We start from the raw sequence: 57,671 nt of genomic DNA on the forward strand, positions 1-57,671 counted from the left end.
ATTCTGATCGGCGTCGGCGATATTCCGGAAAACTGGCGCGGTGTCATTGTCAACCTGTCCGCCGACTTTCCGCCGACCTCGCCTCCGACCGAGCGGATACTCGAGATCCTTGACAACAGTGAAGCCAGCAAACAAGCCGGTCGCCAGCGCTATCGGCGGTATCAACAGCTCGGATTGACGATTCAGACCCATAAGATGTGAGATTTTCGAGGCGGCGCGCGCCATTGCGCGGATCGGCGAATGTTGCGTGATTTGCCGATCCGAAGCAGTAACCGTTGTCTCCTTGGATTTTACGGTGAGATTCCGCCGGTCGGCTCGCCGGCTCCTGCTTGAGCTTTCGGCGACTTTTTGGCCGCTTTGCGCTGTTCGGCGCGGGCCAAGCAACTCAATCGCTCGCGGTCGTCGGCGACGCTCCAGCCGCAAATTTCCGACAAACTTCGGAAGCATCCCAAGCAAACATCCTCGTCGTCCAGACAACAATTGCGCACGCAGGGCGAAGCCACCCGATCCAGCCCACTCATCGCGCTTCCTCCTCGGCGAAAAACCGCCGCGCATCGACCACATCCAATTCAATTTGCGCTTTCAAGGCTGCCAACGACGCAAAGCGGGTTTCGTTACGCAATTTGCGTTTGAAATGAACTTCCACGTAATGGCCGTAAATATCTTGATTGAAATCGAATAAATGCGTTTCCAAGACCACTTTGGCGCCGCCGTCGACGGTAGGACGCGTGCCGACGTTGGCAACCCCAGGATATTCGTTACCGTCCAGACCGCTCATCGTCACGGCGTACACACCGACTATCGGCGTATTTTTTCGAAACATCCGTACGTTGGCGGTCGGAAAACCCAGTTCGCGACCGCGTTTGTCGCCGTGCGCTACCCGTCCGCACACCGAAAAATCGCGGCCCAACATGGTTCGAGCCAACGCCAGTTGGCCTTCGCTGAGCGCGTCGCGAATTAAAGTACTGCTGACCCGCAAACTATCGACTTCGAAGGAATGGCTGTCTTCGACCGCGAAACCGTACTGTTCGCCGAAATGCTGCAGCATCGCGAAATTGCCGCGCCTGGCCTTGCCGAAATGAAAATCGTCGCCAACCACCAAATGCGTGACGCGCAGGCGTTCGACCAGAATGTCGCGGATGAATTGTTCGGCATCGCAATCGGCCAGGGTCCGATTGAAAGGCAGCACCAACAGTTCGTCTATCGGCAATTTGGCGAATTGAATGGCTTTTTCCCGTAAGCGGGTCAACCGGGACGGAGCGTGATCGCCTAGAAAATATTCCAGCGGCTGGGGTTCGAACACCATTGCCACGGTCGGCAGATGCAGACGGCGACCATGCTCGGCCAAGGTTTCGATGACGCGGCGGTGGCCAAGGTGCAGTCCGTCGAAATTGCCTATCGTCAATGCGCAACCGTCGCGCAACGGCTCCAGATGGTGCAGGCCTCTGATCAATCGCATGGCTGTGTCGGGTTAAAAGTGCCGATTCTATCAGCAAGCGCCGACCCCGGCCTATCGTCATTTATAATGAGCGCCCGACCGACTTTTCGCCTTCGTTGTTTATGCCCGCATGATAGATACCTTGTATATCGAAGCCGCCGTCGCCGGACATTCCCGCACGGCGGCGATACGCGCCCGCTTTCCTCGAGCGCGCGTAGTGGAGTGCGCGCGCTACGGCGAAGTCTTCAATCCCAGGGCGCAGAATTTTCGCTTGCAAAAGCAAAGGCCGGCGTTGATCCTGGCCGAGAAATACCGGAAATTCGCGTTGCCGGCGCCGGCGGGTTACGGCATCGGCGGGACACGTAATTACTACTTCTCGCATATGCTCAATTGCCTGTACGACTGCCGCTACTGCTTTTTACAAGGCATGTACCAGTCGGCCAATTACGTGTTGTTCGTCAATTTCGAGGATTTTCAGCGTGAAATCGACCAAATTTGCGCCGAAACGCCCAATGAGGCCGTTTATTTTTTCTCCGGCTACGATTGCGACAGCTTGGCCCTGGAACCGATCACCGGTTTCGCCGAGCAGTTCCTGCCGTTTTTCGAGACGCTACCCAACGCCTGGCTGGAGTTACGTACCAAGAGCACCCAAATTCGCAGCCTCCTGACGCGCCGGCCGTGGCCGCGTTGCGTCGTGGCATTTAGCTTGGCGCCGGACGCGGTGGCCGAACAAGTCGAAGCCAAGGCACCCAGCCTTGCCAAGCGCTTGGAGGCGGCGGCCAAATTGCAACAACAGGGCTGGCCGATCGGGCTGCGTTTCGATCCGCTGATTTACCAACACGACTACCGCGAGCAATACCGGACTTTGTTCCAGCAAGTCTTCGCGACGTTGGATGCCGAAAACTTGCATTCCGTCAGCCTCGGCGCCTTCCGCCTGCCCGAGGCGTATTTCAAGAAGATGCACAAGCTCTATCCGGACGAACGCCTGTTTGCCAGTCCGTTGCAAACCTCGGCCGGCCTGGTCTCGTATCGCGCCGACCTGGAACAATCGATGATCGCCGACTGTAGCGAAATGTTACGGCAATACCTAGACGAAGCCCAGTTGTTCCGGTGCATGCCGTGAGCCGCGCAATCCTGGTCACCGGCGCGAGTTCGGGCATCGGCCGCGCCATCACCCGGCGTCTGTTGCAACTAGGCCATCGCGTGATCGGCACGTCCCGCGATAGCCGTCGTTTCGAGTGGGTCCATCCTCGTTTTTATCCGATGCCGCTGGATTTGGCGGATTTGTCCGCTATCGCGCCGTTCGCGAAGCGTTTGCAGCAGGACTTTCCGGATCTCGACGCGGTGGTGTTCGCGGCCGGTTACGGCCGGTTCGGCGCGCTCGAGCAACATTCACAGGCGCAGATCGAGCAACTCATGACCGTCAACTTCACCGCTCAAGCTTGTTTGACGCGGGCGTTGCTGCCCCAACTCAAGCAACAAGCTCGCGCCAACCTGCTCTACATCGGCTCGGAAGCCGCGCTGAAAGGTAGCCGTAACGGTAGCATCTATTGCGCCAGCAAGTTTGCGTTACGCGGTTTTAGTCAGGCGTTACGCGAGGAATGCGGCAAGAGCGGCGTTCGGGTATCCTTGATCAACCCCGGCATGGTCGATACCGCGTTTTTCGAAACCTTGCACTTCGCACCGGGCAAGCAAGCGGGGCAAGCCTTAAGTGCCGACGATGTCGCCGACGCCGCGCTCTACATATTGCAAGCCGGCCCGCATCTGGTGATCGACGAAATCAACCTCGGCCCGGCCTGCAAGGTCGTCGACTTTAAGAAGCCACCCCATCAGCCCTGAGTCATGCTTTCCAAACTAATCGTTTACGCCGCGTATTTTCTGAAGTCGGCCGAAGGCTACCGGCGCAGCAAACAATTCTTCTACCAGCTATTGGAAGAACCGCATAGCCCGCGTAAACGACGCTTCGACAGCATCATGATCGGCTTGATTGTGTTGAGCGTGATCTTTTTGCTGTATCGGATCGAACATCAGGCCAGCACCATGGGCGGCTATTTCGAGCAGGCCATCCTGGCGGTATTCATTACCGAGTACTTGCTACGCGGTTGGATTTATTCGGATTCCTACAAAATCATCATCGAAGAATACGAAAAAGCCCTTTACTTGAATTTGCCGTTCAATTTGCCGGCGGCCGGCAAGCGCATCCTGGCGAAGGAACTGGAATACATGAGTTCGGCGTTCGCGGTGATCGATATTTTGGCGATTTTGCCCAGCTATCGACCGCTGGACATCTTGCGCATCTTCATCGTATTCCGCTTGTTCAAGCTGTTCCGCTATTCGGACAGCGCAAAATTGTTTGCCAACGTGCTGGCCAGCCGCCGCTACGAACTGACCACCTTGCTGATTTTCAGCGGTTTCTTGCTGTTCATCGCCAGCGTGGCGATTTATATGTTCGAATACCAGGTGGCGGGCGGCAGCATCAAAACCATGTTCGACGCCTTCTATTGGTCCGTCGTGACCTTGGCGACGGTCGGTTACGGCGACATCACCCCGCAAACCACCGGCGGACGCTGGGTCGCGGTGTTTCTGATCCTAACCAGCATCGGCGTGTTGTCGTTTTTTACATCGATTCTGATCGCCGCCTTCGCCGAAAAAATGCTGTCGCTGCGCGAAAGTCGCGCCTATGCCGAACTGGACCGCTACCAAAATTTCATCATCATTTGCGGCTTCGGCCGGGTCGGGCAAGAAATCGCCCGCCATCTGCATCGGGAGCAGCAGCCCTTCATCGTTATCGACCGCAAGGAGGCTAACGTCGTCCAGGCCAAAAACCTGGGATATCTGGCGGTGCAAAACGATGCCAGCAAAAACGAAGTGTTACTGAACGCCGGCATCAATCGCGGCGCCACCGCGATTTTGTGCATCACCGGCGACGACGTTGTCAACGTTTACATCACGCTGACCGGCCGGCACTTGAATAAAAATGTGCGGATTATTTCCCGCGCCAACCGCCACGAAAACGTCAACAAACTCTATCAGGCAGGCGCGGACAACGTGATTCGGCCCTTCGAGGTCGCCGGGTTGCTGGCCGCCGAATTCGTCGGCCAGCCGGTGGCCTTCGAGGCGATTTCCGGGATTCTGCAAAACCAGACCGAAATTACGATGGAAACCGTTTTGGTCACCGAAAACTCGCCGCTAGACAACCGTCGCATCGGCCAGTTGGACCTGAAGCAAAACAAGCTGACGCTGCTGGGCGTGATCAGCGACAATCCCATCCATTTCAAGCACAAGAACAAGTACCAGGTGAAACAACAGCATTTTTACTTCAATCCCGAAGAAAAATTCATCCTGCGCCATGGCGATTTGTTGGTGTTGCTGGGGCGGAAATACGGGATCGATCATTTTCGCGATCAGGTCGAGCAGCGCCGCTTATGGAATAGGACGTCGCCATGAAAAAGGTCGCCGTATTCGGCTACAACCGCCTGTCGTTCGAGGCCATCAGCCGCCTGGATCGCGAGCACCACGACATCCTGGTTATCGACCATCGGCCGCTGCATACCGCGATGGCCGCTGAAAACGGCTTCGACTCGGCCACGATCGATTTTCGTAGCGATGAGGAATTGAAATCGATAGGCATCGGTCGGGATATCGACATCCTGTTTTGTTTTTTCGACGACGACTCCGAAAACGTGTTTCTGACCTTGTCGGCGCGAGCGATGGACAAGAAACTGGTCATCATCGCCATCGTCGACAGCCCGGAATCGGCGGAAAAACTGCTGGCGGCCGGCGCCAACAAAATCATCGATCCCTACGAAATTTGCGGCCGCAAGATTCACGACATGCTGAAACGGCCCGACATTACCGATATTTTCGACCACACCGTATTCGGCCGCCACGATTTGCGGATGGCGGAAATCGCGATTCCTCAAACCAGCTATTTACAAGGCCGCACGGTCGAGCAACTGGAGCTGGGGACACAATACAATTTGATACTGATCGGCATCGTCGATCAACAGGCCGGCGATCAGTTGCAGTTTGTCAGCGAACAAACCGAACGCCGCTTGAACGCCGGCGACATTCTGGTCATTCTGGGGCCGACTCGGGAAATTCGGGCTTTTAAAAAAGATGTCGAAGACGAGTTTTGCGATATTTAGCGGAATGCTTGGACCCGATAAGCCATCGCAGCGCGAAGTTGTTAACATGTCGCGGATGGTTAGCGCGGTTCGAAAGCCTCCGCTTCGAACCGATTTTTCATACTCCAAATTTAGCCCTCATTCGTTATGATCAGCTCGCTTTTTGATTATTTCAGTCCGCGCGCGCGGTTCTTTATCGGTTTTATGGCCTGCGCCGGTTTGCTGGCCGTCGGTGCCTATTTGCAATTTGTCGAAGAGCTGGAGCCCTGTCCGCTGTGTATTTCGCAGCGCTTGGCCATACTGGCCACCGGCTTGATTTTCCTGGCGGCGGGCCTGCACAACCGCGCCCGTAAGATCTATGCGGTTTTGGCCGCCGCCGCCGCATTGATCGGCGCCAGCGTTTCCGCCCGTCACGTGTGGTTGCAGCATTTGCCGCCGGAGGAGGTACCGGAATGCAGCCCCGGCCTAGAATACGTATTTCAGAATTTCCCGTTGGCCGACACCATCAAATTGATGTTGAGCGGCACCGGCGAATGCGCCAAGATCGACTGGACCTTACTGGGATTGAGCATACCGGCCTGGACCTTGTTTGCTTTCCTGTTGCTGGCGACCTGGGCCGGGCTGCTATGGGGCGATTCGACACCGCATATTAGCGAATAAGCATTGTCGAATATCGGACAGGGTTTCCTTCTCCAAGCTGTGTTATTTCCCTCAGTTTTGTAACAAGTTATGCACAAAAACGGAGCAAACGCCCGAAGCCTCACCGCCTAGACGGAAAACGATGGAGCCTGCCGAAGATTGATTTCAAGCCATTGATAACTAAAGATAAATTACATTGGCTCAAATTTACGCAATTTAACAAATCTGTAATTAAATCCGACACTAAGCGGTCCGTATTCGCCTCCATCCACAGAGTTATCCACAGGTTTTGTGGGTAACTTAAATTCCTTAGCCGACATAATCACTTAGCGATGCAACATCGAAAACAACTCATCAAAAATGGCTAAATGCGATGCCGCCGACAGTTTGATTTTAAAAATTGCGGTGCCGGTTCCGTTGGACAGATTGTTCGATTACCGACCTTCCGAACTCGGCAATTCGGCGGAATTTCAGCGTGGCGCCAGGGTTTTGGTGCCGTTCGGCAAGCGTCAATGCGTCGGCGTCGTCATGGGTAGCGCCAACGGCTCGACGCTAGCCAGTCGCTCGATTAAGCCGGTCATCGAGCTACTGGACAACACCCCGTTGTTGTCGGCTCTCGATTTGCAGTTGCTGGAATGGGCTGCCCGCTACTACCACCATCCGATCGGTGAAGTAGTGGCAACGGCATTTCCGACCGCGTTACGCCAAGGTTTGCCGGCCACATTGCAGTGCGAGCGTTATTTCGCGCCGACCGCGGCCGGCCGGGCGCCTGATGTCGATTTGGGACGCGCCACTCGGCAAAAAGATTTGCTGCGGCGAATGCTCAGCCGCGAACCGGCTTGGTCGGCGGCCGAATTGGCCGGACACAAGCCGGCCCTGCGGGCGTTGATCGACAAAGGTTTGGTCGAGCCGCGAATGCCGGACCCGTCGGATGGTCCGGTGGTGCTCGGTGCCGCGCTGGCCGCCAATCCGGATCAGCAAGCCGCGATAGACGCGGTCGGCGCCGACCTGGGCCGGTTCGCGGTGCATTTGTTGGAGGGGGTGACCGGCAGCGGCAAAACCGAAGTCTACATGCAGATCATCGCCCGAACCCTGGCTTTGGGGCTGCAAGTCTTGGTATTGCTGCCTGAAATCAATCTGACACCGCAATTGGAACAGCGGTTTCGGCAGCGCTTCGGGGTGGGGATCGAAACCTTTCACTCGAATCTGACCGACCGGCAACGCCAACAAGCCTGGCTGAGCATGCGCGCCGGCGTTGCGCGCATACTGCTCGGCACTCGATCCGCGCTGTTTACGCCGCTTCGGGAACCCGGCCTGATCGTGTTGGACGAGGAACACGACGGCTCCTTCAAACAACAGGACGGGTTTCGATTTTCGGCGCGCGATGTCGCGATCGCCAGAGCCAAGCTGCTGAATATTCCGGTGGTGATGGGCTCGGCGACGCCGTCGCTGGAGAGTCTGGCCAACGTAGCCCAGGGCCGCTACCGTCTGTCGCACTTACCGCACCGAGCCGGCAACGCCAAGCCGCCGGCATTCCAGGTATTGGACATTCGCGGCAAAAAACTGCAAGCCGGTCTGTCGGAGCCATTGGTAACAGCGATCGGCGCGGAACTCGCCGAAGGCCGGCAAGTGCTGCTGTTTCTAAACCGGCGCGGTTATGCGCCTGTGCAAATCTGCCACGATTGCGGTTGGGTATCGCGCTGTCACCGTTGCGACGCCAATCTGGTCATCCACGCCGGCATACACAAATTGCGCTGCCATCATTGCGGCTACGAGCAAGCCTTGCCTCGGCAGTGTCCGGCCTGCGGCGTCGGCGAGTTGCAGGCGCTCGGCCTGGGCACCGAACGCATCGAAGAAACGCTGAAGGAGTTGTTCGCCGGCCACCGCATCGTCCGCCTGGACCGCGACACCACGCAGTGCAAGGGCGCGCTCGAAGGCTATTTGCAGCAAATTCATCGCGGCGACGCCGATATCGTGCTCGGCACGCAAATGCTGGCCAAGGGCCACCACTTTCCGAATGTGACCTTGGTCGCGATCCTGGATATCGACAGCGGCCTGTTCAGCATCGACTTTCGCGGCGGAGAGAAATTGGCGCAGTTGATCGTGCAAGTCGCCGGCCGGGCCGGCCGGGCCGAATTGCCCGGCCGGGTGATCCTACAAACCCGTCATCCGCGACACGCGCTGCTGCATAACCTGCTGAGCCACGGCTATCGAGCTTTCGCCGAAACCGCGCTTAGCGAACGCCGCGCCGCCGGACTGCCCCCCTTCGGCTATCAAGCCCTGTTGCGGGCGCAAGCCGGCAACGCCGGCGCTCCGCAGCAATTTTTGGGGGCAGCCATTCAATGTCTGACCGACTTTACACAGTCCGGCGTGCAAGTGCTCGGCCCGGTTAGCGCACCGATGGTCAGACGCGCTGGGTTATACCGATACCAAATACTGCTGCAAAGCGATAAGCGCCCAGCTTTGCAGCGGCTACTGGATTTTTGGGTTCCCCGCCTCGCCGACTTACGCGAGGCCAGATCGGTGCGTTGGTCGCTGGATGTCGATCCGCTGGACTTGTATTGAGTAGCCGCCGCGATCGCCTGGCAAAAAGCCGCCGGTAAGTGAAGGGTTTTATGGGATAATTCGCCGCTTTTTCGCGGCTCGAGGTCGCGGCAAAAACTAGGGGTATTCGCCAGGCCAACACTTCGGGCTCACCGAACACCCCGCCCGGAAGATTGCGGTCTATGGCGGCGGGACTAGCACCCCACCCCAATCCGAATGGCAATCACATAATTAAAATTACGAAAGGGGGTACTTTTCAATGTGTTGGAGCGGAGAAGCGTCGGGCGTATTAGCCGCCGCCGGTTTGACCACCGCCGTTTACGTGGCGTACAAAGGCGAGTCCAAGGAACTTTGGATTCCGTTGACTTATTTCGCGTTGATGGAATTGTTGCAGGCGGCAACCTATGTGTACATCAATCTATGCGACAACCCGAACAATCAGATACTGACGCTGCTCGGCTACGTGCATATCGCCTTCCAGCCGTTTTTCGTCAACATGGTAGCGATGTATTTCATTCCGGAGAGCGTCAAGCTCAAAATCAGGACTACCGTCTATACGCTGTGCGCGATCAGCTCGCTGGCGATGTTGATTAAAATGTATCCGTTCGCTTGGGCCGGCAACTGCGTCGAAGGCGTCGAAGGCTTCTGCGGCGCGCAGACCTGTTCGGTGTCGGGCGCCTGGCATATCGCCTGGAAAATGCCGTTGAACGGCTTGATGTCCAATCCGGTCGAGTGGCTGTTCGGCTTCAACTGGGGCCTACATGCGTTTTCCTATATTTTGGCGGCGTTTTATCTGCCCATCATTTATGGTTCATGGCGTTTCGTCGGTTTCCATTATTTGATCGGACCGTGGATTTCGGACGTCACCACCGACGATCCGAACGAGTATTGCGCGGTCTGGTGTTTGTTTTCGATCGCGCTGTGCGTGTCGGTCATCAAAACCCCGATCCGCAAATATTTGCACGTCAAGAAATGGCCGTTTTACCACCGAGAAGTGGGCGATAGCCTTTAGCATTAACCCGAAAACCGAGGCCAGACCCTCGCTTATAAGCCTTGCCGGCCAATGCCGGCAAGGCCGCCGTCCAAACCTCGGTTCCGTGCAAACCCTTAGTCCACCGTTCGCCACGAGGATGCGATGACGATCAATAAACCCGCAATTCTGGAAGCCTTCCACTTCCGCCACGCCTGCAAGGAATTCGATGCCGAGCGCAAAATCGCCGGCGCGGACTTCGACTTCATACTGGAAACCGCTAGGCTGTCGCCGTGTTCGTTCGGCCTGGAGCCCTGGAAGTTTCTGGTGATTCAGACCCCGACATTGCGCGAGAAATTGCGTCCGCATATCTGGGGCGGCCAAAAACAGTTGCCGACCGCCAGCCACCTGATCTTGACGCTGTGCCGCAAAAGCCGCGACCTGCGCTACGACAGCGACTATGTGCAAGGTTTCATGCGCGAGGTTCAGCATTACCCGGAAGACGCCGCCCAGGCCCGCACCCAAGTACTGGAAAAATTTCAAAAGCACGACTTCGCGCTGCTGGAATCGGAACGCGCCATCAACGACTGGGCCGGCAAGCAGACCTATATTCCGCTGGCCAATATGATGACGGCGGCAGCCCTAATCGGCATAGACTCCTGTCCGATCGAAGGCTTCGAGCGCAACGGTTTGGAACAGGCTCTGGCCGCCGAGATCGGCATCGACCTCGAACAATGGAGCGTCGCTTATCTGGTGGCTTTCGGTTACCGGAAAAACCCGCCGGCTCGCCCGAAAACCCGCCAGGAAGCCAGCGCGGTCATCGAATGGCGCTAGGTGCCGCGAACCTTACGACTCCGACGGTTCCAGCCTGGCGTGCTTGTCGATCAGGTAAATCCAACCCTGTTGCTCGTCGACCTTGATCGCCGTCAGACTCTTATCCAGACAAATTTCGCTCAACGATCGTCCGCTCACCGGATCGTAACAAATGCCGTGCATCGAGCATTGCAGGTAACGGCCGGACGGATCGAACACGCCGTCGCGTTCGCAATCCAGCGTCCTCGGCATATGGGCGCAATGATTCAAATAGCCGAACACCGTGCCGTTAAAACGCACCACCAAGGCCGGTTCGGGCGCTCCCCGGTATAGCACCGAAAAGCACCACTTACCCAGCTCGGCTAACTGATCGCTTCGGCAAATCGGGACGGGATGGCTCTTACTCATCAGAACGGCTCCTCGGAAAGGGCAAACGGGTCACTGGCGACCGATGATACGACACGATGACTGAATGCGCGACGGATTTACCGCCGTCGAGCGTATCCGCCGAGAGTAACGGGCCACGACAACCGGCGTCAGGCTAACCTTAGGCAGATAAGCGCAGCCCGCGTTTACATGCTGATCTGATTTTTGCGCCGTCGGAGCGCCCATTTCCGCGTCCCGCCGGCGGATCTAGCCAGACTGTTGTAGGTCGGCCCAATCCCGCGTGGTCCAGCATCGTCGAGTGCCGAAAACCGGACGCCCAACCCGATATGCCCCGGTTTCCGGCCTCGCTCGCCGGTCTTTTCGTTCAATCCCGAACGCGGACTGCCCAGACCGGCATAGGAAAACATCAGGTCGTGAAAATTCGACGGGCGGTAGTTGTGGAATAAACCGCCGACCGCAAATAGCAAGCTCTATAATCACGCTTGATTCAGGAACCCTTCCGTGGGATCGTCATCCCATTTCACCGAGCCGCTTCAATATTCCTTCCGTGTCACCCGCCCACTTCCAACAACAACTCTTCGCATGGTTCGACCTACATGGCCGCAGGGATTTACCTTGGCAACAAGACATTAATCCCTACCGGGTTTGGGTGTCGGAGATCATGTTGCAGCAGACTCAAGTAGCCAGCGTGATCGGCTATTTCCAGCGCTTCATGGACCGATTCCCGACCATTCGGCATTTGGCGGACGCGGAACTGGACGATGTGTTGCAGCATTGGGCCGGACTGGGTTATTACGCCCGTGCCCGCAATCTGCACAAGACCGCGCGCCTCGTCGCGGCGAACGGCGGCGAGTTTCCGCAAACCGTCGAAGCGCTGAGCGCCTTGCCCGGCATCGGCCGCTCGACGGCCGGCGCGATACTCAGCATTGCCGGCGGGCAAAGCCAACCGATATTGGACGGCAACGTCAAACGGGTATTGACGCGCTTTCACGCGATCCATGGCTGGCCGGGCGAGACCAGGGTCGCGGCCCAACTCTGGCAGCTCGCGGAGACCTACACGCCGAAACACCGAACCGGCGACTATACCCAGGCGATGATGGATTTGGGCGCGACGTTGTGTACCCGCGCCAAGCCGCTGTGCGAGATTTGCCCGGTCCAGGCCGGATGCGAGGCCAAACATCGGGGATTGGTTCGGCAATTGCCGGCAGCCAAACCGCGTAAGGCTTTGCCGGTCAAACAATGTTATATGCTGCTGTTGACCGCGCGCGACGGCGCGATCTTGCTGGAAAAGCGTCCGCCAACCGGTATCTGGGGCGGCTTGTGGAGTTTGCCGGAGTTTCCGGATCGGCCGAGCGCCGAAATCTGGTGTCGCGAACGCGGCTATCGTTTGGCGGCCGTCGCGACCTTAGCGCAACGCCGCCATACCTTTTCGCATTATCACCTGGACTACACGCCGTTATTAGCCAGCTTGGCGGAAGTCGCCGCGATCGCCGACCCCGCGACTTTTGCCTGGCAAGCCCCGGAGGCCTGGGCCGCCCTGGGTTTGCCGACGCCGATCAAACAGCTGTTGGCGCAAATGCCCGAATCGGACGGCGCGGTTATTTCCCCCGGTCCGCGCCTCCTTTAGGCGCCGGCGGCCAACGGATACCACGATCAGGCTTGCGCCGCCCGCCGATTCAACCAGCTCAACCACCGAGCGTAGCCGCGCGCCAAGCTCATTTTCAAATCGTCCAGATAGCAATAGGCCACCGGAATCACCAATAGGCTGAGCAGCGTCGACGTGACCAAGCCGCCGATCACCGCGATCGCCATCGGACTGCGAAACGAGGCGTCGGCGGCACCCATGCCCAACGCGATCGGCAGCATGCCGGCGCCCATCGCGATCGTGGTCATCACGATGGGCCTAGCCCGCTTGCGGCAGGCGTCCAGCAGCGCTTCGCCGCGGCTCAGGCCATGCTCGCGGCGAGCGACGATGGCGTATTCCACCAGCAGAATGGAGTTTTTGGTGGCGATGCCCATCAGCATCACCAGGCCGATCAGCGACGGCATCGAGAAGGCCTTGCCGGCGATCAGCAATGCGACGAAGCCGCCGCCGAACGACAACGGCAGCGCGGTCAAAATCGTGACAGGTTGGATGAAGTCCTTAAACAGCAATACCAACACCACGAAGATGCACAACACGCCGGTCAACATCGCCGAACCGAAACTGCCGAACAACTCCTCCATCATTTCGGCATCGCCGATGCTGAGCAAGCGCACGCCGGCCGGCAGGTGGCGGATGCTGGGCAACTGATGCGCGGCATTGGCGACGTCGCCGAGCGGTTGGCCGTTGAGTTCGATTTCGAAATTGACGTTGCGGGCGCGGTCGTAGCGGTCGATCAGGGCCGGGCCGCTGGACAGCTCCAGCTTGGCGACCTGGCCGACCAGCACCGAACCGGCGTTGGGCTTGTTGGACGGCACCGTCAAACGTTCCAGCACCGCCAAATCCTGGCGGCCGGCACTCGCCAGTTTGACGACGATCGGCACTTGCCGCTGGCTCAGGTTGAGTTTGGGGAGCGACCAGTCGTAGTCGCCTATCGTCGCGATGCGCAGGGTTTCGGCCAACGCGGCGGTGGTGACGCCCAGATCGGCGGCGCGGGCGAAGTCGGGACGCACCGCGATTTCCGGGCGGATCAAGGCCGCGCTGGAGGCAATGCTGCCCAGGCCGGGTATCGTGCGCAAATCGCGCTCGACATCGCCGGCGGCCTTGCTCAAGGCCTGCGGATCGTCGCCACTCAACACCAGCACGTATTTTTCGCCGGACGCGCCCAAGCCGACCTTGGTACGCACGCCGGGCAAACGTTGCAGCGCGATCCGAATGTCATTTTCTATCGTTTGCTTGCGCACCGGCCGGTCGCGGCGGGCGGCCAGAGTGATGGTCAGCGTCGCCTTGCGCACCTCGCTGGTACCCATGCTCATTACCATCGGGTCGCTACCGGCCGCGCCGGCGCCTATCGTGGTGTAGACGCTTTTGACGTAAGGCACCGCCGCCACCAATTGCCGGGCCTGTTCGGCCGAGGCGCGGGTTTGCGCCAGCGTCGCGCCGGGCGACAGCTCGACGAAGACCTGGGTTTGCGGATTGTCGTCGGCCGGGATGAAGCCGGTCGGCAACAGCGGAATCAACATCAGCGAGCCGATGAAAAACGCCAGCGCGCCGGCCATCGTCACAATGCGGTGGCGCAAGCACCAGGCCGCCATGTTCATGTAAGTCCGCATCAGCCAACCTTCGGGCGCCGCGACGTGTTCGCGATCCTTCAACAGATAAGCCGACATCATCGGCGTCAACATCCGGGCCACAATCAGCGAGGCGATGATGGCCAGCGCGGCGGTCCAGCCGAATTGTTTGAAAAAACGCCCCGGCACCCCGCTCATGAACGCGGTCGGCAAAAACACCGCCACCAACGCGAACGTGGTGGCGACGACGGCCAGACCTATTTCGTCGGCCGCTTCCAGCGCCGCTTGATAGGGCGTCTTGCCCATGCGCTGGTGACGGACGATGTTTTCGACTTCGACGATCGCGTCGTCGACCAGAATGCCGATCACCAGCGACAGCGCCAGCAAGGTAATCACGTTCAACGAAAAACCCAGCAAATACATGCCCAGAAACGACGGGATCACCGACAAGGGCAACGCCACCGCCGAGACGAAGGTAGCACGCCAGTCCCGCAAAAACAGCCAGACCACGATGACCGCCAGCAGCGCGCCTTCGTAGATCATCGTCATCGAGCCTTGAAATTCTTCGGCGACCGGTTCGACGAAATTGAAGGCCTCGGTAAACTCGATGTCCGGATAGCTTTGTTTCAGCCCGGCCAAGGCCTGTTGCACGCCGGCGCCAACTTCGACTTCGCCGGCGCCCCGGCTACGGGTAACCTCGAAGCCGACCACCGGCCGGCCGTCCAGCAAGGCCAGCGCGCGCGGCTCGGCCACCGAATCGTTCAGGTCGGCGACTTGATCCAGGCGGATGCGCCGGCCGTCGGGTAAGGCCAGTTGCAGCGGCCGTAATTCCTCGACCGAGGCGACTTTCGCCAGCGTGCGCAAGGGCTGCTCGCCGCTGCCAAGATCGGTGCGGCCGCCGGCGCTTTCCTGCTGCACCTGGCGCAGTTGCCGGGAAATGTCGGCGGCGCTGACGCCCAGCGCCTGTAGTTTGACCGGGTCCAACGCGATGCCGATTTCGCGGCTGACGCCGCCGACTCGGGTCACCGCGCCGACGCCGCGCACCGCCAGCAGTCGCTTGGCGACGGTATCCTCGACGAACCAGGACAGCGCTTCGTCGTCGCGTTTGTCCGAGGACACGGTCAGCGCCAGTATCGGCGCGCCGGCCAGATCCAATTTGGTCACGACCGGCTCGCGCAAGTCGGCCGGCAAGTCGGCGCGCACCTTGGAGACCGCCGAGCGCACATCGTCCACCGCTTCCTGCACCGGTTTTTCCAGGCGAAATTCGGCGTTGATCACCACGTTGCCGTCGTAGATCTTGGTGTAGAGGTGCTTAAGGCCTTGCAGCGTGGCCAGCGAGTTTTCCAGCTTGCGGGCCACGTCGGTTTCCAATTGGGCCGGCGACGCGCCGGGCAGATTGGCGGTCAAGGTCACGGTCGGCAAGTCCAGATCGGGAAAGTTCTGGACTTTCATCGCCTTGAAGCCTTGTAAACCGCCGAAACCCAGCAGCACGAACAGCATCAGGGCCGGAATCGGATTGCGGATGCACCAAGCGGAGACGTTCATTTCGGCACCACCCGCACCAGATCGCCGTCGGCCAGGAAGGACACGCCGCCGGCCACCAGCTGGTCGCCGGCGCTGATGCCGGCCAGTACTTCCAGATCGTCGCCGCTGCGCCGGCCGAGTTGAACCTTGACCAGGGCCACCTTGGCCAGGTCTCCCTGGCGCTCGCCGAGCTTGAACACGTAGCTGAAACCTTCGCGCAAGGACACCGCGGTTTGCGGCACGATCAGCGCGGGACTGGCGCCCAGGGCAAATTCGCCCCTGGCGAACATACCGGCTCGCAGGCCTTGGCGAACGGCGTCCGGCAGGTCAACGTAAACCAGACCGTTGCGGCTTTGCGGGTCCAGGGTTGGCGCCAACTGACGGACTTTGCCGGGCGTCCGGCCGACATTGGGCACCTCGACCGTCACTTCCAGTCCCGGCCGCAATTTGGCGATTTCGGCGGCGGTGACTTCGGCGCGCCATTCCAGGCGGCTCTGCCGAATCAAGCGAAATAATTCCTGGCCGGCCGAAGCCACCGCGCCCAAGGTCGCGTTGCGCGCCGAAATCACGCCGTCGTCGCTGGCGACCACTTGGGTATGCTTGAGGCGCAACAACTGTGCGTCCACTTGGGCCTGAGCCGATTCGACCTTGGCCTGGGCGGTCTTTTCGCCGGTCAGATATTGGGCGACTTGTTGGGCGCTAAGCGCCAACGACGAGGTGGAATGGCGGGTGCGGTCGGCGTTGAGTTTGGCCTCTTCCAGGCTGGCCTTGGTCTCGGCCAATATGGCCTTGGCTTGGGCAAGGTCCGCCTGCACCGTTTCGGCATCCAGTAGCGCCAGCACCTGACCCTTGCGCACTGCGTCGCCGACCTGGGCACGGACTTCGGCCAGCCGCAGATCGCCGACCTCGGCGCCGATGATCGCCTCCTGCCAGGCGGCGATCGAACCGTTGGCGGCCAGCATCAGCGGAATATCCCGACCGGCGGGCTGTATCGTCGTCACACTCAGGGCGGGGTTGGTGGCGGGAGTCGATTCTGTGGCCGGCACGTCGCTACCGCAGCCGGCAAAAAACATCCAAGCGGCGAGGAAAACAGTGCCGCGAAAGCAAAAGGTCGTCATGTCCGTGATCTATATGAAGTGGAGGCCCGATCCGGCGGATTGCCGAATCGGGCCTGGGTTGGTACCGTCGCCGATTCTTTCATACATTGTCGATCCGGCAAAACGGAACGGTAAAACCGCACCGCCGCGTTCCGAGGTTACGATCGGCGAAGTTGGCATCGTCTCCAATAACCCTATCAACAATGTGATGGAAGCGGAACCCGTGCTTTGGTATAACGCTGGCCGGAATACTCACGGCTTCCGGCACGTTTCGGAGCAGCTGTGACCACCTAACGAGAGCGAGGTTCACTATGACAAGAATGGTTCAATGCGTAAAACTGGGTGTGGAAGCGGAGGGCCTAGACTCGCCGCCGTTTCCCGGCCCCAAGGGCCAACGTATTTTCGAACAGGTTTCCAAACAAGCCTGGAAAGACTGGCTGGCGATGCAGACTATGATCATTAACGAGCAGCGCTTATCCAGTTTCGATCCCTACGCCAAGAAGGTCCTGGAGATCGAACGGGAAAAATTCCTGTTTGCCGGCGGTTTCCAAGTGCCGAACGGCTACGTGCCGCGAAAAGAGTAAGATCGCCCGGCGCGGGCTTAAGGCACGGCCGGCGAGCCTCTGATCGCGGCTGACGCGCTAGCGTGAGATCCGGCCGGCCAGCCGTTTGAGCGCTAAATCCTTAATGCCCGACCGAATTGGAAAACAGACTCAGCGTCACGACACCGGCCACCACCAAGCCGATACCGGTCAGTGCCGGTCCGTCCAGCTTCTGGCCGAACAGGGCAACGTCGATCAAGCCGATGCCGACAATGCCAAGCCCGGCCCAAACCGCATAGCCTATGCTGATCGGGATCGTGCGTAGCGCCACCGAAAAGCAATAAAACGACAGACCGTAGCCGATCGCGATGGCCAACGAGGGCCACGGCTTGGAAAAACCGTCGCTGTACTTGAGCAGCGAGCTCGCCGCGACTTCGGTCAGAATGGATACGGCCAAATAAAGCCAATGCGTCATACTGGAAACTATCCTGAATTTGATTGGGACAATGTCCGGGCGCCTTGCCGCGCGCGGGGAGCTTATCCCAACGCGCGCCAGCGGCTCCGGCATTTTGCGGAATTCCGGCGTCGGCGACCCGCGTCGACGTCAATACGGCATTAGACGAGGGCGCGGTCGGAAGTTCGCGCCATTGGCAAATCCCGGATTTCGACTACCTTTTGGAGGTTTGCGCCGCGTTTCGTCCGCCAAGTCGACCGGTCCGCACCCACTCTCACTGAAATGACATCTAACCGCTTGTTCGTTCCGCTTCCGCTACTCAAGGTACCATGATCGCCGATCCGGAAAGTTATCAGTTGTTGCAACGAATCTGGACTATCGCGTGGGAAGCCGATCCGCGGACCGGCTTGTGCCGTTACGTCTCAGACCAGACCGAACGACTGGGTTACCCCGCCGAACATTGGCGGCGAATTCCGTATTTCTGGCAAACCGTGGTCATCCCCGAAGACCGGCACTTATTGACACAGCTCTCGCCGAGCGGGACCGAGTGTCGAGTCGCCCGCGCGGACGGCGCGCAAATGCCCGCGCGACTGCAACTGAGCACCGCCGCGGCCGAGTCGGACCGGCCGGCCGCCTTGCATGGCACGATGCTGATCTACGCCGCCGAGCGCGCGGCTGTGGCAACGCAAGCGGCAAGTCGCGACGAATTGACCGGCCTGCCCAACCGCAACCTGATGCTGGACCGTATCGGCCAAGCCATCGCGCTGGCCGGACGTAGCGAGCACTGGCTAGCGGTACTGTCGATAGACTTCGACCGTTTCAAACTGATCAACGACAGTTTGGGCCACGAAATCGGCGATAAGTTATTGGTGGCGGCATCGGTGCGACTGGACAGCGGTATCCGCGAAGCCGACACCGTGGCCAGATTGGGCGGCGACGAATTCGTGATTCTCGCCACCGGAATAGGCAAATTCGAAGACATTCATTGCATCGCTCAGAAAATTCTCGATTTGCTGGCGGCGCCGTTTTACATCGACGGTCACACCTTGTTTTTGACGGTCAGTATCGGCGTTTGCGCCTTTCCGAAAGACGGCGCCGACGCGGTGGTGTTGCTGAAACGCGCCGACACCGCGATGTACCGCGCCAAGGAACAAGGCAAGAACCGGTATCTGTATTTTTCCGACGAAATGAATGCCGCCAACGCCCACCGGCTGCATCTGGAAAACGAATTGCGCTTGGCCTTGGAGCACCGCCAGCTGGCTCTGCATTATCAACCGCAGATCGATCTGGATAGCGGCCGCATCATCGGCGTCGAAGCCTTGGCGCGTTGGCGGCATCCGACGCTGGGTTGGATCTCGCCGGCCGAATTCATCAAGATCGCCGAGGAAACCGCATTGATCGTGCCGTTGGGACGGTGGGTGCTGGAAACCGGTTGCCGCCAGGTCGGCGCCTGGCGCGCGGCCGGCCTGCCCCCGTTAAGAATGGCCATCAATCTGTCGCCGGTACAATTCACCGAACACAGCATGGCCGATTGCATCGAGGCGGTACTGCGGGAAACCGGTCTGGACCCCAGATTATTGGAACTGGAGCTGACCGAAAGCCTGTTGATGCGCAACGTCGAGGAGTCGATAGGTACGTTGCGAGCGCTACGGGCGATGGGCATCTGCTTGGCCGTCGACGACTTCGGCACCGGCTATTCGTCGCTGAGTTATCTGAGCCGTTTTCCGGTCACGACGGTCAAGATCGACCAATCCTTTACCCGCGAGCTGACCAGCGACCCCAACGTCGCCGCGCTGGTCCGCTCTATCATCAGCATGGCCCACGAACTGCGCCTGCGGGTCATCGCCGAAGGCGTAGAAACCGAAGGCCAATTGAATTTTCTAGCCAATCACCGTTGCAACGAAGTGCAGGGCTATTTTCTGGGCAAACCATTACCGGCCGATGAATTCATCGACTTTTACCGGCGTTTCGATCGATTGGCCGCCCGGCGCGGCGGCGGCGACAGCGAGGAGCGCCGTCTGCTGGTGGTCGACGACGAAACTAAGGTCGTCGAAGCCTTGGTGCGTCAACTCGACGGCGACGGCTACCGGATTATGACCGCGACCGGCGGCGGCGAGGCACTGGAGATACTGGCCAGGCAGCGAGTCGGCGTCATCGTGTCCGGCCAGCGCATGCCGGGCATGAGCGGCGTCGAATTTTTCCGCAAGGTCAAGGATCTTTACCCGGCCACGGCTCGCATCATTCTGTCCGGGTTCAACGACATCCAGACCGTGACCGACGCGATCAATCAGGGTGCCATCTATAAATTCTTGAACAAACCCTGGCGCGAGGAGCATCTGCGCGACGCGGTGCGCGAAGCTTTTCAACGCTACGAATTGACGCTGGAGAATGCCGCGCTGGGCCGGGCCTTGGAACAGGCCAACGCCGAGCTGTCGGCCATCAATCGGGACTTGGAGCGGCGCATCGCCGAAAAAACCCGGGAACTCGGCCGGGGCATCAACATGCTGCAAGTGTCCAGGGAAATCCTGGAACATTTGCCGACCGCGGTGATCGGCATCGACGACGACGGTTTGATCGTAATGGCCAATCGCCAGGCCAACCGCTTGCTGGCCAGCGACGACGGCATACCGTTGCTGAGCTGCGAGGCCTCCCTGCGCCTGCCGGCCGCCGCGCTGGCGGTACTGGCCGATCCCGACGGCCGCGAGCGGCGCATCGTGCTGACCGGCGGCCTATCCGCATGGGCGCTTTGTCGAACCATGGGAGCCGACAGCGTTTCGCGCGGACGCATCCTGATGCTTTGGCCGGAATCCGGTCAGGAAAACCCGAGACAATGACTGAAAGATCCCAATACGCCGGCAATCTCGACAAAGTTCTGGACAGCATTCGGCAGCTGCCGTCGCTGCCTGGATTGGTCGTAGAATTACTGGAAAACTTCGGCGACGAGAACGTCAATATCGCCACGCTGGCCAATAAAATCGCCCACGACCAGGCGCTAGTGGCTCGCTTGATGCGAGTCGCCAACTCACCGTTTTACGGGGTATCCGGGCAGATCGGCTCGATCAGCGAAGCCATCGCCATGCTCGGGTTCACCAACGTGCGCGGTTTGGTCTTGACCGCCGGCCTGATCAACGTCTTTACCGGCATGGAAAAGTATTTCGACTGGCGGGCATTCTGGCGGCACAATGTCGCCGCCGCGGTGTGCGCGAAGCTGTTGGCGGGCGGCACAGGCCTAAACCCTGACGCCGCGTTCACCGCTGGCCTACTGCACGACATCGGCAAATTGGTAATGTGGAGCTGTTTTCCGCACGACGTCGCCCGATTAGGCGAACTCAGCGAAGAAAGCGGCTTGTCGCCGCTGCAACTGGAACGGGAAACCTTCGGTTTCGACCATACCCTGCTGGGCAGCGAAGTTGCCAAACGTTGGAATTTTCCGGTGGATATTCAACACGCGATCGCGCTGCACCATACCCATTATCTACCCGGCGGCGGCAAGACGATGGCCGATGTCATCTATACCGCCAATCTGCTGGCCGAAACGCTCCAAGATGACGAGGTGTGCGAGGCGCGCCAATTGCAAGTCAACGGCGTGGCTTGGTCGCGCCTGAAATTGGACGGCGAGCGGCTTGCCAAACTCACCGCGCAAGCCCGTCGGCAGTTTCAAAGCACCATGCCGCTGCTGAGCGACTGAGCCCCTCCAAAACCCAAGGCCGCACTCGGCGCAAAAAAATACCCTCGGCCCGGTCAGAAGCGGAGGGTGTGAGTCCCACGGGAGAGGACAGGAGGAACAGCCAGGAGTTACGATTTTAATTAAGCAAATCCGGTGCCAACCCTTGCATGTCCCACGCTACCGGCCTTCACACCGATCCGCCCGGCGCCGCCCGCCGAAAAGCCGCACCAAAATCAATCGCAAGCCGGCTTTTTGCACCGCAATGAGCGTTACCGCGACACGCGTTACCAGCGCCCCTGGTTCGAACGGCCTTCCTTGCCCAGCACCCATTGCCGTTCAGTTTAGTCTCGACCGTTTGTCCCGAGTCCTTCGGCCTCGCTCGGGAAAGCCTTGTCGAAGGTCGTTTCGGTTTCTTCGTGAAGGCGCTTAATTGATCGTCCGGCTCTGATGAAGTTATCCGCGCGCTTTTTCTCTATCACGGTTTCAGCTTCTTGAGAACCGACGAACGGGATGGGATTTATAAACACCGATCCGACTTGTTGGCTGTCATCACTAAAGGTTGTCTTGCCTCCGCAATCCGTTGAACTCCGTTAGCCTTCCGGCGATCGGCAAACGCTACGAAAGCCGTTTGATTTGCAGCCCTAAAATTCGTAAACCAACCGAAAATCCACGCGCTGTTGGCCGGCGGAAACACTGCTTTGGCCGTGAAAGGGATAACTCCAATCCAGTTCGCCGAGCAGGCGCTTGAACCATTGCATACGCAGGCCCAAACCGGCCGAAGCGAGTTGTTCGACCGCCGGAGTCGGCGCGATCGGCGCGTCTGTCCACAATCTGGCCCAGTCGATAAAACCCAGCAAGCGCAGATTTTGCGCGGCGTCCCAGTCGGCAGGCAGCAAGTGCGGGCTGTAAAACTCCAGAGACAGATTGACACCATGGTCCGCCAGAACCTGGGTCTGATGATAACCGCGCACGCTGAGCGGTCCGCCGGCCGCGAATTGCTCGTTGCTGATCAGTTTTCCGATGCTGGCCTGGCCGCTGGCCCTGGCTTGCAAGCGAAAATCCCAGGGCAGTAGCTGCTGGTGTTTCACGTCGCCAGTCAGGTAGAAATAGTTAGGGGTGGCTCCGGCCCGCTTGCGCTCGAATTCGGCGGCATCATTACCCAAGCCGCGAAAACTGAAATGACCGGCCAAGTTCAGACTGCTGGCGTAGCCGTCGCCGCGCCGCGTTCCGTCGTAGCCGGCCATGAACCCTGCATAGCTGATCGGCGTATTCTCGGTGAAGCTGGCAATCTGCTGACCGAAACTTTTATAGTCGAAGCCGAAGGTCAGATTGTGAAAAATACTTTCGGAAGAGCCCGCCAGCGGCTTGACCAGCCGCGCGCCGTAGATCGAGCCGGTACCGACCACCGACAAGCCGCCGATATTGACGCCGAGTTGGGTGTTGGAGCTGATGCCTATGCCGTATAGCGCCAAACGGGTGTCGGCCCAACCGGTCGGCAGCACGTAGGTGCCGGACCAGACTTCGACTTCTTCGCTGACTTGCGGCGAGACCTGGTATTGCAAGGAGGCGCTATGAAAAGCCTGCCACAGGTTGTCGTAGCGTAGCGAGCCCAGCAGTCGGGAGTAACTGGTGCGCTCGGAGTTGCGGCTGTTCATTTCGACGCTGCCATGCAGCGGCAATTCGTCCTTGACCTTCAGTTCCACTTCCATTTTGCCCGGCGTCGAACCGGCCCGGAACACCGGCGTGACGTTACGGTCGGCCGATTGCTTGGCCAGCGTGTTCATTTGCTCCTGCAGTCGCGGCATGTGCGGGACTTGACCCTCGGCCAGCGCCGGCAAGCCTTCGCGGATCGTGCCCAGCGCGTAATAACGCGAACCGCTGATGTAGACGGTTTCGATGCTGCCTTCCAGTACTTGTAGGCGCACGCTGTCGCCCGCCACGTCCTGCTCCGGAATCGACACGACCACGGTCGGATAGCCGGCCTGACGGTAGGCTTGCTCCAGCGCCGCGCGGGCCCGTTCGACCTCGTCGACGCTCTTATCCGGACCGAGGAAGGGATAAACGGCTTTTTCCAGGGTTTCGTCGTCTAGCAGCGTGTTGCCGTCGATTTGATAATCGAAAACGTCGAATCGGGGTTTCTGCTCGCCCGCCCATTCGGCGGCGACCGTCTCGGCATTGGCGGCGCGATCGGCACCCGTGGCGCCGGCACCGGTGGGCGCGGCTGCCGCAGTTTGCGCTTGAACCGTCGTGACGGCCAGGCTTAGCCCGAGCGCAACGGCAAAAGGCGCGATGCGGCTCATCGGCCAGCCCCCCGACCGTGACTCGCGGTGTCATCGGCCGACCGCGCCGCTTGGCCGGCATCCGGCGATTCCGCGTTATCAACCGGCTCTGCCGCACCGGCGTCAGGTGCCCCGGTCGACGCCGGTTCGGCCGGCATTGCCGCGGCGGCGGCGGGCGCACCGTCGGATTGTACCGGCACTACGGCTTCGAACGGCGTGACTTTCAATTGCCGCAAGTGATAGCGATAGGTTTCGGCTTGCGCCTCGTTTTGCACTTGGGCAATCCCGGTGATCGGTTCCAGCTCGGCCAGTTGTTCGAGCAGACTTTTATCGCCACTGTGTTGCACGATGTCCCGGCCGACCTCGCGCAGCTGACGGTTCAATTCGCCGCATTGGCTAATCCATCGCTCGCGTTCTTGCACCGCTTGCACCAACACCGTGTTATCTTCGCGGATGGCGCGGGCCTGCAAAACCATGTCGTTATGCTTTTGCAGCAAGGCCTGTTCGCGCTGACGCTGTTGGACCAACTGATTTTCCAGGCTACCGCGCACGCTGTCCAAGCCGGCTTTGTAGCGTTCCACCTGGTCCTGCAGTGCCGGCAGCAATCTGGCCTGATTTTCGAGTAATTTGAGTTTGCCCTCCAAAGTTGCCTTGTCGGCCAGCCATACGGCTTTTTCCGCCTCCAGCGCGGATTTTTCCTGGCTAAGCTGGCGGATGATGCCCTGGGCTTTCTTGATCGCACTGTCGCCGACGGGTGCCGGCTTGGGTTCGGCCCGACCGGTTTCGAGGCCGGCCAGCAGCCACAATACCGCTATACCTGATAAACCAATCCAACGCATCGCCATCGCCTAAAACCGTGCGTTCAGATCGACGTTGACAGTGTCGATGCTGTATTTGGGGCCGTCGATCGCATCGGTGCTAAGCCAGCGCAGATTGAGCCAGGCGTATTTGGACAGACCGTATTGGGTGCCGATCACCCAGCCCTTGGCATTGGTACCGCCCAGATGGAAAATCGAGTCGGTGAAGGCGTCCAACACCGCGTCGCGCTGCACGTAGCGGTAAGCCAAATTGACACTCCAGTCGCCGAAATGACGAACCTCGACTTGGCCGATATCGGCGCGAATCTGATAAGCGGTGGTGCGCGGCCGGCTGTCGGTGTAGTTGACGACACCGTTGGCGAATTCGGTCAGGATTTTTTGCTGGTTGTAGCCCAAGTTTTTGGCGTAATCGGCGGTCAGCAATACATGAACCGGGTCGAAGCCGGCGTAGTCGAACATCGCGGTGGCATTGAACACCTTAAACCGCGAGGCCAGGCCGAATAAACAACCGACCGTATCGTCGCACACACCGTTCAAGGTCTGATCGTCGGTAATCGCCACCATCGAGTTGCCTTTCTGGACGAACTGCGGCGCGGTCCAATCGTAGACGTGGCTGCCGATCGGGTTGCGGCGGGCGTTGACGTTCTGGAATTCGTAATACGATGCCGCCAGATTCAGCCGGGAATCATGCCACACCAGCCAGTCGGCGCCGACCTGACCGGCGTACAGCCATTTGTCGTTAACCGACACGTCGATGTCTTGCAACGGAAACACGCCCAGCGTCAAGAACAAACTGTCCGGGGTTTGCTGACCTTGGTTGATGCCGAAGCGGGCGGTCGGATTTGGCGCTTTATAGCCGGCCAATTTGCTGGTACCGCGATTGAACGGGAAACGTACACTACCGGCCACGCCTTCGAAGCTCAAATCCGGGTCGAACACCACATCGGTGGACAGGAAGGGATTGATGATGCGCCCGGCGTACAGGCTGAACCAGGAAGTTTTTCGCTCGTCCAGGTAGTCGTATCGCAGATAGGCGCGGTCGATCGCGAACTGGTAGGACTGGCCGGTGTTGCCCAAGGTCTGGTCGTTGGAGACCGGGTTGTTCAGATTGCTGGTCGCAAAGCGGACGCCGGCTTTCAAGCCGTCGCTCAAATTGGCTTCGAAACCCAAACGGAAACGTTCCCGCAGCCGCAAACGATCGATTTGGTTGTTGACGATGGCCTCATTAGGGTTTTGAGAAACCTGCCGCTGCAAGCCGCCTTGCGGACTGTTGGCGAGCCGGTTGATCGCCAACCAGTTGTAAGGGCCGAAAAAATTGCCGGCGGCATCCAGACCGGCATTCGCGATCCCCCCGGCATTTTCCTTGCCGTAAAACTCGTCGGCAAAACGCACCCGCATATCGAAGCTGGGATGAATCGCCGCCACCCATTCCGGCAGCGCGGCGGGGATGCCCCAACCTTCGGTTTTGGCGTCTTGTTTGACGTCCTGCAACACCTCGGCCTTCAACTCGGCCCGTACCTGGTCGCGGATCTCCTTTTTGACGAATTCCGGTACGTAGCCGACGTGCTTGGTTTTGCCGGTTTTGGGAGCCGAATTACCCGGCTCCCCGGCATCTTCCGCGGTCGAGGTCGCCGCTTTGGCTTCATTGCTTTTGACTTGCGCGGCTTGGGTTTCGGCGGCTTCCTGTTCGGCCGCCCGCACCAAACCCTGGCCCTCGTCGGGTTTCAAGACGCCCCGCTGCACCAGCAGGTCCACCAAATTCACCAACGTGGATTTCTTGACCGGGATGACTTCGTCGCCGGGCGCGGCGGCCTGGGCGGCCGTCGTCGCGCCGCCAATCAACAGTAGAACCAGGGGTTTGATCGCGGTATTCATCGTGGTGTTTTCGCTATTCAAAGGTTTTTAAGTTAGTCGGCTTGGGCCAGCGCCGAGCACCGGGTTAGCCACGGCTAAACCCTGGAATTCAGCCGAATCCGGATCGGTTGCGGCATCGTTTCCGGCGGCGGACGGCCAACGCTGGCCCGCAACTTCGGCAACGCCGCGCGCAGAGCACGATCAACCTCGGCATTGCCGCTGCCTGACGCCAGTTCGCTACGGCTAATGCCGCCGTCGGCGCCGACCCAGATATCCAGAATCACGCTAAAGGCCGCGCTGGCGGCCGGCGTGTCGGCCAGCAAGTTTTGCAAGCCGTCTTCGATTCGGCGCTGGACTTGGCCGCCGTACCAAATCACCGCGTTGCCGCCCCCGCCGCCCAGCAGAGAGCGGCCGCCCTTGCGAGCTTGCAAGCCGAAAGCGTCGCCGCCGGCCGAGCCGTCGGCATCCAAACCGAGCGCCTCCGCCGGCGGTGCTTCGTCCTTCTCGGGCGAAGGTTCCGGCTCTGGCGCGGGTTCCGGTTCTTCGATTTTTTCCACCTTGATCTCTTCCGGCGGCGGCGGTTGGTCCGGCGTTGGCGGCGGGGGCGGTGGCGGCTGGATCATCGCGATTTGCTGCACCTGCTTCTTGGCCTGAGGCGGCTTCTCGTAGTGCTTCGCCAACCACCACACGCCCCAGACAATCGCCACGCTCAAACCGATGCCGAGCAACATCGGCAAACGGCGTAACCACGCATACTGATTTGTCATCGGTCGCTACTTCACCAACTTCTGCGTCACCAAGCCCAACTGGCTGATTTGCAGGCGGGTGACGATGTCCAGCACATCGATGACTTTCTGGTACTGCACGCTGGCGTCGGCTTTCACCACCACCGGCAAGTCCGGCGTGGCGGCCTTATATTGCGCCAGTCGGGTTTCCAGTTCCTGTAGCGACACCGGGTAGGTATCCAGGTAAATACTGCCGTCCGGCGTAATCGAAATGGCCTTGGTCTTAGGCTTGGACATGGCCGGCGTGTTGCTGGCCTTGGGTAGGTTGACGGTGATGCCTTGCACCGTGGCGGTGGTCATGATGATGAAAATCAGCAACAGCACATAAGCCACGTCCAGCATCGGCGTGATGTTGATGTCGTCGTAAACTTTATCCTGGTCGTCGATCTTCATGGCCTGGCCTCTTGCCGCGCGGCTGTTTGGCGGGCGGCGCGCATCGCCAACAAGGCCAGAAATTCGTCGCTGAACACCCGCATGCCGGCGGTGATATCCTTGATTTGGGTCAGCAGATAGTTATAGGCAAACAAGGACGGGATCGCGACCGCCAAGCCGGCGACGGTCGCCAGCAGCGCGGCGGCAATGCCGGGCGCGATCGAGTTGATGTTAACGTCGCCGGTGGCGGCGATGGCCGCGAAGGTGATCATCACGCCAACCACCGTGCCGAGCAGCCCCAAGAACGGGCCGCCGGCAATCGCGATAGTCAGCAACACCATGTGGCGATTCAATCTCTGACTTTCGTGGACGATCTGGCTGTCCAGCTTGACCCGCAAGTAGTCCCAGGCTTCGCGGCTAACCGCCTGGTTGGTGCCGCCTTGCAACGTGTTGAGTTCCCGAATCGCGCCGTGGTACAGGTGATAGAGCGGCGAGCTTTGAAAGTGGTCGTGTTTGCCGACCAGCGCGGTCAGCAAATCCGAATCGGCCAGTTCGTGCTCCGCCGAGCTTTCCTGTTGGTCCAGCCCGCCGAGCTTATTCGGGTCGAGCTGGCGGTATTTTTCGAGAAAGGCGCGGTTGTCCTTGCCGATGCGATTAAGCACCAAGGCTTTACCGACCATAACCATGACGGCGATTATCAGCATCACCAAGGTCAAGCCGATGACGACCCAGCCATCGACGGTAACGTTTTGGACGATGACCAGAAAATGGCTATCCGAGCCGCCGCCGTTGGACTCGTCCTGGCCGTAGCCGAGGACGGCGAAGTCGGGGCTTTGGCTGCGGTAGGCGAACTTGAGCCAGTCGGCGCCGCGGGCGGTGGCGGCGATTTGCACTTCGTCCAGCCAGCCTTGGTAGTTGTCGCCCAAGCGGATGACCGGTTGGCCGGCCGGGAGTTGGGTTTTTACGCTGCCGGCCGAAACACCGTCGATATAAAGCTCGACGATTTGCGGCGTAACCTCGCTGCCAGGGTTTCGCACGGCTTGGCCGCCGGTCTGGGCGGTCAGGTTTTCCGGACGCAAGACCAAAGCGACGTGTTGCCATCGACCCAGGGTCAGCGGTGCCGGCGCGGTGCTGGCGCCGCCGGCGACGGCAGTCAGGGCGTTGCCTTGCACACTCAAACGCAAGTCCATGCCGGGGGCTTGGGCGCTGAGCAGGGTGGCGGCCGGGTTGGCTTGGTCGATTTTCAGCCAGGCCGAAAAGGTCCAGCCTTTCGCCGGATCGACCGCCAATTGCGGCGCCGGATTAACGACAATAGGCCCGGTGCCGGTGAATTGAGCGGCGGCGCCGATCCAGCCGGCGGACTGAATCGCGGCTTTGGAATCGGCGGCGTGGCTAGCGTAGGCGGTGGCGTCTTGCGGCAGGATCTCGCCGGCGGCAAAGTGGTAGACCAAGCCTTGGGCCACGTCGTACAGGCTTTTCGAATCGGAGCCGTCGGCGGCATTGGCGTTGCCGTAGTACAACCAGAAATCGTCGGTCGCCACGCCGCCGCGCACTTGCGGCAGCTTGACCCAGACCAGGCCGATTTCGCTCAACACATCGACTTGCTCGACCTGATAGGCCAGCGGGGTCTGCTCGTCCTTCAACGCGCGCAAATCGCGGCCGTTCTCGGCCAGTTCGGCAAAATAGCCGAAGTTGCCCGCATGCAGCCGCACCAGCACCGGTACGTCAGACAAGGTCTGCTGGATGTCGGCTCCGGTCGCCGAGGCGTCCACCGCTACCTGACGGCGCGAACTCCAGTCGGCGTTCCACCAGGCGTGGCCGAGAGAAGGTAAACAACAAAGGAATAGAATTCGCGGAATAAGATTACGCATCGAATGGGATCGTCGGGAAAAATCGTTAGGGGAGAGTGATTGAAAGTTCGGAAGCCCGCCGGCCACGTTCTCGCCGAACGGACTTGGGCGAACAGGGGAATAAAAGCACTTCATCGGACAAATTCACGATCGTCGACCAGCCTGAATCCAGTGTAAAAGGCCGAAATCGCGGAAGCTCTGGACATATGCGCCGAAACTCGTCGGCTGACACATCCGGTAGCGGAATCCGGTGGCTTCCCGCGGATCGGCGAAAGGTTGCACATCCGTGTGCGGTCCAAGCGTATCCGGTTCCCTGTGGACAGAGGCTCGAAGATCCTGATTTGTTAACGCTAGCGTGTTCGGGTAGCTGAAACTAAATTTCCGCCGTTGCACGGGTCGCTGGGGATACCGCGGCCAAGGTCCTATTTAGCCGCGGCGTGGGAGACTTAAGGCGTAGGCAACGACAAGTTGTTGTAGTTGGTATTAAGGACGGGCAGCGCGCAAGCATCGGGTTGCCCGGCTGTTTGCCGCACGTATGGAGACACCGGATTGGCCGGATCCCAACCGGCTGGCGGCGCCACGTTGGCGCTCAGCGCCACGTAGCCGGCTTGACCCCAACCGTGGTTGCTCAAGCTGGTATTGCGGGCGGCGACGGTGGCAGCCAGTTGGCCGACCTTGACCAGGCCGTTTTGCAGCTTATTGACGTCGTTGCCCTTACTGGTTCCCAGGTTGCTGGTGTTATAAGCACCGCGCCAGGAGAAGGTGTACTCGCCGACCAAGGGATAGCGGTTTTGCGCGACTTCCTTGCCGGTCGGCGATGCGCCGTCGATTTTAATGAAGCGGTAATTGGAGCCGCGGCTCGCGTTACGCTCGGTGGTTTGGATACTGATGCCCCATTGGTTGCCGTGCGCGACGTTTTGCGGAATGTCGCGGTAGTCGTTATACGGCGCGGGGTTGTGCCTGACCGCCGGGCTGCTGACCGTGCCGTTCCAGGAATTGGTGCCGCTGAAATAGGTGTTGCTGCCGTTATTCAGGTCGTTCAAGCAACTATCCACGGCGCCCAAACTGGTCGCGTACATAAAGTCCGCGTTGGACGAACCGGTATCGGCGATCCTGGGTCCGTGATTATCCAAGCAGGGGTATTGCAAGATATTGGCCATGACCGCCACCTGCTGACCGGCGCCGTTTTCGCGGCGGCAAACGTGTACCGTGGTGTCCAGCGGGATGTCCAGCAATTTATCGCCGGTGCCGACGACGGGTGAGTCGGTGCCGGTACCGGCGAAGCCGGCAGCCTTGGCTTGCGCGACCAACTCCGGCAGATCGATCACGTTGTCGGCCACGGCGTCGGTATCGGTCGGGGTAAAGCCGGTGGTCGCCGGGGTCGGCAATTTCACCTTCAGCGCGGTCCAGTCGGCGACCGCGCCGCTGAAAATACTGGCCACTTGGGCTTTGGTCAGGCTGGGCTGGCAAGCGGCGTTTTCACCCGATGCGTTGGCGGTAATCGGCGTGACGCCCTGGCCGGCCAAACCGCAGTCGCTAGGCAAGCTGCCGCTGACGATGCCGGCCAATTGCAAGGCTTGGTACAGTTTCAACGTGACCGGCGTGCCGATGATGTGGCCGGCGACGGTGCGGCGGGTGGTGAACAGGTTATAGTCGATCGGCGTGGTATTCGGCACGGTATTGTCTTCCGCCCCCATCACGTCCGGCGTGACGTCGCCGGTCGCGCCGGTGGGCAGGGCCACGTTGAAGGTGTCGAGCGGGTCGTCGGGCGTCAGGTGGCAAGCGAAGTTATATTGGAAGGTAGTGCCGCCCGAGGTGTAGCTGAAGCTGCCCGAGGTAGAGGTCGTCGTGCCGCAATTGCTGGGGTCCTTGATAAAACCCAACGGGCTATTCGTCGAAGCGGCGGATAAACCCACCGCCGACGCACCCAAGCGGCGCCGCGAGATCCAGACTTTGATCTTGGTGGCGGCGGTGTTGTAAGGCGCGGTGGCAGGAGCAGGGTGAGTCGCATCGACGACATAGCTGCCGGCGGTCGTCAAGGTACTGGCCGCGCCGGTGCCCAGGATGCTGGCCAGTTTCGCGGTCGATGTCAAGCAATAAATCCCGGAATAGCTGTCGTTTTTCGCGGCGCTATCCGCCTCGGACGACAGCGCTTGAAAGTAGACGTGGGTCGTGGTACCGGCGATATTGGCCTTGTCGGCGCAGATGCTGTCGATGACGCTATTGGCCACCGGAAAGCCCAGCACCGGGTCGTTGGCTTGCGAACCGGGCAAATAGAGCGAAATATCGGGCGTGCCGTCGGTGGGCAGCAGCGCCTGGGCGCCGCCAGAAAAGACCAGACTGATCGCCAAGCTCAGTTGAGTCAGGCGCGTAGGGGTAAAGCGATTCATTTTGTGTCTCCGTAAGTGAACGATCGCCCCGGTCGTGCCGGGGCGGTTACCGTTTGTAATGCTGGTCTCAGGCTTGAACGGACCGGCGAGAGCGGTTGGTAAAGCGCAGCCAGCTCAGCAAGCCGCCCAGAAACATCCAGGCCGCGCCCGGCAGCGGTACCGGGGCAACGTAATTCCAGTTCAAGGTGCCGCTGGTGAGATCCAAAGACATGTAACCGGACATGAAGTCGAAGCTTGCCTGATCATTTGTAGTGGTACCGGGCGCGGCACCGGTGTGCCAAAACAACATTCTGACGGTTTCGTCGTTCTGACCGACGAAATCGGTATGTTCCGTGCCGTCGGCATTCACGGTGGCCGTGGCCAGGAACTGGCCCACGCCCAAGTCCGTGCGAAACGCGTTGGCGTTGGTGGTCGTCAAATCCCAGTTCGCCGCCCAGTCGGTCAACTTGGTTGTGCCGGGATGCGTCGGCGTATTGGCCGGCAAGGCATTATTTAGCCTGGTGGCCTGGTCCCTGACCCCCAGTGTTTGGCCTTGCAACTGGCTGATTTGGACCAAAAGCGGGTCGGCACCGACCATATCCGGGGTATTGACTTGGCTGATCAGAATGCCGTAGTGCGGGTCTAATTTAGTGACCGCGGTGTACATATTGAAGCCACCGACGTTCCATTTCAGCTCGCCGGTGGCGCCGGCGAGAAAGTTGGCCCAGCGCGGTCCCAGAGTCCAGCTATAACTGGTGCCATTGGCAATATTGTCTGTGAAGTCGTTGACCGTGGTCCCCAAATCGAGGCCGTAGGTCGTGGCATTATCGACGTCGTAGACGCTCAAAAACATCTCGCCGCTGGTTGATGGAGCAGCTTGGCTGCCATACCAAATCGCCGCCTGGGCCGAACTCATGCCTAGCACCATACACACCGCCGTCAAGCCGAAACCGTGTTTATTAAAAATTTTCATACTCTACCTCTGTAGTTAGTTTGAGAGGGACGTCCGTCCCGTTGGTTGCCCACGGCCTTGTCAGCATTCCGGCATCAATCTATCCGCGTCCGCTACCCAGCCCTTACGATTCAATCATCTATCTTCGATGTTTACCGTGGAGCATAACGTAATGCAAAAATGTGAAGCTCGTCAAACACATTCAGAGGCAATGGCTTATTTGCAATTTGGAAATAATCCCACACAACCTGCGGAAAATCAGTGTTTACACCATTGGCGACATAGTTTTTTTACTAGCTTAGTCAGAATACTCCAGCCCGAAGGCTTGCGAATTCGATATAGACATTGATATATAACAGGCTTCAAACTCGATTCCGGTAAAATTCGATGAAATCCCAGCGCTCCCCGTTCAGCTTCAAACTGGCTCCACTCGCGGTCTGCATTCGGCGGATTCTAGCGGGCGGCTTGCTGGCCGGCGCCGGCGGAGAATTACTGGCCGATGCCGGCTTGCCGGTCGCGGTCGGCGCTGGCGCGTCGCCCGGTTCCAGCATCGCCGAGTTGGCGAACCCGGCCTTGCATCCGACTATCGATGTCGGCCATGCCTCCGCCAGCTACAGCGCCGACGGCCAAAAGCTGACGATCAACCAAACCACAGCCAAAACCGTGCTGGATTGGCAAAGCTTTAACGTGGACGCCGGCAAGAGCGTGCAATTTGCTCAGCCCGGTAGCGGCTCGATCGCGTTGAACAACATTCACCAGCTCGACGCCAGCAAGATTTACGGCAACCTCAGCGCCAACGGCCAGGTGTATTTGGTCAATGCCAATGGCTTCGTGTTCGGAAAGGGCGCGTCGGTCAACGTCAACTCCCTGGTCGCCACCACGTTGAAAATCGAGGACGAGGTGTTCGACAAGGGCATCGCCAACGTCGTCGACGCCGGCGCGACCGGCATCAATCCCCCGCCGGTCGCGGCGTTGACCGGCGACGGCGCCGTCTACCGCGATCTCGGCAACGGCCAGCGCGAGAAAATCCGGATTTTGGTCGAGAACGGCGCCGCGATCTCCGCCGCCAACAGCGGCCGAGTGCTAATGGCGGCGCCGGACGTGGAAAACGACGGCACCATCACCGCGCCGGACGGCCAAGTCCTGCTGGTAGGCGCGACCGATAAAGTCTATTTGCAAGCCAGCGATTCCAGCGATGTGCGCGGCTTGCTGGTGGAGGTCGCTACCGGCGGCAGCGTCGAAAACGTCGGCAAAATTCTGACCGAGCGCGGCAACACCACGATGCTGGGCTTCGCGGTGTCGCAGCAAGGGGTCGTTTCGGCCTCGACCTCGGTGGCCTTGAACGGCAGCGTGCGCTTGCTGGCCCGCGAAGGCGCGCAATTGACCGGAACCAGCACCTATAAGCTAAAACCTAAAACCACCACCAGGGCCCAAGCCGGCGAGGACGGCTTAGGCCGGCAAGCCCGCGTGGTGTTGGACGGCGGCAGTCTGACCGAAGTGGCGCTGGACGCCAGCGGCGGCACCGCCGTGGACGAACAAGCCCAGCCGCGCTCGCGCATCGACATCGAGGCCGGGACCATTCGCTTGAAGAACGGCGCGCAAATAGTCGCGCACGCCGGCGACGTGAATTTGATCGCCAGCGCCCAGCCCGACGCACCGCTCACGCAGAATATCGCCGGCAACGCCAGCCGTATCGTCCTGGAGCAAGGCAGTAAAATCGACGTATCCGGCGTCAAGAACGTCGAATTGGCGATGAGCAGCAATATCGTCGATCTGGAATTGCGCAACTACGAGTTGCGCGATGCGCCCTTGCAGAAAGACGGTATCTTGCACGGTAAAACCGTCAAGGTGGACGTCCGCGACGGCACGACGCTGGCCGACGCTTCCGGCGCGATCGCCAAGCGGCCGCACTCGGTATTCGAACGCAGTATCGGCGCCGGCACGATCAGCTTGCAATCGGAAGGCGATCTGATCGTCCAGACCGGCGCCAACCTGGATATTTCCGGCGGCTACCTGAGTTACTTGGGCGGCTATGTCGATACCACGCAACTGCTGTCCGACGGCCGCCTGTTCGACCTCGCCACGGCCAACCCCAACCGCACCTACCAACAAATCGTCAGCGGCCGGCATTACGAAGCGGCTTACCGGCAAGGCGGCGCTGCCGGCACGCTTTCGATCCGGACCCAAGCGGCGCGCCTCGACGGTAACGTGTTCGCCGACACCGTCGGCGGCTTGTACCAGCGCGATCCGACCTCGGCGGCCGCCGGCGGCGAGCTGAACCTCGATCTGGCCTGGAGCAACACCGCGTCGCAAACCGTGGCCTTTGTCGGCGCGGCGAACGGCGGCGGCGAAGACATCGCCAACGTCTTGGCGCTGACGCCGGCCTTGTTCGGCCACGGCCTGAATCATTTCGAGTTGAAAACCCTGGGACGTTTCACGATCGACGCCGGCGTGGTCTTGAACCTGGCGGCCGGCGGCGGCTTCACGGTCCGTGCCGGAACTATCGATGTGCAGGGCAGCCTGATCGCGCCGGCCGGCGACGTCGCGCTGACCTCGGTGTCCGGCGATTTAGACGGTAAGCTGACGCTGGGTACCGCGAGCCGCATCGACACCAGCGGCCTCTGGATCAACGACATCCGGGACGGCCGGGCCAATAGCTTGCAAACCTTGTGGCTGGACGGCGGCGACATTGCCTTGCAGGCCGGCGGCGGCTTGCTGTTGGCGCGCGGTTCCAGCTTGGCGGCCAACGGAGGCGCGCGGATGACCGCTACCCATAAAGTCACCGGCGGAACCGGCGGCGACATCGCGCTGAAAAACAATAATGCCAGCGGCGGACTGAGCGAGTTTCAGCTCGACGCGACGCTGTCGGCGGTCGGATTGCGGCAAAACGGCTCGCTGAGTATCGGCACCAGCCGCGTCGAAATCGCCAACGGCGCCGGCCAGCCGATCGTGACCGACGGCACCTTGTATTTGAGCAGCGGTTGGCTGCAAAACGCCAATTTCGGCGCTTACGCGCTGACCACGACCGATGGCGCCGTCAAAATCGCCGACAACACCCGCTGGCAATTGCGCCAAACCAATTGGCAGTTAAACGGCAATGCGCTTAACGTCGCCAGCGGCACGCCGCTCAGCGAATTAGTCCATTTGGTCCTGCTGCCCGATTACCAGCGCCACGCCGTTGACCTGAGTTTGACCCATGTCAGCCAAACCAGCTTTACCGCCGACGGCGATAGCGGCGGCCTCTTGATCGGCGCCAATGCCTGGCTGGGCGCGGACTGGGGCGCTCGATTCAATTTGACGTCGGACAGTAGCATTCGCATCGACGGCACGCTTAGCGCGCCGGCCGGCACCATCAATATCGCGCTGACCGCCTCCGACAGCGATTACGATCCCAATTTAGGGATATTTCTCGGCGGCCTCGGCCAGCTCAACGCCGTCGGCACCGGCGTGCTGACGCCGAACGGCGCCGGCTTGACCCAAGGCGACGTGAAAGCCGGCGGCACGGTAACGCTGACCGCCGCCCGAGGTTATATCGCCGCGTCCGCCGCCAGCTCGATCGACGTATCCGGCGGCCAGGCGCGGCTGGACATCGTCAACGCCAAGGGCCGAACCAAGCAAACGATAGCCTCGGCCGGCGGCACGATCAATCTAACCGCGGCCGAGGGTTTGATCCTGCAAGGCCAATTGCTGGCGCAAACCGGCGCCGGTAGCGGCGCGGCCGGTGGCGTATCCGGCGGCACGCTCAATCTGGCGTTGGATACCAGGGGGCGCGCCGTGGGCGAGTTCACTACCTTTCCGACTGGCGAACGGGTGATTCGGATCGGCGCCGAAGCGGAGGTGCTATCGAGCGATGTCGAGGCCGCGATCGCGGCCGGCGTGGTACCGGCCCGATTGAACGGGTTGGCCTATATCGGCGCTCGCCAAATCGCGCAAAGCGGCGCCGACCGGCTGAGTCTGGCGAACTTGAGCAATGGCGAAATCCGCTTTGACGGCCCGGTCGCTCTGAACCTTGAACAAAGCCTGACCCTGGATGCGCCGTTAATCGGCCATGTAGGCAGCGGCTCGGCCGTGCTATCCGCCAACGTGGTCAATCTGGGTTCGAGCTTGAACCGAACCGTGTCCGGCTCGCCAGGCGCCGCCGACACCGAAGACCGCTTGACCTTCAACGCCAACCTGATCAACCTGTTCGGCGCCACCGCGATCGGCGGATTCGCCGAGACCCGCTTGCTCAGCAACGGCGACCTGCGGCTGACCGGCATCAACCCCAATGCCGAAGCGGATCTGCTGGGCGCGCTGAAATTGGCCGGCAATTTGACCTTGGGGGCTAGGGAAATCTACCCGACGACCCTCAGCCAATACACGATCGCGATCGATGCGGCCGTCAATCCCGACGGCACGGTGACCGTTCTGCCCGGCGTCGGCGATTCGGCGACGCCGTTGTCGGCGGCCGGCAAATTGACGATAGCAGCGGCGCATATCCAAAGCCAAGGCCGCTTGCTGGCGCCGTTCGGCAATATCGAGCTGAATGCCGGCTCGTCGTTGGCCTTGTTGGACGGCAGCGTCACCTCGGTCAGCGCCGACACCGTGATTCCGTTCGGCCGCACCCAAGGCGGCCTGGACTGGCTGTATCCGCTCGCCGGTTTTAGCAACGTTCAAACCGCCACCCCCGCCAAGTCGATTGTGTTGTCCGGGCCCGACATCAACCTGGCCGCCGGGGCCAGCGTTAATCTGAACGGCGGCGGGGATTTGTCGGCCTTCGAATTCGTTGCCGGCGCCGGCGGCAGCCTGGATGTACTGGACACCGCCGGCGCATACGCGATCCTGCCGGCGTATTCGGCGGATTTCGCGGCTTACGATCCCATCGAATTCGCCAAGTCGGGTCTGAGTTTCGGCGACAGTCTGCATTTGAGCGCGGCGCTGGGCAAGCCGGGCGATAACCAGTACTTGGCGGCCGGCGACTACGTGTTGCTACCGGCCCATTACGCGTTGTTGCCGCATGCGTTTCTGGTCACGCCGCAAGCCGATACCTTGGACATGGCCGCCAGTACCTCCGGCAGCTTGGTTGACGGCACCGCCGTCATCGCCGGCTACCGCTATACCGCGAACACCGGTATCGCCGCCAGCCGCTGGTCCGGCTTCGCGGTCGAAACCGGCGACGTCGCCCGCACTCGCTCGGAATACCGCGAAACCACCGCCAGCGAATTTTTCGGCGCGAAAGGCGCCGGCCTGCCGCAGGACGCCGGCAATCTGGCTCTATTGGCGCAAGGCCGCCTGACATTGGCCGCCGACATCAGCGCCACCGCCGCGGCCGGCGGCTTGGGCGGACTGCTGGACATCGGCGCCAACAAGATCAGCGTCGTGCAAGACTTGAACGCGACCGCGCCGGCCGACGGCGTGGTGGTGTTGGCCGAGCAACTCAACCGCTTGAATGTCGACAGCCTGTTGTTGGGCGGACGGCGCCAGCGCGGCGCGGCCGACACCCGACTGAGCGTCAGCGCCGAAACCGTGACGCTGGGAGACGGTGTCAGGCTGCAAGGCCGGGAGATATTGTTGGCCGCGCGCGACCGAGTCGGCGTCGGGGCGAACGCCGGCGTGGCATCGTCCGGCAAGTTGGACCGTAGCGATGCGATGTTGAATGTCGTCAATGCCGACGGTAGCAGCGACGGTGCCTTGCTACGGGTGTCGGCGGCCGCGCCGACCCAAGTGTTGCGGTCCGCCGCCGCGCTGAGCGGTGCGACCGGCATCTTGGAAGTCGAATCCGGCGCTGAGTTAAGCAGCGGCGGCTCCATCTTGCTGGACGGTAGCCGGGATGTGGCATTCAACGGCACGATCGCGATGAACGGCGGCGATCTGGCCTTGAGTTCCAGCCGAATCACGCTGGGCGGCGACGGCACGGCCGCCGGCCTGAACCTGAGCGACAGTAGCTTGAACGGCCTGAATGCGGACCGTATCGCGTTGAACAGCTACAACGCCATCGACTTTGCCGGCGCGCTGCATCTGGCGGTGAAAGAATTAACCTTGAATGCCGCGAACTTGCGCGGCGTGGCCGGTGGACAAACCGCCAGCATCGTTGCCGATACGATCACGTTGACCCATACCGGTCGCGCGGCGGCGGCGCAAACCTTAGCCGGCGACATGCGCTTGGATTTATCCGCCCGTAACAGCCTGAGCTTGGCCGAAGGCGAATACGCTTGGTCCGGCTTCGGCCAAGTCGCGCTCAGCGCCGGTGTGGCGCTGATCGACGACGGCACCGCCACGATCCACTCGACCGCCGACTTGGCCGTCACCGCGCCGGTGTGGACCGCCAGTGCCGGCGCCAATACCGTGATCGAGTTGGGCGGCCACGATCTGACGGTCGGCGCCGGCAACGGCGGCGCGGTCGGTGGCGGCCTGGGCGCGCGCTTGACTGTTAACGCGCGCGACATCGTGCAACAAGGCCGTATCGAACTGGCCGCCGGCGGCGTCACGCTGAACGCCGGCCGCGATCTGACGGTCGGCGGCGACATCGATGCCGCCGGCCGGGTCGTCAACCTGGCCGATGCGGTAGCCTATGCGGGCGGCGGCTATATTTCGCTGACCGCCGAGCAAGGCAAACTGGCGATCCTGAACGGCGCGCGCTTGGACGTATCCGGCAGCAGTCTCGGCGGAGACGCCGGCAGTCTGAACCTGGCGGCCGCCAACGGCGAGCTGACGTTGGCAGGCAGCTTGGTGGGCCATGCCCACGCCGGCGCGGTCGGCGGCGGCTTGGCCTTGGACAGCCAAACCCTGAGCCCTGCCCAATGGGCCGGGTTGCTCGGGCAATTGCACGGCGGCGGTTTTAACGGCGATATCGCGATCCGCCAGCGCCTGGGCGACATCACAATCACCGCCGGCCAAAGCCTGCAAGCCACCAACATCACGCTGGCCGCCGGCAGCGGTTCGCTGACGGTCGCCGGCGAACTAAGCGTCAGCGGCGCCCAAGCCGGCAAATTGCAACTGGCGGCCGGCGACGCGTTGGCGATACTGGCCGGCGCCAAACTCGGCGCGGTTTCCAGCGGCACCGATAAGGCCGGCGGTTCGATCACGCTGACCTCGACCGATGCCGACGGCGACGGGCTGGAAGGTGTCGCGATAGCCGCCGGCGCCGCGCTGGATGTCAGCGGCGGCGGGGCCGGCGGCGACGTGGAGGTCATCGTCAATCGAAACGGCGACGACGACGCGGCGGTCGATATTGCCGCCGGCAGCGTCGCCGGCGCCGCCAGCCTGAAAGTCGCGGCGATGGCCCATTACGCGACCGACACCATCACCAACGCCCAAATCAAGCAATGGTACGACGATACCCGCGTTTTCATGACCGCCGCCGCCGACAACGCGGATTTGAGCGGGCGCTTGGGCGGCTTTACGCTACAGCCCGGATTGGACGTGCAAGGCAGCGGCAGTCTGGATCTGAATTTGTCCGAGAATTTGGCGACAGCAACCTGGACCAGGGTCGGTAGTGCCGGTGTCTGGCGAACCAAGTTGGACAATATCGCCGGCGCTGTGCAGGCCTTGCGCCGCTTAAATTCCGATGGCAGCGTGAGTAAGGAATACAGCTACTTTTCGCCGGCCTCGTCGAACATTCCCTGCACGCTGACCAATTGCGCGTTGAATGCCGGAACCTATTATTTCGATGCCAATCCCAACTCGCCCACGTATCGAACCCTGTTTTTCAAGGGCAGTACTAACGCCAACCCGCGCACGCTGAGCGGCTTGACCGAATTCAACGGTTGGGACTTGGCCTTGCCTTACGCCAACGGCCAGGATTGGCATTTCGGGGCCGAACAAGTACCAGGCCTGTTGGTGATTCGCGCCGCCGAAAATTTGGACATCAATCAAAACCTGTCGGACGGCATTGCCAGCTACGACGGCAAACAATTGAACGCGTTGTTAGACACCAGCCGCGCCTGGGGCAGCCGGGAAGTCCTGCAAACCGGCGCATCCTGGAGCTACCAACTGGTGGCCGGCGCCGATTTGTCCAGCGCGAATCTGATGGGCTTGCTGAGTGCGCCGGCTCTTGGCACCGGCAATTTGACGGTGGGCGCCAACAGCCGCATTCGGACCGGCACCGGCGACATCGAGATTGCCGCCGCCGGCAATATCAAGCTGACCGATTGGACTTCGGCGATCTACACGATGGGCCGCGCCGACACGGTCGACCGCTATGGCAGTTTGACCGGCTTCACCGTCAGCAACGAGTTTTTCGTCGAATATCCGCTTGCCGGCGGCGACCTGTCGTTAAAGGCCGGCGGCGACATCATCGGCGCAGTCAGTTCGCAGTTTCTCAGCGACTGGCTGCAACGCGGCAGCGTCTCATCGCCGGCGAATGATGGGACGTTGACCGGCGCCACGGCCTGGGGTATCGCCTTCGACGCGCCGGCTACCTTTAACGGCCAAAATCAGAGCTTCGGCTTCCGGGAAAACCTCGGCGCACTGGGCGGCGGGACTATCGACGTCAACGCCGGCCGCGACATTCTGAATTTGTCGGTGATGCTGCCGACCTCGGCCAAGCTGACCGGCGCCGTCGATGCCGACGGTAACATCGCCGAAAGCCCGCCGCTGATTCGCGGCGGCGGCGACCTGAACTTGCGGGCGGGTGGCGATATTGCCGGCGGGGTGTTTTTTGTGGACAAGGGCAACGCAAACCTGAAGGCGGGCGGCGCGATTACCGCCAGCCGAGCCGATCCGGACGCCCCGGAAGGCAGCGTCGGCTACGCCGCCGGGCCGATTTTCGCGATCGGCGATTCGGTGTTTAACGTGCAAGCGGCAACCGGTATCGCGGTCGGCGCGGTTGTCAATCCGTTCGGCGTCCCACCCGCCAATAACCCGGCGTCCAATACCACCATCGTCAACAGTTACTTTTTCAATTACGGCCCCGGCAGTGGTATTGCGCTACAAACGCTGGCCGGTGATATCGATTTTAACAACGATGCGGAACTGATCAACGAACTGGCTAAAACCTTCCCAACCGCCAACAGCGATCCGCAAACCTATATTAGTCTGGCGGCGACTGAGTTGATGTCCAATTATTATCCCGGCAATCTGACCGGCCACGCGCTCAGCGGCGACATCAACATCCACAATTCGATGTTGCTGTTTCCGAGTAGCGGCGGCACGCTGGATCTGGCTGCCTGGGGCAACCTGACCCTGGGCATCGACACGCTGAGCAGCAGCGAAATCCGCCAACTGGATGCCGATCCCAACCTGTTGCCATCCGTGCTGACTCCGACCAATACCAGCGGCAATTGGCCCGAACACGCCGATGTATCGGTCCACGCCAACGACAGCCGTTCGAATCGGCTGATTGCCGCGCACGGCAGCATCGTCGGTATCGGGTCCGCCAGCGTGATTACCGCCAAGGCCACGACCTTTTACGCCGGACTGGACTTTAAAAATTTGGGCGTGGCCATGCAGAATTTGCACGCCGACGACGTCAGCAGCATCAGTGCCGGCCGCGATATTCTGTACGAATTGATTAGAAACCCGACGACCGGCGAGTTTAACGGTACCATCGCCCAGATCGAACTGGCCGGACCAGGCCTGTTAAACGTGTGGGCCGGTCGCAATATCGACTTGGGCGTGTCCGGCGGCATTATCTCGGTCGGCAATTTGCACAACGTCGCGCTACCCAGTCAAGGCGCCGACATTAGCGTGTTGGCGGGCAACCGCTTCTCCGACTCCACCGCGCCGCTGGAAGACTTCCTGAACACCTATGTCGTGTCCGGCAACTACCAAAGCTTGCGCGCTTCCTTGGAGCAACAAACCACGCCGATCGGCCGGCTACAAATCGCGTTGGCGGTGTTGTTCGACGAAATTCGCGCCTCGGCCAAGGCCGCGGCGATGACGACGGGCGCCAAGCAGCAGGCGGCCTACCAACGCGGTTACGACGCGATCGCTCTGTTGTTCCCGGACGCGCCGGCCGGCGACATCAAGTTGTTCTTTAGCCGGATTCAAACCGTGCAAGGCGGCGACGTCAATCTGTTGGCGCCGGGCGGCATGATCAACGTCGGCCTGGCTTCGGGATTTACCGGCGGTAAAGCCGACCAAGCCGATCTGGGCATCATGGCTCAGCGCGAAGGCAACATCAACATCCTGGTCAAAAACGACTTGCAGGTGAACCAGCAACGGGTATTCACATTGGCCGGCGGCGACATTACCGTCTGGTCTTCCGAGGGCAATATCGACGCGGGCCGCGGCGCCAAAGCGGCCTTGGCGACCGCCGCGCCAAGAATCAGCATCGACAAATCCACCAGCCAACTGATCGTCGAATTTCCGCCGACGATTTCCGGCAGCGGTATTCGGGCGCAGTCGGGCTATAACAGCGATAGGATAGGCAATGTCGTGCTGGCCGCGCCGAAAGGCGTCGTCGATGCCGGCGAGGCAGGTATCGGTGGGCAGAACGTGACAATTGCCGCCACCGCCGTGATCGGCGCCAGCAATATTCAGGTGTTGGGAAGCAGTATCGGATTCGGCCAAATCCTGGCGCTCCCGACCATGCCCGACAATGCCGGCGCGGCAGCGGCCGCCGCCAGCCGGTCAGCGTCGACAAACGAAGCGGCCGCCGAGCAGCAAACCGACGATTCCGCAGCCGGACGTTCGGTCAAAGTGGCGTTGTTGGACAGCCAATTGCTTGGTTTCGGTGCTTGCAGCCTTGCCGACATCAAGTCCGGCAAGGCGGGGTGCGGCGACTAACGGGACCGCTAGGAGGCCGCAATTTAATTTCGCCGGGTAGACCTCGGGCAGTAGCGGCAAAGCGCTTGGGTAAGCCCAAGACAGGATTCCGCGCGAGCGTTTTTCAGTGAATGTGCGAAAATTCACGGTTCGCCAATTGGGAGCCTTAGCTCGATCATGCCCACCTCCGAAACCTGTTCCGCGCCGATCGGCGTTTACGACTCCGGCATCGGCGGACTGTCGGTGTTGCGCGCCTTACGGGAAAAGTTGCCAAACGAATCCTTCGTTTACGTCGCGGACAATGCCCACGCGCCTTACGGCGACCGGGCGCCGGACTTCATCGAAGCGCGCGCCCGGCAAATCGCCGCCTTCCTGGTGCAACGCGGCGCGCGAGCCTTGGTCCTGGCCTGCAACACGGCCAGCGTCGTCGCCGCCCAACAGCTACGCAAACTGCATGGCTTGCCGATCGTCGCGATGGAACCGGCCATCAAGCCGGCCGCGCGAATCACGCAATCCAAGGTGGTGTTGGTCATGGCCACCACCAACACGATCCGGAGCGCGTCGGTCGCCCGACTGTGCAGCGCCTACGGCCGGGAGGTTAACGTGATCCTGCAACCGTGTCCGGGTTTGGCGGACCAGGTCGAACGCGGCGAATTTGGTAGCGCGGCAACCTTAGATCTGTTGGACAAATTCATCAGACCCGGCATTGCCGCCGGCGCCGATACCATTGTGCTGGGCTGCACGCATTACGCGTTTCTGACTTCGGAAATTTCGCGGATTGCCGGACCGACGATCGCGGTGGTCGAGCCTTCCGACGCCATCGCCCGGCAACTCGCCCGAGTTCTGCCGGCCGCCACCGCGCCTCGGCGACCAGCCAGCGCCACCACTTACTACACGTCCGGTTCGGCGCCCGACATGTCGGCCTTTTTGGCGACGATCGGCGAAACCTCCCAAGCGGTGTATACGCTGCCAGCGGGCGTGCCGTAGCCGGCCCGAGGGTATAAGGACCCGACGAGCACTTGTCTGTTTGTGCCGAAAAAGTACGGACAGACCGGTGTCCAAACGCCTTCGATTATGTGGAATACCACGCCACAGGTCCTCGCCTACGGATCATCCGTTAAAACCCAGTCTCGAAAGTCGCCCCGCGATTCCGACCGGGTTCCCCCCGAAACCCGGCTGATCCTTACCCTTAGTCTGATGCTCAGCGCGTCAGGGCATCTGGCTCTCGAGTGCCGCCGGTAGCTGACGCAGGTTTTACCGAAAGGCCTTAGTTTAGTTTTTGATCCGTCGCGGTAAGCTGTAAAATCGCCTTTAAGCGTTGGCGCCGTTTCGGCATCAGCTGGCACGCCTCACCGATTTCGTCATTTAGGAGTTCCATTTCATGAGCAATACACAAACTCACGCCGAAGTTCTGGTCCTGGGCGGCGGCCCCGGCGGTTACACGGCGGCCTTCCGCGCCGCCGATTTGGGCAAGCAGGTGGTCCTGGTCGAACGCTATCCGGTGCTGGGCGGCGTTTGTCTGAACGTCGGTTGTATTCCGTCGAAAGCCTTGTTGCACGCCGCGCAAATCATTCACGAAGCCGAGGCGATGGCCGAACACGGCGTCAGCTTCGGCCAGCCGCAAGTCGATTTGGATAAAATTCGCGGCTGGAAGCAAAGCGTCAGCCAGGGTTTGAATCAAGGTTTGGCGAAGCTGGCCAAACAGCGCAAAGTCACCGTGATCAACGGCGTCGGCAAGTTCGCTTCGGCCAATAGTCTGACCGTCGAAAATGAGTCCGGCAGCCAAACCGTGACTTTCGATAACGCGATCATCGCCGCCGGTTCGCAGCCGACTAAAATTCCCGGTTTCCCGCACGACGACCCGCGCGTCTGGGATTCGACCGATGCGTTGAACTTGAACTTCGTGCCGGAGAAGCTGCTGATCGTCGGCGGCGGCATCATCGGTCTGGAAATGGCGACGGTGTATCACGCGTTGGGTTCGAAAATCAGCGTGGTCGAGTTGATGGACCAAATCATCCCCGGCTGCGACAAGGATTTGGTCACGCCGCTGCAACGTAAGATCAAAAAGCAATACGACAATCTGTGGCTGAAAACCAGCGTGAAAGCGATGGAAGCCACCGACGCTGGCATTAAGGTATCTATGGAAGGTAAGGACGCGCCGGAAAGCGAAACTTTCGACGCGGTGCTGGTCGCGGTCGGCCGTCGGCCGAACGGCAAACTAATCGACGCCGATAAAGCAGGCGTTACGGTCGACGAACGCGGCTTTATTCCGGTCGACAAACAGGGCCGCACCAACGTCGGCCACATTTTCGCGATCGGCGATATCGTCGGCAACCCGATGCTGGCCCACAAAGCCACTCACGAAGGCAAAATCGCCGCCGAAACCATTGCCGGCCATAAAGCCGGTTTCGATGCGTTGACGATTCCGTCGGTGGCCTACACCGATCCGGAAGTGGCCTGGATGGGATTGACCGAAAACCAGGCGCAACAGCAAGGCGTCGAATACGACAAAGCCGTATTCCCGTGGGCCGCCAGCGGTCGGTCGTTAGCCTTGGGACGTAGCGAAGGCATCACTAAAATTTTGACCGACAAAACCAACGGGCGAATCCTGGGTGCCGGCTTCACCGGCCCCGGCGCAGGCGAATTGGTGGCGGAAGCGGTATTGGCGCTGGAAATGGGCGCGGACGCCACCGACGTCAGCCTGAGCATCCATCCGCACCCAACCTTGTCGGAGACGTTTGCGTTCGCGGCGGAGATGATAGAAGGGACGATTACCGATCTTTACGTTAAAAAGTAGATAGTTTAGCGGTTTGATTTCCGATCATAATTGGCGTCGGAAATTGAATGTCCGGCAAGTTGTTTATTTGATGATTGATTTTTCCTCGATCACTTGCGTCGTCCATCGGAATGGGAAATTTCCTTCGGAATTAGCGAGGAGATTCCAGACAGGCCGCCGCGTTGGCTATAAATATTACTTTGACAGCAGGTCTGAAAATGGAAAAATTATTCAAAAAGATAAAATACTTGCCTGAATTGGCAAAGAAGTACCGAATACTTAAACACTGTAATCTGCTGGACGATAGGCTTAGCGCATCTGAGTTGGAGCAGTATTTGTACACTTGCAGCGCGGTTGGAACTCATAGAGGGTATTTGCGTTCGCTTCGCGAAACCATGTGCGTCGACCGCGAAGGTAATCCGCTCCCCTGGTACACCTATCCGGCCATCGAACAACTGGCGAAATGGGATTTTTCAGAAGCGGAAGTCTTTGAATTCGGTTGCGGCAATTCGACCCGATGGTGGGCCGGCCGGTCTAAATCGGTCGTGAGCCTGGAGGGCTCACGGGTCTGGTACGACAAAATCTTGTCTTCCAATGTCTTACCGGACAACACCACACCGATACTTGTCGCAATAGATGGGGATGAATATAGTCAAGCATTTGGCGATTACGCGGAGGCTTTGAATAATTTCGGCCAGTTCGACGTCATTATTGTCGACGGCGAATCTCGTTTCAGGACGCGCTACGCTTGCGCAAACAACGCATTAAAGCATTTAAGAGCAGGTGGTTTGATTATTCTCGATAACTCCGACTGGCATCCGGAATCCGCCAAATTGCTAAGAGATTCAGGATTGCTTCAGATCGATTTTTGCGGTCTCGGCCCCTTGAACACCCACGCCGAGACTACCTCGTTGTTTTTGGACAAATTCTTCAGCGTTAAGCCCGTGAACGATAACGAGCACCCAGGGCAAACTATTGGCGGATTGAAGCTCACCCTGGGTTAAAAATCGCAATCCCCTCACTGGGGGGTAGCTAGCGACAGATTTCCACGTCGAACACGGTACCGTTGACGGCGACTACCTTGACCTTACCGCCCACCGGGCAATCGTCGCCGTGGACTTTCCAGATCGTGTCGTCCACCTTGATTTTGCCCTGTCCGTTTTCGATGGCTTCCACCAAATTGAAGGTACGGCCGACGTATTGAGCCCCGCGCCGGTTCAACAGCGGATGATCGCTGGTTTGCGATTTGGCGCTGGAGTAACGGCGCCAAGCCAGTACCGCCGCGATCGCCATCGCCGAGAACAGCAGCACTTGCACGTTAAATCCCATCACCGGCACGACCAGTAACAACGCGCCGGTCACGAAAGCCGCCACCGCCAGCCACAAAAAGAAGAAACCGCTGACCAAAATCTCCAAGCCCAGGAACGCGACCGCGGCCACCCACCAATACCAGAACACGATGTCGAATTCGCTCATCGCACTAGCCTTTTTTGGACAAAGCTTCCTTGGCCAATTCGCCGATACCGCCCAAGGCACCGATCACGCTGGAGGCTTCCAGCGGCATTAGAATCAGCTTGCTGTTGTCGGCGGTGGCGATCTCCTTGATGGACTCGATGTATTTTTGCGCGACGAAAAAATTGATCGCCTGCACGTCGCCCTTGGCGATGGCTTCGGACACCATCAGCGTGGCCTTGGCCTCGGCTTCCGCCAAGCGCTCGCGGGCTTCGGCCTCGCGAAACGCCGCTTCGCGGCGGCCTTCGGCTTCCAGAATCGCGCTCTGTTTCAAACCCTCGGCTTTTAAAATTTCCGCCTGCCGCAAGCCTTCGGCTTCCAAAATCTGCGCGCGTTTTTCCCGCTCCGCCTTCATTTGCCGAGCCATCGAATCGACCAAATCCTTGGGTGGCGCAATGTCCTTGATTTCGATCCGGGTGACTTTGATGCCCCACGGCGTCGTCGCGTCGTCGACCACCGCCAACAAACGGGCGTTGATCTCGTCGCGGCGCGATAACAATTCGTCCAGATCCATCGAACCCATCACGGTGCGGATGTTGGTCATCACCAGATTGATAATCGCCACATCCAGATAATTCACCTCGTAAGCCGCCTTGGCGGCATCCATGATTTGGTAGAACACCACGCCGTCCACCCGCACCATGGCGTTGTCCTTGGTAATGACTTCCTGCGACGGCACGTCAATGACTTGTTCCATCATGTTCAATTTTCTGCCGATCTGATCGATGATGGGGACGATGATGTTCAAACCCGGCGTCAAGGTCGCCGTGTACTTGCCGAAACGCTCGACCGTGTATTCCATGCCTTGCGGCACCGATTTGACGCTCATGAACACCATCAAAATGGCGAAAAAGAACAACACTGTCACGAATAAACCGAAACCGCCCATAACTGCCTCCCGAGGCTGATGTAATTTTTTTATGATTGCCGATCCTAAGCCTGGTAATAATATAGGTTTCTTTCACCTGCCGCTAACCAACCCGGATACATGAACACTCTGATTTACTACAGCTTCAACCTCCTGATTCTTACCTTAGTCCTGTTGCTGGTCGGTTTGATCAAGCCTAAGTGGCTGCTATTTTGGATGGACAAACCCGGCCGCTTACCGATCATCTTTGTTTGCACCGGCCTGTTCATGACGTCGGCCGTGATGTACGGTGAAGGCAACAAGGAACTCCAAGCCGAAAAAGCCCAACAAGCCAAGGCCCAAACCCCACCGCCGCCGGCACCCACCAGCGGCGACGTGCCGGTCGTTAAACCGGTGCCGGCCGCCAAGCCGGCGACTCAGCCCTAAAACGGGCCGATCCGGGCCGATCAGCGTAGAGCGTCGATCCGCCGTTTCAAATCGCTTAGATCGACGTCTTCGCCGGTTTCCTCGAAATACAGGCGGTTAAACGTTTCGGCGATGCGGCCGGCCGGTTCGGCTAAATCGGGTCTTAGCCGGCGAAGCTGATCCGCCAATTCGCTCGGACCATACCCCGGTTTGGCCATCAATCCCGCTTTGACCAAGCGCGCGACGAAGCGTCTGTACAACTCGGCGACCGGGTCCCGGCGCCGACGCAAGGGTTTCAACAAACGCCAGGCCAGTAGCCCGCCGATGCCGGCCAAACTGGCAAACAGCCAGTAGGCCAGCGTCAACCAATCCTGGATCCCCAGCGCCGACAGAAATTCGCGCTGACTGGCGTTATCGTAATTGATGACCCAGCGCTGCCATTGATAATCGATGTTGCTCCACAATTGAGCGCCGCGTTGCAGCCAGCTCAGCGCCCTGGGATCGAAATTCGCGGCCCGAAAGTTCACCGCGCCGCTGGCAACCTGCAGGTCGATATCGACGCCGCGTTCGATGCGCTCCGGGGCAATCGCGGCGGTTGGATCGAAGCGCACCCAGCCGCGTTCCGCCAGCCAGACTTCCGCCCAAGCATGCGCGTCGGCTTGGCGGACTTCCAGAAAGCCGCCGACCGCGTTGAACTGGCCGCCCTGATAACCGCCCACCACCCGCGCCGGAATGCCCGCCGCCCGCAACACGTAAACGAACGCGGTCGCGTAGTGACTGCAGAAGCCGGCCCGGTGGTCGAACAAAAACGCTTCGATCGGTTTGACCGGCATAGTCGGCGGCGTCAGCGTGTAACGAAAATTCTGCTCGCGAAAATACCCGAGTAGTCGAGTGATGAAGCGTTCCGGATCGGCATCGCCGTCGCGCAAGCGCTCGACCAGCGCTTGGATCCTGGGCGCCAGCTTGCCCGGCAGTTGCAGGTTTTCCCGGCGTCCCGAGTCGTCGAGGTCGCCGGTCCGGTAGTTGGGGGCAGACGCCAGCCGATATTCGGCGCGTTCGCCGGGGTTATTGTCGGCCAGCAATTGGTACAAGCCGTTGCGGCGCAATTCGGGCGGGTAGCGGTAAGGCAAATCCAGCGCGTAGACCCAATGCTGGTTTTGCGGCTCCATCAACAGCGTGTAGTCGTAAATCCGAGTCGAATCAAAGGTCGGATCGCCTTCGCCGCGACCGGCGTAGGGCAATTGCTGCCAAACCACGCCGTCGGTGAAGGCGTAAATCGGCCCGCGCCAGTAACGCAGATGGGCCGGTGGCAGCTCGCCCGCGAACTTCACCCGGAACACCAGGTCGCCGGACAGACTCAGTTCGGCGATGGCGCCCGGCTCCAGCTTATTACTCAAGCCGCTCCTGGCCCTGTCGGTATCCTGCAACCAACTCCAGCGCGGCGCCTCCAGTCGCGGAAACAATACGAACAACACCAGCGCGGCCGGAACAGCCTGGGCGATCAAGCGCCCGGCACTCCACAGCGCCGCGCCGGTGCGCGGCGTCCGGCTGTTCAACGTAATCAAGGTCGCCAAGCCTAGGACGCAGACTAGCGCAATATAGCCGGCCATCAAGATGCTTTCTTCGTAAAGAAATTGGGTGGCGGCGACGATGAACGACAAAAACACGATCACGTAGACGTCGCGCCGGCCGCGAATTTCCAGCAATTTCAAGCCCAGCGACACCACGAATAAACCGGTGCCGGCATCGCGGCCGAACACGCCGCGCTGCTGACTGAACAACAAGACCAGCCCGGCCACGGTCAGCGCGAACAACAGCCACTTGCCAGGCAAGCAGTCCGGCCGGCCGATACCGACGCATCGCCAACCCAGCGGCAACAGGAAAAAGCCGAACAGCGGCAGCGGCACGTGCCAGGCGTGCGGCAACACGATCAGGCCGGTGGATGCCAACACAAACCAGAGCAGGCGGTCGGGTAAATAGTCGGTCATACGCCGAACACCGCCAGCGCTTCCAAGCAGCGCCGATAATGCTGGGTACCGCGATCGGGCGCCAGGCGCAGATTGGGTAGCACCAAGCCGTAACGCAGGCCGGCATGTTCGGCGTCCACCACCCAGCGGCACAGCAAACTCAAGCGTTCCTCCAAATGGTGGCCGGACGCCGCTTGCAAATCCAGCCACAGCTCGGCGGCGGTATTGCCGCCGTACTGTTTGCTATGCACGCCCTGGCCCTTGGCGTAAGTCTTCCAATCGATCTGCCGCAGGGTATCGCCGAGTTGGTAGGCCCGCAATCCGTTGAACTCGTCGCCGCCGCGCGCCCGATAGCCTGCCCGGCCGTCGCCGCCGGCTTGCTCGGGAAACGGCGCGCCCGGCTCGGCCGGTTTAGGGTAAACCAGCAATGGACTATCGAAACGCAACGGCGACCAAGCCCGAAATATACCCAGCGGATAACTACTGCTGACGGTTAAAGTGCCCGGTTGGCGCCGTCCGCGCAGGGCGGCAGTCTCGAATAACGTGACGGTACGGCTTTGTTCGGCCGGCAATTCCACTGTCAAGCGACTCCGCAAACTCAACTCGAGATTTGGACGAGGTCGCCGTCCCGGTTCCAGCGTAAAAGCGTAAGCGGCCGGTTGGCCCGCGAATACCGGTGCCTCCCGCCCGGCCCGCACCACCAAGCCCGCCAGCGCCAGATAGGTATGCAGTATCGTCACGAAAAAAACGCCGGCCAACAAAAACCCCAACAAGTAGCACAGGTTGTTGCCGTAAACGTAGCCGATCAGCAATAGCACGCCGATCAAGCCAACGAACAACAATCCCCGCCGGTTGGGAATAATGAAGATGCGCCGGTGATTGAGTTCTATCGCGTCGCCGGACGGCGCTTCGCCGCGAATGAAGCGGGACAGGCGAAAGCGTTCCGACAGCTTCAGGCTCACAACACGGCAACTTGTTCGAGTATCGGCGCGACGGTGGCCGCCGAATCGACAACCCCCGCCTGCAAGCGATGGCCGGCCACCGCCGGCAACACGGCTTGCAAGTCTTCCGGCAAGACCGCCTTGCGCCGGTCCAGAAACGCCCAAGCCCTAGCAGCGGCCAATAAGCCCAATCCGCCGCGCGGCGACAAGCCGCTGGCGTAATCCGGGTGGTGCCGGCTGAAATCCAAGATGCCTTGCAGATAATCCAGCAAGGCCGGCGAAACGTGAACCTCGGTCGCCGCCAATTGCATTTCGAGCAATTCGCCGGCGCCGATCACCACCGGCAGATTGTCAATCAAGGCATGCCGGGGACGGCCGCTTAGCAATTCGCGTTCGGCCTGGCGATCGGGATAACCCAGTTCGATCCGCATCAAAAACCGATCCACCTGCGATTCCGGCAGCGGGAAAGTGCCGATCTGGTGAGCCGGATTCTGGGTCGCGATCACGAAAAACGGCCGCGGCAACGGATAGGTCTTGCCTTCTATCGTGACCTGACGCTCTTCCATCGCCTCCAGCAACGCGCTTTGGGCCTTGGGTGTGGCCCGGTTGATTTCGTCGGCCAGCACCATTTGCTTGAAAATCGGTCCGGCGTGAAACGTAAAACTCTGGCGATTGGCATCGAACACCGACGAGCCGAGAATGTCGGCGGGCAAGATGTCGCTGGTGAACTGGATGCGCTGGTACTCCATCCCAAACAGTTTGGCCAGGGTGTGCGCCAGCGTGGTTTTGCCGACGCCCGGAATGTCCTCGATCAACAGATGTCCTCTGGCCAGCAGACAGCAAACCGCCAACCGGATTTGGCGGGGCTTGCCGAGGATAATCCGGTTAGCGGTGTCCAATAAGCGTTCGAGGGCGAGATCCATCGGAGAAATGTCGGTAGCGAAAGGGCTGCGGCCGAGTATAGTCCAGCCCGGTTGCACCCGCCATCGGCTTCGTTGTATAAAGCCGACAGCCCCAACACCCATGCGATCCGGCCGGACCGCGGAGACGCTTATGAAAGACTACGACGACGTGCGCGACCAGCTTTTGAACATGCTGGAAGAGCTGGACGACCGCCTCGGTAAAATTACCGACGACGTTAAGCACATCGACCAAGCGCTGGACCGCGATTTTTCCGAACAAGCGACCCAAACCGAGAACGACGAAGTGCTGGATGCCATCGGCAACGTCACTCGGGACGAAGTCGAAAAAATCAAGCAAGCGATCATCCGCATCGACGCCGGCACCTACGGCATCTGCCAACGCTGCGGCGAGCCGATCAAGCCCGCCCGGCTGGCCGCGTTGCCCTACGCCGCGCTCTGTATACGCTGCGCCGAGCAACAGTAAACCCGCCGAGGAATCACCTTCAGTGGTTCCAGACGGATGACGCGAGCCCTCGGGCCTGAACCCCGCATTCAAAAACAACGGCCGGGCCTTCAGGGCCGCAACCATTCCGGCGGCCAGGGTTCGCGGCATCGTGACGTCCAAGCCTGTCGTTTCCGGCGGGTTCGGCGCGCATCCCCGCCGCCGATTCGGATTTTGTACTATCCTTTGCCCACCACCTTTTTTCGTTGGACCCCGCCCCATGGACATCGCAGAATTGCTGACTTTTTCCGTTAAAAACAAGGCCTCGGACCTGCACTTGTCCGCCGGCTTGCCGCCGATGATCCGGGTGGACGGCGACATCCGGCGGATCAACATCCCGCCGCTCAATCACAAGGAAGTCCACGCGCTGATCTACGACATCATGAACGACAAGCAGCGCCGGGATTACGAAGAGTTTCTGGAGACAGACTTTTCGTTCGCGCTGCCTGGCGTGGCGCGGTTCCGGGTTAACGCCTTCAATCAGGATCGCGGCGCGGCCGGCGTGTTCCGGACCATTCCGTCCAAGGTGCTGACGTTGGAAGATTTGGACGCGCCGAAATTTTTCGCGGAACTGTGTACCAAACCACGCGGCTTGATCCTGGTGACCGGACCGACCGGTTCCGGTAAGTCGACGACGCTAGCGGCGATGATCAATCACATCAACACCAACGATTACGCGCACATCCTGACCGTCGAAGACCCGATCGAATTCGTTCACGAAAGCCAGAAATCGCTGATCAACCAACGCGAAATTCACCGCGATACCTTGGGTTTTAACGAAGCCTTGCGCTCGGCCTTGCGGGAAGACCCCGACATCATCCTGGTCGGCGAGATGCGCGACCTGGAAACCATCCGGCTGGCGCTGACCGCCGCGGAAACCGGCCACTTGGTGTTCGGCACGCTGCACACCACCTCGGCCGCGAAAACCATAGACCGGATTATCGACGTGTTCCCCGCCGCCGAGAAAGACATGATCCGGGCCATGCTGTCGGAATCCTTGCAAGCGGTGATTTCTCAAACGCTGCTGAAGAAAGTCGGCGGCGGCCGAATCGCCGCGCACGAAATCATGGTCGGCACGCCGGCGATTCGCAACCTGATCCGCGAGGCCAAGGTCGCGCAAATGTATTCGGCGATCCAAACCGGCCGCAAGGACGGCATGCAGACGCTGGATCAAAACCTGAAGGAACTGGTTGATAAGGGTTTGATCACCGCGAAGGCGGCGATGACGCGCGCGGTCAACAAAGATATGTTCCGCTGAGGTTAAGGAGGGGCCATGGACTTTAAAGCCTTATTGGCGCTGATGGTCGAGAAAAGAGCGTCCGACCTGTTCATTACCGCCGGCCGGGCGCCGTCGATGAAAGTGGACGGCAAGGTCGTCGAAGTATCCAAGGGTGTTTTGAACAGCGAACAAACCATGAAACTGGTGCTCAGCGTGATGTCGCAACGCCAGCGCGACGAGTTCGAGAATACCAAGGAATGCCAGTTCGCGCTGAGTGTCAGTGAATTGGGCCGCTTCCGGGTAAGCGCCTTTACTCAACGCGATTCGGCCGGCATGGTGTTACGCCGCATCGAAACCACGATTCCGACCGCCGAACAACTGCACCTGCCGCCGGTGCTGAAAGACTTGATCATGTATAAGCGCGGTCTGGTGATGTTCGTCGGCGCGACCGGCACCGGTAAATCCACATCGCTGGCGGCGCTGATTAGGCATCGTAACGAAAACACCAGCGGCCACATCATTTCGATCGAAGACCCGATCGAGTTCATCCATCCGCACCAAGGCTGTATTGTGACGCAACGCGAAGTGGGCCTGGATACCGAGTCCTTCGAAGTCGCGCTGAAAAACACCTTGCGGCAAGCGCCCGACGTGATCCTGATCGGCGAGGTACGCACCCGCGACACGATGCAGCACGCCATCACCTTCGCCGAAACCGGTCACTTGTGCGTTTGTACCTTGCATGCCAACAACGCCAACCAAGCGTTGGACCGGATTCTGCATTTCTTTCCGGAGGAGATGCATAGCCAATTGTTCATGGACCTATCGTTGAATCTGCGTGGTATCGTCGCTCAACAACTGGTGCAACGCTCTGACGGCAAGGGCCGCTATCCGGCGATCGAAATTCTGTTGAACACCCCGCTGGTGTCGGACATGATCCGCAAGGGCGAAGTGCATAAACTGAAGGAATTGATGAAGAATTCGCGCGAACACGGCATGCAGACTTTCGACCAAGCGCTTTACGATTTGTACGCAGCCGGTAAAATTAGCTACGAAGACGCGCTGCACGCCGCCGACTCCCGCAACGAAGTCCGCCTGATGATCAAACTGGGCGCCGAAAACGTCAATTTCGAGGTCAAGGACATGATGCTGGAAGAAAACGACGACGACGGAGGCGCGCTGTATAAATAACATTGGGTAACCCGACCTTTGAAACCTCCGAATTCTCCGCGCGCCAACAAAATCGCCGCCGTCCTGCTGATTGCGCTGCTGGATGGCTGCAGCTCTCAACCCATTTCCAAGAACGCGCCCTCCGAGCGGGCTTACAGTCCAACCCGGCAAGCGCCGCCGGAACGCGGCCGTACCGCGACACCCGATTTAAGACCGCTGGCCGAACCCGGCAACTATCGGGCCTCTTCGGTATCCGGCGATTACGCCGGATACCCAGCGCTCGGCCGTTTTATTGACGACATCAGCCAAAAGCACGGCTTCCATCGCGAATATCTGTACGGCCTGTTCAGCCAAGCCAAGCGCAAGCAATGGACTCTGGACTACCTCGCCAAGTCGGACCAAGCGATGAAGGGCAAGCCGGCCAAGGGCGGCTGGAGCCGCTATCGCGCCCAATTTCTCGACGCCCGTCATATCGACGCCGGCGTCGCTTTCTGGCAAAAGTACCGATCCTCGCTGCAACGCGCCAGCCGCGAATACGGCGTGCCGGCCGAGTACATCCTTGGCATTCTGGCGGTGGAAACCACGTTCGGCGGTTTCGTCGGCAATCACCGCGTCATCGACGCCCTGACCACCTTGGCCTTCGATTACCAGCGCCGGGGCGAGTATTTCCGAGGCGAACTGGAGAATTTTCTGGTCATGACCCGTGCCGAAGGCTTGGACCCCGGCAAGCCGGTCGGTTCGTTCGCCGGCGCGATGGGCTTGGGTCAGTTCATGCCCAGCAGCTTTTTGCAATGGGCGGTCGACTTCAACGGCGATGGCCGCCGCGATCTATGGAATCCGGAAGACGCGATCGGCAGCGTCGCCCACTATTTTGCCGAACACGGTTGGCAAGCCGGTCAACCGGTGGTTTCCGCCGCGTCCGGCCAACCCGCCGCCGACTTGGAAACCGGCTTCGACAGCCGGTATTCGCTGGACAAACTGACTGACGCGGGGCTGAAACCGGCGGAATCCTGCAGTTGCGATTACCCGCTCAGTTTGCTGTTGCTCCGTCACCATGACCGCGACGAATACCGGCTGGGACACCCCAACTTTTACGTCATTACCCGTTACAACCACAGCACCCATTATGCGATGGCGGTACACGAGCTGGCTCAAGCGATCAAAAGCGGCTATTTGAGAACGGCGGGCGGGGACGGTCTTGGTTAGTCCCAAGGCCTAACGTAAGTCGTACGGTAAGTCGAATGCCGCCAAGCCCGGCCTTAACCGCACTGGCAAATTCCGGTTGCAGCGCGAGCCGGCCCGCGCGGTGTCCACCCGACTGAATCCTCACACTCCACATCCATAGTTTCAATGCGTTGCGAACCGCGCGGTTCCCACCAACCAGCGCCGACGCATGTCAAAAACCTTCCCGACATCCGCACCGTCATCATGGTCGCGCACTGGACCTTCGAACAATTCCAGGCCGGCGCTTTCAAGGCGACCATACGCAACAAGCCGATAATTGCAAAATTGATCACACTTTTAATCAAACCGGATTGCCAAATCGTAAATTCTTTCACGGAAAAATGGCGATGCTGACATTGGACTGACCGCAGACGGTAAAGGATAGTTGTCATGAAAATCTACTTAATAACAGACGAGCAACAAGAAGAACTGGAGAGGCAACGCGACTCCCTGATCAAAACCAAATCCATGTGCGATTTGATGCTGGATATCGCCACCCAATCCGGCGATTTAGCGACTTTCGATGCCGCGCTGGAAATCGCCAACACCGAACTGGACCGGCTGGAAGTCTTCTTCGATATGCCGGATTTCTGCCTTCGATAATCAAACAAGACCATCGAGAGCGGCACGCCGCACTTTCAACCCGTATTGGCCGATGTCGGGAATATCCAGTCCTTCCTGTGGCGTTGCGGGGCGATTTTGCGGCTCCCGCGTATCGACGAGCTAGAGGATAAATACCGGCACGTTCAAAAGTGCCCAGCCCCTCGGCTCTTCGTGGTAAATTTTCGGCTGATTTTTAGCTTTCAGT

At 60.0% G+C, this 57,671-nt stretch carries 42 protein-coding genes; 23 read left to right on the forward strand and 19 right to left on the reverse strand.

Features of this window, described 5'->3' with window-relative positions:
- Window positions 1-201, forward strand: a 201-nt coding sequence (locus tag A1355_RS08255; RefSeq protein ID WP_197471750.1) for a DNA polymerase III subunit chi, incomplete at its 5' end; no start/stop codon positions are given.
- Window positions 202-290: 89 nt separating this feature from the next.
- On the opposite strand, the gene A1355_RS08260 is transcribed toward A1355_RS08255, so the two are convergent.
- Window positions 291-521 (reverse strand): DUF1289 domain-containing protein, encoded by a 231-nt coding sequence (locus tag A1355_RS08260; RefSeq protein ID WP_064026891.1) that lies wholly within the window; start codon window positions 519-521, stop codon window positions 291-293.
- Complete coding sequence (gene ribF, locus A1355_RS08265; protein ID WP_064026893.1) at window positions 518-1,459, reverse strand: bifunctional riboflavin kinase/FAD synthetase; 942 nt, start codon at window positions 1,457-1,459, stop codon at window positions 518-520. Before ribF ends, A1355_RS08260 begins: the two co-directional genes overlap by 4 nt.
- 109 nt (window positions 1,460-1,568) lie before the next feature.
- Between ribF and A1355_RS08270 the strand changes: the two genes are divergently transcribed.
- The 8 genes from A1355_RS08270 to A1355_RS08305 all read left to right on the forward strand — a co-directional run bounded on the left by A1355_RS08270 (window position 1,569) and on the right by A1355_RS08305 (window position 10,552).
- Window positions 1,569-2,561, forward strand: a complete 993-nt coding sequence (locus A1355_RS08270; protein WP_064026895.1) for an SPL family radical SAM protein — start codon at window positions 1,569-1,571, stop codon at window positions 2,559-2,561.
- On the forward strand, window positions 2,549-3,277 hold the full coding sequence (locus tag A1355_RS08275; protein WP_064026897.1) for an SDR family oxidoreductase: 729 nt from the start codon (window positions 2,549-2,551) through the stop codon (window positions 3,275-3,277). The genes A1355_RS08270 and A1355_RS08275 overlap by 13 nt, the downstream gene beginning before the upstream one ends.
- 3 nt (window positions 3,278-3,280) lie before the next feature.
- Complete coding sequence (locus tag A1355_RS08280; RefSeq protein WP_064026899.1) at window positions 3,281-4,885, forward strand: NAD-binding protein; 1,605 nt, start codon at window positions 3,281-3,283, stop codon at window positions 4,883-4,885.
- On the forward strand, window positions 4,882-5,586 hold the full coding sequence (locus A1355_RS08285) for a potassium channel family protein (RefSeq protein WP_064026901.1): 705 nt from the start codon (window positions 4,882-4,884) through the stop codon (window positions 5,584-5,586). The genes A1355_RS08280 and A1355_RS08285 overlap by 4 nt, the downstream gene beginning before the upstream one ends.
- A 126-nt stretch (window positions 5,587-5,712) precedes the next feature.
- A complete protein-coding gene (locus A1355_RS08290; protein ID WP_064026903.1) occupies window positions 5,713-6,225 on the forward strand; it encodes a disulfide bond formation protein B in 513 nt (170 codons plus the stop codon).
- A gap of 339 nt (window positions 6,226-6,564) precedes the next feature.
- A complete protein-coding gene (locus tag A1355_RS08295) occupies window positions 6,565-8,769 on the forward strand; it encodes a primosomal protein N' (protein WP_064026906.1) in 2,205 nt (734 codons plus the stop codon).
- A gap of 238 nt (window positions 8,770-9,007) precedes the next feature.
- Window positions 9,008-9,760 (forward strand): DUF5765 domain-containing protein, encoded by a 753-nt coding sequence (locus A1355_RS08300; protein WP_064026909.1) that lies wholly within the window; start codon window positions 9,008-9,010, stop codon window positions 9,758-9,760.
- Window positions 9,761-9,883: 123 nt separating this feature from the next.
- On the forward strand, window positions 9,884-10,552 hold the full coding sequence (locus A1355_RS08305) for an NAD(P)H-dependent oxidoreductase (RefSeq protein ID WP_175463756.1): 669 nt from the start codon (window positions 9,884-9,886) through the stop codon (window positions 10,550-10,552).
- Between the two features lie 12 nt (window positions 10,553-10,564).
- Here A1355_RS08305 and A1355_RS08310 read toward each other — a convergent pair whose 3' ends face one another.
- Window positions 10,565-10,939: a Rieske (2Fe-2S) protein gene (locus A1355_RS08310; RefSeq protein WP_064026911.1), complete on the reverse strand. Its 375-nt coding sequence runs from the start codon at window positions 10,937-10,939 to the stop codon at window positions 10,565-10,567.
- Window positions 10,940-11,465: 526 nt separating this feature from the next.
- Between A1355_RS08310 and mutY the strand changes: the two genes are divergently transcribed.
- A complete protein-coding gene (gene mutY / locus A1355_RS08320; protein WP_064026916.1) occupies window positions 11,466-12,545 on the forward strand; it encodes an A/G-specific adenine glycosylase in 1,080 nt (359 codons plus the stop codon).
- 26 nt (window positions 12,546-12,571) lie between these two features.
- Here the strand turns inward: mutY and A1355_RS08325 are convergent, their stop codons facing one another.
- Complete coding sequence (locus tag A1355_RS08325; RefSeq protein ID WP_064026918.1) at window positions 12,572-15,676, reverse strand: efflux RND transporter permease subunit; 3,105 nt, start codon at window positions 15,674-15,676, stop codon at window positions 12,572-12,574.
- Window positions 15,673-16,773, reverse strand: coding sequence for an efflux RND transporter periplasmic adaptor subunit (locus tag A1355_RS08330; RefSeq protein WP_064026920.1), 1,101 nt, complete (start codon window positions 16,771-16,773; stop codon window positions 15,673-15,675). Before A1355_RS08330 ends, A1355_RS08325 begins: the two co-directional genes overlap by 4 nt.
- A gap of 290 nt (window positions 16,774-17,063) precedes the next feature.
- Here A1355_RS08330 and A1355_RS08340 point away from each other — a divergent pair, with 290 nt between their 5' ends.
- The gene (locus A1355_RS08340) at window positions 17,064-17,336 is read left to right on the forward strand and encodes an oxidative damage protection protein (RefSeq protein ID WP_064026924.1); all 273 of its coding nucleotides are present in this window, start codon (window positions 17,064-17,066) and stop codon (window positions 17,334-17,336) included.
- Between the two features lie 100 nt (window positions 17,337-17,436).
- Here A1355_RS08340 and A1355_RS08345 read toward each other — a convergent pair whose 3' ends face one another.
- Window positions 17,437-17,769 carry a DMT family transporter gene (locus A1355_RS08345; RefSeq protein ID WP_064026926.1) on the reverse strand — a complete coding sequence of 111 codons (333 nt, stop codon included), beginning with the start codon at window positions 17,767-17,769 and terminating at the stop codon, window positions 17,437-17,439.
- 308 nt (window positions 17,770-18,077) lie between these two features.
- On the opposite strand from A1355_RS08345, the gene A1355_RS08350 reads away from it, so the two are divergent.
- Together A1355_RS08350 and A1355_RS08355 are read left to right on the forward strand one after the other, a co-directional pair.
- A complete protein-coding gene (locus tag A1355_RS08350) occupies window positions 18,078-20,582 on the forward strand; it encodes an EAL domain-containing protein (RefSeq protein ID WP_064026928.1) in 2,505 nt (834 codons plus the stop codon).
- The gene (locus tag A1355_RS08355; protein ID WP_064026930.1) at window positions 20,579-21,436 is read left to right on the forward strand and encodes an HDOD domain-containing protein; all 858 of its coding nucleotides are present in this window, start codon (window positions 20,579-20,581) and stop codon (window positions 21,434-21,436) included. The genes A1355_RS08350 and A1355_RS08355 overlap by 4 nt, the downstream gene beginning before the upstream one ends.
- 620 nt (window positions 21,437-22,056) lie before the next feature.
- Here the strand turns inward: A1355_RS08355 and A1355_RS08370 are convergent.
- The 8 genes from A1355_RS08370 to A1355_RS08405 form a co-directional block, all read right to left on the reverse strand.
- Entirely contained in the window at window positions 22,057-23,715 is a 1,659-nt protein-coding gene (locus A1355_RS08370) for a ShlB/FhaC/HecB family hemolysin secretion/activation protein (RefSeq protein ID WP_082885444.1), read from the reverse strand.
- Window positions 23,712-24,533, reverse strand: coding sequence for a hypothetical protein (locus A1355_RS08375; RefSeq protein ID WP_157197802.1), 822 nt, complete (start codon window positions 24,531-24,533; stop codon window positions 23,712-23,714). Before A1355_RS08375 ends, A1355_RS08370 begins: the two co-directional genes overlap by 4 nt.
- Before the next feature lie 9 nt (window positions 24,534-24,542).
- Window positions 24,543-26,387, reverse strand: coding sequence for a putative porin (locus tag A1355_RS08380; protein ID WP_064026938.1), 1,845 nt, complete (start codon window positions 26,385-26,387; stop codon window positions 24,543-24,545).
- 74 nt (window positions 26,388-26,461) lie between these two features.
- Window positions 26,462-27,133, reverse strand: a complete 672-nt coding sequence (locus A1355_RS08385) for an energy transducer TonB family protein (protein WP_064026940.1) — start codon at window positions 27,131-27,133, stop codon at window positions 26,462-26,464.
- Window positions 27,134-27,139: 6 nt separating this feature from the next.
- Window positions 27,140-27,544 (reverse strand): ExbD/TolR family protein, encoded by a 405-nt coding sequence (locus tag A1355_RS08390; protein WP_064026943.1) that lies wholly within the window; start codon window positions 27,542-27,544, stop codon window positions 27,140-27,142.
- Window positions 27,541-29,394: a DUF2341 domain-containing protein gene (locus tag A1355_RS08395; protein ID WP_064026951.1), complete on the reverse strand. Its 1,854-nt coding sequence runs from the start codon at window positions 29,392-29,394 to the stop codon at window positions 27,541-27,543. Before A1355_RS08395 ends, A1355_RS08390 begins: the two co-directional genes overlap by 4 nt.
- 425 nt (window positions 29,395-29,819) lie before the next feature.
- A complete protein-coding gene (locus tag A1355_RS08400; RefSeq protein ID WP_064026954.1) occupies window positions 29,820-31,763 on the reverse strand; it encodes a hypothetical protein in 1,944 nt (647 codons plus the stop codon).
- A 67-nt stretch (window positions 31,764-31,830) separates the two neighbouring features.
- A complete protein-coding gene (locus tag A1355_RS08405; protein ID WP_064026956.1) occupies window positions 31,831-32,715 on the reverse strand; it encodes a hypothetical protein in 885 nt (294 codons plus the stop codon).
- A 366-nt stretch (window positions 32,716-33,081) separates the two neighbouring features.
- Between A1355_RS08405 and A1355_RS08410 the strand changes: the two genes are divergently transcribed.
- From A1355_RS08410 to A1355_RS08425, 4 genes are all read left to right on the forward strand, one after another.
- Window positions 33,082-43,401 carry a filamentous haemagglutinin family protein gene (locus tag A1355_RS08410; RefSeq protein ID WP_064026959.1) on the forward strand — a complete coding sequence of 3,440 codons (10,320 nt, stop codon included), beginning with the start codon at window positions 33,082-33,084 and terminating at the stop codon, window positions 43,399-43,401.
- A gap of 156 nt (window positions 43,402-43,557) precedes the next feature.
- Entirely contained in the window at window positions 43,558-44,367 is an 810-nt protein-coding gene (murI, locus tag A1355_RS08415) for a glutamate racemase (RefSeq protein ID WP_157197803.1), read from the forward strand.
- A gap of 394 nt (window positions 44,368-44,761) precedes the next feature.
- Window positions 44,762-46,177, forward strand: a complete 1,416-nt coding sequence (gene lpdA / locus A1355_RS08420; protein ID WP_064026963.1) for a dihydrolipoyl dehydrogenase — start codon at window positions 44,762-44,764, stop codon at window positions 46,175-46,177.
- Between the two features lie 197 nt (window positions 46,178-46,374).
- Entirely contained in the window at window positions 46,375-47,160 is a 786-nt protein-coding gene (locus tag A1355_RS08425) for a class I SAM-dependent methyltransferase (RefSeq protein ID WP_064026968.1), read from the forward strand.
- Window positions 47,161-47,188: 28 nt separating this feature from the next.
- Here the strand turns inward: A1355_RS08425 and A1355_RS08430 are convergent, their stop codons facing one another.
- Both A1355_RS08430 and A1355_RS08435 read right to left on the reverse strand, forming a co-directional pair.
- Entirely contained in the window at window positions 47,189-47,632 is a 444-nt protein-coding gene (locus A1355_RS08430; RefSeq protein ID WP_064026970.1) for an NfeD family protein, read from the reverse strand.
- A 4-nt stretch (window positions 47,633-47,636) separates the two neighbouring features.
- Window positions 47,637-48,557: an SPFH domain-containing protein gene (locus tag A1355_RS08435; RefSeq protein WP_064026972.1), complete on the reverse strand. Its 921-nt coding sequence runs from the start codon at window positions 48,555-48,557 to the stop codon at window positions 47,637-47,639.
- A gap of 99 nt (window positions 48,558-48,656) precedes the next feature.
- Between A1355_RS08435 and A1355_RS08440 the strand changes: the two genes are divergently transcribed.
- Window positions 48,657-48,962 (forward strand): hypothetical protein, encoded by a 306-nt coding sequence (locus tag A1355_RS08440; RefSeq protein WP_064026974.1) that lies wholly within the window; start codon window positions 48,657-48,659, stop codon window positions 48,960-48,962.
- Window positions 48,963-48,982: 20 nt separating this feature from the next.
- On the opposite strand, the gene A1355_RS08445 is transcribed toward A1355_RS08440, so the two are convergent.
- Genes A1355_RS08445 through A1355_RS08455 form a run of 3 tightly spaced genes read right to left on the reverse strand, consistent with a single transcriptional unit; the run spans window position 48,983 to window position 52,772 of the window.
- Entirely contained in the window at window positions 48,983-50,929 is a 1,947-nt protein-coding gene (locus tag A1355_RS08445) for a transglutaminase TgpA family protein (protein WP_064026976.1), read from the reverse strand.
- On the reverse strand, window positions 50,926-51,870 hold the full coding sequence (locus tag A1355_RS08450) for a DUF58 domain-containing protein (RefSeq protein ID WP_064026978.1): 945 nt from the start codon (window positions 51,868-51,870) through the stop codon (window positions 50,926-50,928). The genes A1355_RS08445 and A1355_RS08450 overlap by 4 nt, the downstream gene beginning before the upstream one ends.
- Window positions 51,867-52,772: an AAA family ATPase gene (locus tag A1355_RS08455; RefSeq protein ID WP_064026980.1), complete on the reverse strand. Its 906-nt coding sequence runs from the start codon at window positions 52,770-52,772 to the stop codon at window positions 51,867-51,869. The genes A1355_RS08450 and A1355_RS08455 overlap by 4 nt, the downstream gene beginning before the upstream one ends.
- Window positions 52,773-52,902: 130 nt before the next feature.
- Between A1355_RS08455 and A1355_RS08460 the strand changes: the two genes are divergently transcribed.
- The 5 genes from A1355_RS08460 (at window position 52,903) to A1355_RS08485 (ending at window position 57,466) form a co-directional block, all read left to right on the forward strand.
- Window positions 52,903-53,235 (forward strand): TraR/DksA family transcriptional regulator, encoded by a 333-nt coding sequence (locus tag A1355_RS08460; RefSeq protein ID WP_064026982.1) that lies wholly within the window; start codon window positions 52,903-52,905, stop codon window positions 53,233-53,235.
- 238 nt (window positions 53,236-53,473) lie between these two features.
- Window positions 53,474-54,511 carry a type IV pilus twitching motility protein PilT gene (locus tag A1355_RS08465; protein WP_064026984.1) on the forward strand — a complete coding sequence of 346 codons (1,038 nt, stop codon included), beginning with the start codon at window positions 53,474-53,476 and terminating at the stop codon, window positions 54,509-54,511.
- A gap of 15 nt (window positions 54,512-54,526) precedes the next feature.
- Window positions 54,527-55,660 (forward strand): PilT/PilU family type 4a pilus ATPase, encoded by a 1,134-nt coding sequence (locus A1355_RS08470; RefSeq protein ID WP_064026987.1) that lies wholly within the window; start codon window positions 54,527-54,529, stop codon window positions 55,658-55,660.
- 18 nt (window positions 55,661-55,678) lie between these two features.
- Complete coding sequence (mltB, locus tag A1355_RS08475; protein WP_064026989.1) at window positions 55,679-56,845, forward strand: lytic murein transglycosylase B; 1,167 nt, start codon at window positions 55,679-55,681, stop codon at window positions 56,843-56,845.
- 408 nt (window positions 56,846-57,253) lie between these two features.
- Window positions 57,254-57,466, forward strand: coding sequence for a hypothetical protein (locus A1355_RS08485; RefSeq protein WP_064026993.1), 213 nt, complete (start codon window positions 57,254-57,256; stop codon window positions 57,464-57,466).
- Window positions 57,467-57,671 lie beyond the last annotated feature (205 nt).

The sequence above is a fragment of the Methylomonas koyamae genome, assembly GCF_001644025.1.
Lineage (GTDB): Bacteria > Pseudomonadota > Gammaproteobacteria > Methylococcales > Methylomonadaceae > Methylomonas > Methylomonas koyamae_A.

Coding starts and splice junctions, on each gene's coding strand:
- A1355_RS08285 (WP_064026901.1), top strand. CDS start 4,882: ATGAAAAAGGTCGCCGTATTCGGCTACAACCGCCTGTCGTTCGAGGCC.
- A1355_RS08325 (WP_064026918.1), bottom strand. CDS start 15,676: ATGAACGTCTCCGCTTGGTGCATCCGCAATCCGATTCCGGCCCTGATG.
- A1355_RS08310 (WP_064026911.1), bottom strand. CDS start 10,939: ATGAGTAAGAGCCATCCCGTCCCGATTTGCCGAAGCGATCAGTTAGCC.
- ribF (WP_064026893.1), bottom strand. CDS start 1,459: ATGCGATTGATCAGAGGCCTGCACCATCTGGAGCCGTTGCGCGACGGT.
- A1355_RS08380 (WP_064026938.1), bottom strand. CDS start 26,387: ATGAATACCGCGATCAAACCCCTGGTTCTACTGTTGATTGGCGGCGCG.
- A1355_RS08465 (WP_064026984.1), top strand. CDS start 53,474: ATGGACATCGCAGAATTGCTGACTTTTTCCGTTAAAAACAAGGCCTCG.
- A1355_RS08390 (WP_064026943.1), bottom strand. CDS start 27,544: ATGAAGATCGACGACCAGGATAAAGTTTACGACGACATCAACATCACG.
- A1355_RS08405 (WP_064026956.1), bottom strand. CDS start 32,715: ATGAAAATTTTTAATAAACACGGTTTCGGCTTGACGGCGGTGTGTATG.
- A1355_RS08445 (WP_064026976.1), bottom strand. CDS start 50,929: ATGACCGACTATTTACCCGACCGCCTGCTCTGGTTTGTGTTGGCATCC.
- A1355_RS08340 (WP_064026924.1), top strand. CDS start 17,064: ATGACAAGAATGGTTCAATGCGTAAAACTGGGTGTGGAAGCGGAGGGC.
- A1355_RS08470 (WP_064026987.1), top strand. CDS start 54,527: ATGGACTTTAAAGCCTTATTGGCGCTGATGGTCGAGAAAAGAGCGTCC.
- A1355_RS08410 (WP_064026959.1), top strand. CDS start 33,082: ATGAAATCCCAGCGCTCCCCGTTCAGCTTCAAACTGGCTCCACTCGCG.
- A1355_RS08430 (WP_064026970.1), bottom strand. CDS start 47,632: ATGAGCGAATTCGACATCGTGTTCTGGTATTGGTGGGTGGCCGCGGTC.
- A1355_RS08305 (WP_175463756.1), top strand. CDS start 9,884: ATGACGATCAATAAACCCGCAATTCTGGAAGCCTTCCACTTCCGCCAC.
- A1355_RS08270 (WP_064026895.1), top strand. CDS start 1,569: ATGATAGATACCTTGTATATCGAAGCCGCCGTCGCCGGACATTCCCGC.
- A1355_RS08260 (WP_064026891.1), bottom strand. CDS start 521: ATGAGTGGGCTGGATCGGGTGGCTTCGCCCTGCGTGCGCAATTGTTGT.
- A1355_RS08345 (WP_064026926.1), bottom strand. CDS start 17,769: ATGACGCATTGGCTTTATTTGGCCGTATCCATTCTGACCGAAGTCGCG.
- A1355_RS08485 (WP_064026993.1), top strand. CDS start 57,254: ATGAAAATCTACTTAATAACAGACGAGCAACAAGAAGAACTGGAGAGG.
- A1355_RS08395 (WP_064026951.1), bottom strand. CDS start 29,394: ATGCGTAATCTTATTCCGCGAATTCTATTCCTTTGTTGTTTACCTTCT.
- A1355_RS08425 (WP_064026968.1), top strand. CDS start 46,375: ATGGAAAAATTATTCAAAAAGATAAAATACTTGCCTGAATTGGCAAAG.
- A1355_RS08455 (WP_064026980.1), bottom strand. CDS start 52,772: ATGGATCTCGCCCTCGAACGCTTATTGGACACCGCTAACCGGATTATC.
- A1355_RS08350 (WP_064026928.1), top strand. CDS start 18,078: ATGATCGCCGATCCGGAAAGTTATCAGTTGTTGCAACGAATCTGGACT.
- A1355_RS08370 (WP_082885444.1), bottom strand. CDS start 23,715: ATGAGCCGCATCGCGCCTTTTGCCGTTGCGCTCGGGCTAAGCCTGGCC.
- A1355_RS08300 (WP_064026909.1), top strand. CDS start 9,008: ATGTGTTGGAGCGGAGAAGCGTCGGGCGTATTAGCCGCCGCCGGTTTG.
- A1355_RS08400 (WP_064026954.1), bottom strand. CDS start 31,763: ATGAATCGCTTTACCCCTACGCGCCTGACTCAACTGAGCTTGGCGATC.
- A1355_RS08330 (WP_064026920.1), bottom strand. CDS start 16,773: ATGACGACCTTTTGCTTTCGCGGCACTGTTTTCCTCGCCGCTTGGATG.
- A1355_RS08295 (WP_064026906.1), top strand. CDS start 6,565: ATGGCTAAATGCGATGCCGCCGACAGTTTGATTTTAAAAATTGCGGTG.
- A1355_RS08355 (WP_064026930.1), top strand. CDS start 20,579: ATGACTGAAAGATCCCAATACGCCGGCAATCTCGACAAAGTTCTGGAC.
- murI (WP_157197803.1), top strand. CDS start 43,558: ATGCCCACCTCCGAAACCTGTTCCGCGCCGATCGGCGTTTACGACTCC.
- A1355_RS08375 (WP_157197802.1), bottom strand. CDS start 24,533: ATGCGTTGGATTGGTTTATCAGGTATAGCGGTATTGTGGCTGCTGGCC.
- lpdA (WP_064026963.1), top strand. CDS start 44,762: ATGAGCAATACACAAACTCACGCCGAAGTTCTGGTCCTGGGCGGCGGC.
- A1355_RS08435 (WP_064026972.1), bottom strand. CDS start 48,557: ATGGGCGGTTTCGGTTTATTCGTGACAGTGTTGTTCTTTTTCGCCATT.
- A1355_RS08385 (WP_064026940.1), bottom strand. CDS start 27,133: ATGACAAATCAGTATGCGTGGTTACGCCGTTTGCCGATGTTGCTCGGC.
- A1355_RS08280 (WP_064026899.1), top strand. CDS start 3,281: ATGCTTTCCAAACTAATCGTTTACGCCGCGTATTTTCTGAAGTCGGCC.
- A1355_RS08460 (WP_064026982.1), top strand. CDS start 52,903: ATGAAAGACTACGACGACGTGCGCGACCAGCTTTTGAACATGCTGGAA.
- A1355_RS08290 (WP_064026903.1), top strand. CDS start 5,713: ATGATCAGCTCGCTTTTTGATTATTTCAGTCCGCGCGCGCGGTTCTTT.
- A1355_RS08440 (WP_064026974.1), top strand. CDS start 48,657: ATGAACACTCTGATTTACTACAGCTTCAACCTCCTGATTCTTACCTTA.